This window comes from Acinetobacter sp. ANC5681 (assembly GCF_023488045.1).
GTDB lineage: Bacteria > Pseudomonadota > Gammaproteobacteria > Pseudomonadales > Moraxellaceae > Acinetobacter.
The window spans coordinates 230,686-288,356 of the sequence record NZ_JAMFKZ010000001.1 but is presented as its reverse complement, the minus strand read 5'-3'; the positions used below and the strand labels follow the sequence as shown (position 1 = coordinate 288,356).

Genomic DNA, 57,671 nt, shown 5'->3' with positions numbered 1-57,671 from the left:
TGGGCGATTATCTATCACCGAATTGGCTGAAAGAATAGGTTTAAGTCTATCCCCTTGTCATCGCCGAGTGAAAGCTTTAGAAGAATCTGGGGTCATTAAGGGTTATCATGCCGATCTTGAAGCATCTCAAATTGGCTTTAATTTTGCGGCAATTATTTTTGTGACTTTAAAAGATGGTGATAAGCGGGCTTTGTCTAGCTTTGAAGAAAAGGTTAGTGAAATTACCAATGTGATTCAAGCACAGCGACTGTTTGGCAATCCTGATTATTTGTTGCATGTGGTGACCAAAGATCTGGCAAGTTTTCAAAAACTTTATGACGACAGTCTGTCTGCTTTACCGAATGTACAGCGCCTTACTTCCACGATTGTAATGAAAAGCGTAGTGACTAATCGCTTACTTCCTTTATAGCAATCTGAAATTATAGCGAGTGATCACTTTACAAGCCGCATCCTGTTAGATTGTGTTGAAACTCGTCCTTTATTAATTTTTTCATCTGTCAGTTTACTATTGACCATCTCTTGAAATCTTCGTCTATACTTAGGTCATCAATATTTGGCGATTATGGAAAGATGGCTTCTCAAACTCCCCAGAAAACTAAAAAAAAAATTTGGTTTATTTTAGCGATCATTGTTGTTTTTTTAATTATTGCAATCATGTTTTGGCAAACAAACAAAGCCAAAAACTCAGCAAATATGGAAAAGCGCAAAGGGGCAAATTCAGCAGAGCAAAAAGCAGCCCTGACGGTGACGGTTGTTCAACCTGAACAGCAAAATTGGAAACAAAGCTTTACTGCAAATGGAAACATTGCAGCATGGCAAGAAGTTGTCATTGGGAGCGAGCTATCAGGTCAACGACTTACTCGCGTCAATGTCAATGTCGGTGATGAGGTGAAACGCGGTCAAGTTTTAGCTGAAATCAATAGTGAAACAATACGTGCTGACCTCGCAGCAGCTCAAGCAAGTTATGCTGAAGCGCAAGCTGTTTTAGCTGATGCGATTACCAATAACAAACGTATTCAACAGCTTAAAAATACGGGTGCAATTTCTGCTCAAGAATCCACGCAATATCAAACCTCACAAGCGACTGCACAAGCTCGTCTTGATGCAGCTAAAGCTCAAATTAAAAGTAATCAATTACGCCTAGCTCAAACCCAAGTGGTTTCACCTGATAATGGTGTTATTTCAGCACGAACTGCCACGGTTGGATCTCTAGCACAAACAGGACAGGAACTGTTTCGCCTGATTCGGGATCACCGTCTGGAATGGCGCGCGGAAGTCACCACTTCGGATTTGTATAAGCTCAAGCAAGGGATGAATGCGCGTATTTTCTCGCCTGACCCTGCCCAGCCTGCCATTACAGGCAAGGTTCGAATGATTGCCCCTGTAATTGATCCACAAACCCGTTATGGCTTGGTTTATGTTGACTTGCCAGCCACTCAGGCGGTTCGGATGGGCATGTTTGTAAAAGGTGAGTTTGATTTAGGTGAGAAACCAGCACTCACTATTCCACAAACTGCCTTGTTGCTACGCGATGGCTTTGCCTATGTATTTATTGTGGGGAACAACAACCGTGTGACACAGCAAAAAGTGACTGTTGGGCGACGTTTGGCTGATCGTGTTGAGATTCTGGACTTGCCTGCCAATGTAAAACTGGTTGCCTCTGGCACAGGCTTCCTTGCCGATGGTGATTTAGTCACTGTCGCCAAAGATATCCCTGATACGCCATTGACCAAACAACTTGTGACCACACAGGGGAATTAAAATGAATTTCTCTGCTTGGTCAATCCGCAATCCCATTCCAGCCATTTTATTGTTTATTATGCTGGGATTGACGGGTTTAATGTGTTTTAAATGGATGAAAATCCAGCAATTCCCCGATATTGAATTGCCAATGGTGACTGTGACCGCAGCCCTGCCAGGTGCTGCACCACCACAGCTGGAAACTGAAGTTGCCCGTAAAATTGAAAACTCGATTGCCACCCTGCAAGGTTTAAGGAATCAGTACACCAATATTCAAGATGGTGTTGTTACGGTCACAGCAGAGTTTCAACTGGAAAAACCGCTACAAGAAGCGGTTGATGATGTTCGTAATGCTGTATCACAGGTGAGATCCGATTTACCTGCTGATTTAAGAGATCCGATTGTTAGTAAAATAAATTTATCAGGCTCGCCAATTCTCACCTACACCATTCAATCACCGAAAATGGATGAAGAAGCACTGTCATGGTTCGTTGACTATGATATTGCCCGCGCCATGCTACAGGTTAAAGGTGTAGGTGCAGTCGCCCGTGTGGGCGGTGTTACCCGTCAAGTTGAAGTTGAACTCGACCCTGAAAAATTACTGGCATTAAATGCAACTGCTACAGATATTACCCGTCAATTACGCTTGATTCAGCAAGACGCCTCAGGCGGTCAAACCAAAATTGGGGGCAGCGAACAGTCAATTCGTACTATTGCAACCGTCAAAACGGCTGCAGAGATTGGTGCAATGGATCTTGCGCTCAGTGATGGTCGCCATATTCGCCTTGATCAAGTTGCATCTATTCGTGATGGAATTGCAGAACGACGCTCTGCCGCATTGCTGAATGGACAACCTGTGATTGGCTTTGAAATTACCCGTAGCAAGGGTGCCAGTGAGGTTGATGTTGAGAAAGGTGTAATTGAAGCACTGGATAAACTCAAGGCTGCACATCCAGACATTAAAATCACCGAAGCATTTAACTTTGTTAAGCCCGTTGCTGACAACTATAAAGGTTCAATGTCGCTTCTTTATGAAGGGGCAATTTTAGCAATCTTGGTAGTTTGGCTATTTTTACGTGATTGGCGTGCAACAATTATCGCTGCAACTGCCCTACCACTGTCTATATTACCCGCCCTGATTGGGATGTATTACTTTGGATTTACCCTCAATACAGTTACCTTGCTGGCAATGTCGCTGGTGGTCGGGATTCTGGTGGATGATGCAATTGTTGAGATTGAGAATATCATTCGACATCTCAGGATGGGTAAAACACCCTATGAAGCGGCAATGGAAGCAGCGGATGAAATTGGTTTAGCAGTGATTGCAACCACGTTCACGTTAATTGCAGTATTTTTACCAACAGCTTTTATGAGTGGAATTGCAGGTAAGTTCTTTGTTCAATTCGGTTGGAGTGCTGCATTGGCAATTTTTGCTTCTCTATTAGTTGCACGCCTGCTTACACCAATGATGTCTGCTTACATTTTAAAACCATGGATTGGTCAAGTTGAAAAGCAAGATGAAACTTTAGATAAGCAATCAAAACTAGATCATGGTACAACAAAACTAGCTAAAGATCGCGCCAACGATGGACGTGTCATGCGTGGCTATATGCGTTTAGTCACATGGTGTTTAAATCATCGTTGGGTCACTTTATTTGGGGCAATTGCCTTTTTCGTTGGCTCAGTGATGCTGATTCCTTTACTGCCAACAGGTTTCGTTCCACCACCTGATACAGGACAGACTCAAGTTCGTTTAGAGCTTGCACCCGGTTCGCAATTTGTTGACACCTTAAAAACAGCAGAATACGCACGCAATCTGATTAAAGATCATCCTGAAATCAAGAGTATATACACAACGATTGGTGGTGGTGCAGCAGGAACAGATCCTTTTTCAGGTGGTGCTTCAAGCGAACCAAGAAAAGCCACATTAACCATTCAGATTACTGGACGTTCTGATCGTAGTGCAAGTTTACAAGAGATTGAAAATCAAATTCGTCAACGTTTGGCTCCACTGCCGGGTGCTCGAATACAAGTTGGTCTAGCTGGAAATAATAGTCAGTACCAACTTGCTCTTTCAGGTGATGATCCTGAAGCTTTAATGTCTACAGCACGTAAGCTTGAACGAGAATTACGCACTATTCCAAATATTGGGAGTATTACTTCAAGCGCGGCTTTAATTCGTCCTGAACTGGTCATTCGTCCTGATTTTGCTAAAGCCGCAGATTTAGGTGTCACCACCTATGATATTGCTGAAACTTTGCGTATCGCCACCGCAGGTGATTTTGATCAGAATCTAGCAAAATTAAACTTATCTCAACGTCAAGTTCCCGTTGTGATTAAACTGCCTTTGGCTGCTCGCCAAGATCAGGAGTTAATGAAACGCTTGATGATCAAAGGCAGCCACGGCCCTGTGATGTTAGGGACGATTGCAGATGTCAATATTGAAAGTGGGCCATCGCAAATTGATCGTTTCAATCGTTTGCGTAATATCAATTTTAATATCGAGCTGAATAATCAACCGTTAGGTGATATTGCTGCTAAAGTTGACCAACTTCCAACCATGAAAAACCTACCACCAACAGTTAAACGTACCAATATTGGTGATGCTGAAGTCATGCAAGAGTTATTCTCAAGCTTTGGTTTGGCGATGCTGACAGGTGTATTGTGTATCTATGTTGTTCTGGTTCTTTTATTTAAAGACTTCCTACAACCGATCACTATTCTGGTCGCTCTACCTCTATCACTCGGTGGCGCATTCGTACTATTACTTTTAGCAAAAAGTAGCTTCTCGATGCCAAGTTTGATCGGTTTGATTATGTTAATGGGAATTGCAAGTAAAAACTCGATTCTATTGGTCGATTACGCAATTATCGCGAGAAAGGAAAAAGATTATTCTCGATTGAATGCGTTGTTGGATGCCTGCCATAAGCGAGCACGACCAATTATCATGACGACATTAGCAATGGGCGCAGGTATGCTACCGATTGCGTTGGGTATCGGAACAGATCCGAGTTTCCGTGCGCCAATGGCAATTTCTGTTATTGGTGGGTTAATTACCAGTACCTTTTTATCGTTATTGGTTATTCCTGTAGTCTATACCTTCATTGATGATATCAACCGTAAATTAAACAGCTTTAGAAAAACAAAGCCCACATCAATTGAACAGTCTTAAGCAAAATTCCAACAAAAAAAGACGGTCAAATGACCGTCTTTTTTGTTGTTCAATACTATTTTTTTGCTAATGCTTTTTCAATATCTGCTTCTAAGGCATCTGGTTTAGTCGTCGGAGCATAACGCCCTAAAACTTCGCCATTACGCCCAACAAGAAACTTGGTGAAATTCCATTTAATATTCTGACTTCCCAAAATTCCCTTTGCTTCACGCGTTAGAAATCGAAAAATAACATGTGCTTCAGGACCTTTTACATCTACCTTTGCAAACATTGGAAAACTTACACCATAATTTCTTTGACAGAATGCGCCAATTTCTTTATTCGTGCCAGGATCCTGACCACCAAATTGGTTACAAGGGAACCCTAAAACCTCTAAGCCTTGAGCTTTATATTTTTCATGCAACTTTTCAAGTCCTGCAAATTGTGGTGTAAAACCACACTTACTTGCAGTATTTACAATCAGCATGACCTTGCCTTTATAATCAGCGAGCGCTTTTGTTTCTCCCTCTAACAATTCAGCTTCAAACTGATAAATGTTACTCATGGATAGGTTTCCTCGTCATTCTTTTCTTCTGTTTTAAGTTGTAATGATGCCGAATTCACGCAATAACGCAGTCCTGTCGGCTGTGGACCATCCTCAAACACATGACCCAAATGTGCATCGCAATCATGGCAGACAATTTCCGTTCTAACCATACCATGCGATAAATCTTCATGTTCTTCTATTGCAACACCATCAATTGGTCTATAAAAACTTGGCCATCCACAACCGCTATCGTATTTCGTTTCAGATGAAAAGAGTTCTGCACCACAACATCGGCAGACATAAATACCATGCTGTTTGTTATTCCAATATTGCCCTGTAAATGCTGGTTCTGTGCCTTTCTGACGAGTAATACGATATTCTTCTGGTGATAGTTCTCTTTGCCATTCCCGCTCTGTTTTATTGACTTTTCCCATAACCTACACCTTTTATTCTGATGTTAAAAATATCTCGATGATCAGGTTTTATATTTACGCCATTCATAACAAAAACTCTAGTCTCATAACGTACAATTTAGTGAAATTTAAGCATTAATTTTTAATAGCAAAAAGAAAGCAATTTTAAATTTAAAGGTAAGCAAATTTTAACAAAACTATCTTTCTCGTAAGCAAAGATAGTGTTATCCTTGTTTGGCACGGTTGTATAGGACAAAAAATGTCTCAGAAAAAAAGTGTGGTTTTTCAAAAACTCTTACCAACAATCAAACAATATCAACAATCAGGTTTTACCTATGAAAAAATTGTTGAATTACTTAGAGATCAACATGATCTAGATTTGGTAAGTGTCGAAACCTTTAAAAGTTATTTATACCGATATGCAAAAGTGAATCCAGCTATGTCTAAAAATACTGTTACATCCCACTCTGCTCAATCAAATCGTGAAATCAAGAAATCATCGAAACTTGAGCATGTTTGCTACGACATTCGTGGACCAGTATTACGCGTTGCCAATGAAATGGAGGAGCAAGGACACAAAATCATTAAGCTCAATATCGGCAACCCTGCACCTTTTGGTTTTGAAGCTCCACAAGAAATTATCAATGATGTTGCATTAAACCTACCGAATGCGATTGGTTATACAGACTCCAAAGGGATTTTCCCTGCGCGTAAAGCCATTTGCCAGTATTATCAGCAAAAAGGCGTTTTTGATATGCACGTTAATGATGTGTATGTTGGAAATGGCGTGTCGGAACTGATTGTGATGGCAATGCAAGGTTTATTGAACGATGGCGATGAAATGCTTGTTCCTATGCCTGACTATCCATTATGGACGGCAGCAGTCAATCTCTCTGGTGGTAAAGCTGTTCATTATAAATGTGATGAAGAAAACTATTGGTATCCTGATCTTGGCGATATGGAAAGCAAAATCACAGCAAACACGCGTGGTATTGTCATTATCAATCCAAACAACCCAACAGGTTCTGTTTACCCACGTCATGTATTGGAGCAAATTGTTGCTTTAGCTAAAAAGCATGACTTAATTTTGTTTGCAGATGAAATCTACGACAAAATCGTTTATGACGGCATTGAGCATGTTGCTGTTGCAGCTTTGGCTGGCAATCAACTTTGCATTTCATTTAATGGTTTATCAAAAGCCTATCGTATTGCTGGTTATCGTGCAGGTTGGATGGCGATCACAGGTGATAAATCACGTGCTGCAGACTATATTGAAGGTTTAGACATGCTTGCTTCAATGCGTTTGTGTGCGAATCATCAAGCACAATATGCAATTCAAACTGCACTCGGTGGTTACCAGTCTATCAATGATTTAATTCGTCCAGGCGGTCGTCTGTATGAACAGCGTAATATTGCATGGGAAATGTTAAATGAGATTCCTGGAGTAAGTTGTGTTAAGCCTGAGGGTGCAATGTACTGTTTCCCAAAACTAGACCCTGAGATCTATCCGATTGAAGACGATGAGAAATTGATGTTGGATTTATTAAAGGCTGAAAAAGTTTTATTGGTTCAAGGCACAGGTTTTAATTGGCCAACACCAGATCATTTCCGTGTAGTGTTCTTACCTGCTGAAAATGAGCTACGTGAGGCAATTAATCGTTTAAGCCGTTTCTTGGCAAAGATGCGTTAAGCAAAATTAGTAATACAAAAGGAAGCAAATCGCTTCCTTTCTTAAGATATATACTCAAGTTAATGGCTTAGAGTAATTTAATTGGCATTTACTCTCTAAAAATCTTTGACAACTCCACAATGAAAATCAACTAGAGGAATTTCGAATATATTTTGGTTTCAGTAAATACTTACTTAGCTTGGACAAAGTATTTCTTGTCGACCATTAATAGATTGTGCATTTACCCAATCCCCTAAACCGATATGATCTAGATATTTTTTATTAATTTCATTAATTAAATAAGGTGGTCTACTATTACTTTTAAAATCTATTGAATAGTACCTCAATACCCAATAGTCTTTAGGATATTTCATAACATCAAGTTTCCCCTTACAATCATCCCTAAGTTTATCCATTGAAATATTTAGCTGCTGTAATGAACAAATTGTTCTCCTAGTGTTAATAGCTCGACAATCCAACCAAGTAGACCAATTTCCTCGCGCTTCAATCCTATATTGAATATTATCTGAAATTAAAATTAAAGATTTTTCATAGGAATTTGAATAATCGAAATAGCCAGAACAGAGTTTTCCATCCATAAAACAGCTAATTCCAATCTTAGCCTTCCAATCACTTTCACAAGAGCATAAAATAATAGATAAGAATAAATAGAAACAAAAAAATTTCATATCTCTATCTCATTGGAGGGGGTGAACAAGATGGACAATAGGGTTTATTGAAGAAATTAATTTTATAGCCATCATCAATTTTAAATACTCCAGATTTAATATCAAATGATTTAATTCCTCCTGCATTTGTAGCACCTATTTCAGTTAATAAATTTCTTCCGGCATTTAAACTATTTGATATATATGTCGAAATAAAACCTGAATTATTATTAAAAGGGTCTTTGGGCTTATGCTGTTCAAAATTATATGTGTCGGAATACAATTTTCCGTTTGAGCTCATAGTCAACTCTCCATAGACCCAATAACCTTTATCCTGATTACTAGGTATTGTATTCCATTTTGATGAGACCCAGTTTCCTAAATCATCTCTATAACCCGTAACTCTTACACCTAAGGTAGTATTTCCTAATCTTGTTACCCCCCATTGACCAGAGCCATTTGGCTCAACCATTAATCGACTTGCATTTACATTCAAATCTCGTCCTAAATCACCATTAATTGTTAGATTCGCATTTGCTTGAGCAACATTCGGAAAATCTCCTCTAAAATAGTCTTTAGGTAAACTAGCAAATAGACTTGCTTGTGAAGTTATTGCATTTGACATATCCCAATTTGACAATTGTTGAAAATCTAATCCACTCGAATCGACATTCATCACAGGATTACTACCCGCATACGCATACGGATTCAAACCACCCTCTAACCCAATCGGATCAGCTTCCATATAACGACCCAATTCAGGGTTGTAATAACGGTTGTGGTTATAGAAATGACCTGTTGCTGCATTAAGCTTGTGCAAGATCCAATCCCGCATCAGCAGATTTGGTCATCCATTCCAAGCCCTTTTTTAATATTAATATTAACGCCATCATCACCATAGAGGTATAAAAACCTAAATAATTGCCCTTTTTGTGCCGCCTGTGTATACCACTTTAACGCTGTGGGATTATCTTCTTCAGTCCCTTCGCCATAATCATACATATACCCTACGGAAAAAAGTGCATTAGCATTTCCCTTTGCAGCCGCCTTTTTGAACCACTCTAATGCTTTACCAAAATCTTGATCGACCTCATTTCCATAATAATAAGCATCTCCAAGATTATTTTGGGCAATTGCATCACCGCTTTTTGCTTGTTGAACGAGTTCTTGACTAAAAGATACATCCTCAGCTTGAGCTAAAGAAATTGCGCTCATACTTAATAATATTGAAAATACGATATTCTTTAATTTCATTCTTGAACCTGCTTTGGTACATTTTTATGCAGATACATTCTAGCGGTTAAACAACTTAAGTAAATGTATATTTATATTTCCATATAAATCAAAAGTTAATTTTTATTAATTTATAAAAAGTACAGAACAAATAGACAGTTTGCCAAAATATTAAGCATGCCATTTTCGGTTTGCATGCTAAACTATGCGTTGCTTTGAAAAAGGATAGTCCTTCTATGCGGTTTGTTCATCTCGGTATCCATACAGAATTTTCGATTACGGAATCGATTGTTCGCATACCTGATTTGGTCAAAGCTGCCGTTAAAGATGACATGCCTGCGCTTGCATTAACAGACTTATCCAACTTGCACGCTGCGGTGAAATTTTATGAAGCTTGTTTAAAAAAAGGCATTAAACCTATTTTAGGCAGTGTCATTCGACTGAATGACGCAGAGCACCGCGCAACCTTATTAGCTATGAGCAGTAAAGGTTGGCGAAATCTAACCGAAATCGTATCTCGGGGCTTTATTGAAGGACAACAACTTAGTATCCCATGCGTACAAAAAGAATGGATACTTGAACAATCAGAAGATTTAATTGTATTGCTTGGACAGCATAGTGATGTTGGCAAAATGCTTTGTTCATCCAATCCACAAAAAGCAGAACCTTTGTTAGAAGCATGGATTGAAAAGTTTGGTAATCGTGTTTATTTAGCATTAACACGTACTGAACGTGTTGGTGAAGAAGATTTTATTCAACAAGCCGTTAAACTCGCTGCTAAATATCAAATTGGTGTCGTTGCACATAATGATGTTCACTTTGTTGAACAAGATGATTTTGAAGCACATGAAGCACGTGTGTGTATTGCTGATGGTTATGTCCTTGGTGACGATAAACGTCCTAAGAATTATAGCTCTGAACAGTATTTTAAAACTGGTGAGCAAATGTCTGAGCTATTTTCAGACATCCCAAGTGCAATTGAAAATACCTACCATATTGCCAAACGTTGTAATGTTGCCTTACAACTCGGGACTTACTTCTTACCTGATTTCCCGATCCCAGATGGCTATACCATCGACACCTATTTCGAACATTTATCTCGTACAGGTTTAGAGGAACGCTTAAATCACCTTTACCCTATTGCTGAACGTGATGAAGATTGGGTTGAAATTCGTAAACCTTATGATGATCGTATCAAGTACGAAGTTGATATTATTTTAAAAATGGGTTTTCCAGGTTACTTCCTGATCGTCATGGACTTTATTCAATGGGCCAAAAATAATGGTGTGCCTGTAGGTCCTGGCCGTGGTTCGGGTGCTGGTTCATTAGTTGCCTACAGTTTAAAAATTACTGATCTAGATCCATTACGTTATGATTTGCTTTTCGAACGTTTCTTAAACCCTGAACGTGTCTCAATGCCCGATTTTGACGTCGATTTTTGTATCGCAGGTCGTGACCGAGTGATCGAATATGTCGCACAAAAATACGGTCGTGAAGCCGTTTCACAGATTGCGACTTTTGGTACGATGGCTGCAAAAGGCGCAATCCGAGATGTTGCACGTGTCTTAGGTAAGTCTTATGGTCTAGCTGACCGTATTTCCAAAATGATTCCGACCAAGCCGCTTGGCGTTGATCTAGTCACTGCGATTGACATGGAACCACAGCTCAAAGACATCGTGACCAACCCATCAAACCCTGATAATGACGATGCTGCTGAAATTTGGGAAATGGCACTTAAGCTCGAAGGCATTACACGAAACACAGGGAAACACGCAGGTGGTGTAGTCATTGCACCCGGAAAAATTACCGATTATTCAGCGGTACTGTGTGAAGCAGATGGAACAAGTCGTGTTGCGCAATACGATAAAGATGATGTTGAAGCAGCAGGTCTGGTTAAATTTGACTTCTTAGGTTTGCGTAACCTCACAGTTATTGAAGATGCCGTTCAAAATATTAATAAAAGAATCAAATCTGAAATTCCTCTCGAAATTGCAAATGTTCCATTAGATGACAAGGATGCTTATTTAGTCTTTGCGGACGCAAATACAACTGCGGTGTTCCAGTTTGAATCCGTCGGCATGAAAAAAATGCTCAAGGAAGCAAGACCGAGTAAATTTGAAGAAATTATTGCCTTCGTTTCTTTATACCGCCCCGGTCCAATGGATCTAATTCCAGACTTTATCCATCGTATGCATGGTGGTGAGTTCGAATATCTACATCCATTGCTAGAAAGCGTACTTGAACCTACCTACGGGATTATGGTTTACCAAGAACAGGTGATGCAGGCAGCACAGTTCTGCGCAGGCTATACACTTGGTGGTGCAGATTTACTTCGCCGTGCCATGGGTAAAAAGAAACCTGAAGAAATGGTTAAACAGCGCCAAATCTTTATTGAAGGTGCTGCAAAAAAAGAGATTGATGAAGCGACAGCAAACCATATCTTCGACTATATGGAAAAGTTCGCAGGTTATGGATTTAACAAATCACATGCCGCAGCCTATGCCCTTGTTGCCTATCACACTGCATGGTTAAAAGCACATTATCCTTCAGAATTTATGGCGGCGGTTTTATCATCAGAAATGCAGAATACGGACAGTATCGTATTTTTAATTGATGACTGCCGTAATAATAAATTAGAAGTGCTACCGCCTTCCGTAAATATGTCTTTGTATCATTTCCATGCCAGTGATGAGAAAACCATTGTTTATGGTCTCGGTGCAATTAAAGGTGTCGGCGAACAAGCGATGCAATCGGTCATCGACTCACGCATCAATGAAGGTCCATACAAGGATTTATTTGACTTCTGTCATCGAATCGACCTGAAAAAAATCAATAAACGTACCTTAGAAGCCTTAATTCGTGCGGGTGCGTTGGATTGTTTAGGTATTGAACGCTCAAGCTTAATGGCTCAATTGCCTGAAGCTGTTCAAGCGGCTGAACAAGCACGAAGTAACCGTGAGACGGGTATCATGGATTTATTTGGTGAAGTTGAAGAAGTTCAACGCAAACCTGCTAAACCTGTGAAACCGTGGTCAGACGAAGTTCGCCTTAAAGGTGAAAAAGATACGCTTGGATTGTATCTCACTGGTCATCCGATTGATGTCTATCGTCCAGAATTAAAATCGTTTATTCCAGCAAAATTAAATGAACTAACACCTACTCGTCGTGGTGTCACGACCGTCTTTGCTGGTTTAGTCGTTGATATTGCCAACTTCCCGAACCGTATCATGATTACACTAGATGATGGTACTGCTCGTGTGGAAATCAGCTGTAATCATGAGCGTTTTCAACGTTATAAAGAAATCGTTCGTCTAGAACAAGTCATTGTTATCGAAGGCGAAATCTACGAACGTGAAGGCTTTGATCGCCCAATGGCGCGTTTAAGTAAAGCGTTTAATTTAAATGAAATCCGCCAAAAGCGAGCCCAAAGTATTCAAATTCGTCTCCCTCAAGATTTAATGACCAAATCTTTAGCCAAAGATTTACAGGCAATTTTATTACCTTATTGCAATGTCGATATGTGTCAGCATATTGCTTTACAAATCCAACTTGAACAAAGCTTTGCGACAGCAGAGTTGCATCTAGGTCCGCAATGGAAAGTCGCACCTTTAGATGAATTGCTAGGCAAGCTACGTGATTATTTTGGTAAGGACGCGATTTTTATTGAATATCAAGTGAAGTCAAAAGCTGCAAAAGTAGCAGAAGCGCCTAAAGTAACGACAGTTGCACCACCACCTGAAAACATGTCTATGGATGAAGCGCTTGATCTGTATCAAGCTGAAATCTCTCAATACTCTTAATTTTGGATGATATATGAATCTGTTTGACTCAAATAACGTGTCCAAACACTTGGATCATGTGCGTATTGTGATGGTCAATACCACCCTACCAGCCAATATTGGTAGTGCCTTACGCGCAATGAAAACGATGGGTTTATCTCAACTCGTTTTAGTTGCGCCTAAAACCTATCCACACCCAGATATTGATGCTTTAGCCGCAGGTGCACAGGATTTAATTGAAAAAATTGAGATCGTTGATACTTTAGAACAAGCTATTCAAGACTGTCATCTCGTGTTTGGAACCAGCGCACGTAGTCGTACCATTCCATGGCCGTTACTGGACGTACGTCCTGCTGCAAAAGAAGCGTTACAAGCTGCAACTCAACAACAAAATATCGCTATTGTTTTTGGTCGTGAAGACCGTGGTCTCACCAATGAAGAACTTGCTTTAGCCAATTATCACTTAACCATCCCAGTTAATCCTGAGTATGGTGTTTTAAATGTCGCACAAGCGATTCAAGTCATTTGTTATGAGTTGAGAATGGCTGCACTCGAACAAAATACGCAACAAATGACTGTTGTTCCAGATGATCACATGCAACTTAAACAACAACAGAGCATGGAATGGGATGAGCCATTAGTAACACAAAAACAAATGGAAGAATTCTATCCTCATCTAGAAAAAATGCTGACTGAAATCGAATTTTTAGATCCAAATAATCCTCGTTTACTTCCATTACGCTTGCGTCGACTGTTCGGAAGGATACAATTAGATCGTATGGAATATCATTTATTGCGCGGAATCTTCAGCCGCGTACAGGCTTTAGCCAAAGGCTCATGGAAACAAACCAATTCGGAGGATCATGCCCAATGATTAAACAGCTTAAAGAAGATATCGAGGCTGTATTTGCACGTGATCCTGCTGCTCGAAATACACTCGAAGTTCTAACCACCTATCCGGGTATTCATGCTTTGATCATGCATCGTATGGCACATGAGCTTTGGAAAAAAGAGTACAAAGGTACAGCACGTTTACTTTCTTCATTTAGCCGCTTTGCCACAGGAATTGAAATCCATCCTGGCGCAAAAATTGGTAAACGCTTTTTTATCGATCATGGTATGGGTGTGGTGATTGGTGAAACAGCTGAAATTGGTGATGATGTCACGCTTTATCATGGAGTAACGCTTGGCGGCACAACATGGAATAAAGGCAAGCGCCACCCCACGCTTGAAGATGGTGTGGTGGTGGGTGCAGGTGCTAAAATCCTCGGTCCCTTTACCGTCCATAAAGGTGCAAAAGTTGGCTCAAATGCAGTCATCACCAAAGAAGTTCCTGAGGGCGTAACCGCCGTTGGCAACCCTGCACGATACATTTTCAAGGATAAAACCCAGATTGAGCAGGATGAAGCACGCCGCCGTGATTATGCTGAAAGCATCGGTTTCCAACCTTATGCCACCACTCAGGATCAGTCAGACCCAATTTTAGAAGGTATTCGTGTTTTACTGGATCGGATGCAGCAAAATGAAAAGCGCATGAATACCCTTTGCCAGCGCCTCTCGCTACTAGACCCAACATTTAACGGTCAAAAACAGAAGACCCAGCCATTTAGTAAAGAAGAACTTAAAATTATTGAAGAAGTTAGACGTGAATGTGAAGCTCAGAGCAAAACTTCTTCGAACTAATCCAATTTATAAAAAATGTAACAAGCTTCTCGTTGCAAGTTGGTTTTGCTTTTCCTAGACTGGTAAAACCAACGATCGACCTAGTTAATTCACTAAAATTAATGGATGTAAAGCATGAATTTTAAGCCTTTGGCACTTCTTGTACTTTCAACTTCTTTTTTAACAGCTTGTGGTACTACGCCAGTAAAAAAAGAAAAAGCTGCTGAACCTTTTGTATTCAAAGAACCTGATCCAACTCCCCCATTTTACGCTTTAAATCCAGTTAAATATGATGCTCCACCAAGCTTTGAAGTTGCAATTAAATATGCATCGGCTCAACCTGTAACAAAAATGGTTGTTTCACTTCAAGGTGACCCATCAAAATCAACCACCCTTGAGGTGAATAAATTAATCGTCCCTACGATTGATCAGAAGCAACGTAATATGAAATATGCGGTGCTTGCTGGCGATAATGAAGTAGATGTCACTGAAATTGATGATTTTCTTCAATTGGTTGAAGGTAAAGCGCGTCACTACCCACCACGTTTTACTGAACGCCAAGAACGTAAAGGTTATGAGGCAAAACTTCGTGAAATTACGCAGAAACTTGATGCTTTAGCAGAAAAGCCGAATGCTTCTCTGGATGTACTTACTCGTGCATTTAAAGCCAGTGTAATGGCTCGCAACCTTGACTTGGGTACAGCTTACACATCTAAGTCTTTAACTTATGCTCAACGAATTTTAGCGATTAACCCTAACGATCCTGAAACCAATTTTTGGTTCGGTTTTGGATTATCAGAAGGTGGTGGACAACGTGAAGCAATTCCATACCTAGATAAAGCGATTAAAGGTGGAGTGCAAGAGGCATATCTTTCTGCTGCAAACAATTTCTTATGGCTTGAACAGAAGAAAAATGCGCTTCAAACGCTCAAAAATTACAAAATTAATTATCCTGACGAAGCAGAAGTAGTTGACCGTTTGATTCAAGAAGTTGAATCAGGAAAACGTTGGAACATGTGGCAAGTTCTTAACTAAATTACTCTCTTTTTTGTAAAAATAGGCCGTTTTATACGGTCTATTTTTTTATGTTGATTGAAAATGCATCCTTTTTTCGTATTATAGCGGTAATCCTGCTCTCAATTTACTGAAACCCTAATGCGTGCATTTAATTCTTCACATCGCCTATTTGCAATAACGCTACTCAGTACAGTCATCATGAGTGGTTGCCAAGTTGTAAGCTTAAAACAGCAAGCCATTGATGTCACAATTGCTAATGAGAGAAATAGTATCCTGACTCAAAAAAGACTCAGCGAAGCAAGTCTCAATGTTTTATCGATGTCAGGTAAAGAAGCAAAGTATTGCATGCAATCTGCTGATGAGTGCATTGCGGATTTACATAAAATTCCTCAAATCTTAGATGAACAGCTCTTATCGACTAGCAGTGAATTATTTCTAGCGAAATCCAAAGCTCTAGCGGACTCATCAGAATGCAAAATAAGTAAACTAAGCAAACACAAATCTGAGGAAGAACAAAAGAATATTCAGAGAAATTATGAGCAGTGCTTAGATCAACAATTAGAAGTTTTAGATAAAAGTATTCGCTATAGCTATGCTTATCTATTTAAAACTAGTCGTGCACCACAAGAGCGACTTTTTGATAACCGCCAAGTACAAATTCGTGACTTTTACAACCAAGCATTAACTCAACTGGTCAATATTCATAGTCTAAGAAATCCATCCAAAGATCTCGCACCGACTATTAAAATTGGGAAAAGTACGTATACGATTGATATCCAAGCTTATCAACGTTTACAGAATATGAAGCTAGAAAAATTTGTTTCTAGCTATAACATGAACTTCTCAGGATTAAGAGCAATTAACCGACGCGATGGTTTTGGTTCTGATTTTGTAGCAGTATTCCCTGCAGACAATACCAATAAGTTTGAGAATAAATATATTTTAGATCCTCTCAACTACAACTATCCTAAAGGTACAAATCCGAATATTCATAAAGCTCGTTATTTAGCTGCGACTATTATTGCTCAACCTAAACGCGCCGCAGCAACAGCCGATGAAGTGTTAAATAGCCCAGAATTTGAGATTAAAGTTTACGATCCATATAGCGTTGAAAAAGTTAATATCGCTGGAAAACCTTATTCATTGGCTGCAAATTTCTCTGCTCCATATGGTTTATGGTTGTCTGAAAATAATTTAGGCGCAGCAGCTTACTTAACTTTAATTGATCGTGATCAACACCTAACCATGCCGCATTTATATATGCTGGAACCTTACAATCCTAATAAAAAAGTCATCGTATTGGTTCATGGTTTAGCTAGTAGTCCTGAAGCATGGATTGCGGTAACAAACGATATTATGGGTGATCCTGTACTTCGTGAACATTATCAAGTCTGGCAAGTTTTTTATTCAACCAATATGCCAATCTTAGAAAGTCGTTTTCAAATATATGCTCTACTTAAACAAGCATTTGGCTCGGTGAATATGCAAGATGCTGCAGCCAAAGATGCTGTTCTTATTGGACATAGTATGGGTGGTATTATCAGTCGTCTTTTAGTGAGCAATGCTGATATATCAAAAGAAGAATTAGTGATGATGAGTAGTCGTCAGCAAACTCGTTTACGCAAGCATCCCGTAATTGGTGAGCGACTAAAAATGCAACCTATATCTAATTTTGATCGTGCGATTTTTCTGGCAGCACCGCATAAAGGTACAGATTACGCTGATCGTTGGTTTACTCTCGCAGCACGAAAAATCATTAAACTACCGACCACATTTCTCACAACACTGGCAGATACTTTAACAAGTAATGATGTTGAGCTAAAAGATTTTGTAAAAACACTTACTAATGATGTTATTCAGAATGGTCCAAGTGATCTAAGTAAAAAATCCAAATTTATGGAGTTAACGGCTGATATTCCTCCACAAAAAGGTCTACTGTTTCATTCCATCATGGGAAATATCACAAAGAGCCAAGATCCTAACATCATGACAGATGGAATAGTTCCGTATAAAAGTGCTCACCTAGATGGAGCTGTTTCTGAAAAAATTATTACAGGTGGTCATTCAATTCAAGTAACTCCCGAAGCAGTCTTGGAATTAAGACGAATTTTACGACAACATCTTGTGGAACACGGTTTATATAAACCGCAAAACTAAACAAAAAGCCCAAAGTTAACTTTGGGCTTTTTTATTACTAGTTCTAATTAATTCGTAGAACGAATCATGTAATCAAAGGCAGATAATGCAGCTTTCGCACCTTCGCCTGTTGCGATGATGATTTGCTTGTATGGTACTGTCGTACAGTCACCTGCAGCAAATACACCCTGTACATTGGTTTCATTACGATCATTAATCACAATCTCACCACGATTGCTGAGTTCGACTGCACTGTTCTTTAGGAAATCCGTATTTGGCAATAAACCAATTTGTACAAAGATTCCCGCAAGTTCTACTGTGTGTTCTACATCAGTCGCACGATCTTTATACTTCAATGCTGTCACTTGTGAACCATCACCAACTACTTCAGTACTTAAAGCATTGGTGATAACTGTGGTATTCGGTAAGCTATTTAACTTATCCTGTAAGACTTGGTCAGCACGAAGTTTGGTATCAAACTCAACCAAAGTCACATGCTCAACAATCCCTGCTAGATCAATCGCAGCTTCTACACCCGAGTTACCTCCACCAATCACTGCAACACGTTTACCTTTGAACAATGGACCATCACAGTGTGGGCAGTACGCAACACCACGTGTACGGTATTCAGCTTCACCTGGAACATTCATTTCTCTCCAACGAGCACCTGTTGAAAGAATGATGGTCTTAGACTCAAGCTTAGCACCATTTTCTAGTTCAACTTCAACCAAACCATTGGCTGTTTGGTCTGCACCTGTGATTTTACTAACTCTCTGTAAGTTCATGATGTCCACGCCGTATTCACGGACATGCGCTTCCATGTCTTGAGCAAACTTAGGACCAACTGTTTTTTGGATCGTGGTAAAGTTTTCAATATCCATGGTATCCATGACTTGACCGCCAAAACGTTCAGCCACAATCCCAGTTTTGATCCCTTTACGCGCTGCATAGATCGCAGCTGTACCACCTGCAGGACCACCACCAATCACCAATACATCAAAAGCATCTTTCGCATTGAGAAGTGCTGCATCTTTTTCCGCTGAGTTACTATCTAACTTCGCGATGATTTCTTCCAAAGTCATACGACCCTGACCAATATGTTCATTGTCTTGGAACAACATTGGGACTGCCAAGATTTTGCGTTCCTCAACTTCCTCTTGGAAGAAACCACCATCAATCATGGTCGCAGTTGCATCTGGGTTATAGATCGCAATTAAGTTCAAAGCCTGAACCACATCTGGACAGTTGTGACAACTCAAAGATACAAACACATCAAAGTTTGATTTTAAGTTCAAACCTTTAATCTGATTTAACACCTCATCCGACACCTTCGGTGCATAACCTGAAACTTGTAACAATGCCAAGATCAAAGAGGTGAACTCATGTCCCATTGGTAGACCAGCAAAGAACACGCGAGGTTGTTCACCTGCTTTAGCCACACCGAAACTAGGACGGCGAGCGTTTGAACCGTCAAAACGCGCCGTAACTTGATCAGAAAGTTCAGCAATTTCGGTCACGAGTTCTTTGATTTTTGCAGCTTTATCGGATTCATCTAAAGCAGCCACCAACTCGATTGGACTTTCTAAACGTTCTAAGTAAGCTTTTAATTGAGTTTTAATATTTTGATCTAACATGTCTTTCTCCAAATTCTCAGCAATTCAATCAGCTAAATTCTTTCAATGGGACTATAGTACGCAAATTATTTAAATAGGTAAAACAGGTTGTTTTCATCATATCAATCGAACAAACCGAACATAACAAACTTATAGATCAAGTTTCTGCGTAATTCGATATCGACGGTTTTTAAAATGCTTAGCTAGCATGTACAAAACCACACTCATTGCGAGATTGATAATTAGAAAGACCAACAAAAAGAAATTCACGTACTTTGAAATTTTTTCTGCTTGCTGCGCTTGGATATCTAGCGGTTGAGTAATCAAAGTAATACTTTTCCCATACAGCTGTTGTTGCATCACCCACAATTGTTCAGGCTTAAAATCATAGTTACTAAATTCAGTGGGAACCTTTTTCTCAGCTTCGATCAATTGATTGACATAAATATTCGCAGTTTTGCGATCAATCGGATCATGTAACAAAGCGACCTGAGCTAAGACATAAGCTTTTTCTGTTTGAGAGATATTTATATCTTGTAAATCTTGAGCAATTTGGCTTTCGACAATATTTGTTTGATAACTCATCCAACGCCGATAAGCTTCATCTGTTTCGTTCTTCCAATCATATTGAATATAGCTTAATCCTGACCATAGCAATATAAACGAAATGATCCATGCCAAAAAACGCTGTGTCCAAGCTTGAAATCGCTGTTGGAAGAACTTAAATTTCTTCACCCAACGCACAATTAGAAATGCACCAACAAAGGAAACAAGGACTTTCAGAAACAGCCAACCAAACCAAGAAAGAAGATTGAAAAAATAATCCACAGGTTGTTTAAAAGGTACCAAATCTTGTACTTGATATGGTAAATCTAAACTCTGAACATGCAATGAAAGATCAAAAAACCGATAAATAAATTCTTTTTGTAGAAAGAATGCCGCAATAGTTAAAACCATCAAGACTATACTTGCAGCAAGCCCAATGACTATATTGCGTTGGCGTTTTTTCAACACCTGCAAACGCTGATCAATAGGTTCCACACTTAAATCATTTATGGGTGACAATGATCTTTCCTTTCATAATAAATTTTAAGATTTAGGCGTTTGCCCACTATTTTCCAGAACGAGATGATTAAGACTTTCTTGCAATGCACGCAAACGCGTTGTTGCTTCAGCTCTTTTTTGCATTCCCTCTTTCTGGATTTGGATTACATCATTTACTGTTTTAATGAGGGTGTTTTGAACATGTTCAAGTGTTTCAACATCAATCACTGAACGTTGATTCGCTTTTGCAGTATCAACTGAGTTTTGATGCAATAATTCCGCATTTCGACGAAGTAAATCATTGGTCGTGTCATCAATCGCTTTCGCTAATTGCACACTATTTTTCTGTTCTTGCAATGAAATCGCTAAGCTAATCTGATTCTTCCAAGCTGGCAATGTAATATTTTTTATTGCATAGAATTTATCAACCAACATCAAATTATTAGATTGAATAATACGAATCATAGGTAGGGTTTGCATTGCAGATTGTTGCAGTACTTGTAAATCACTCACCCTTTTTTCAAGATTATTCGCTAAATGATTGAGATCATAAATTTGTTGCGTGGTCTGCTGATCTTGCTCTTGATTAGTTAAGGCCACAATTTGCTGTTGAATATCTTGTTGCTTCAATTGTCCTGCTGCGATATATACACCCAATTGTTTATACTCTTCCTGCACAGCATCAAACATTTTGTCTAGAGTTCCAACACGTGCTTTCAAACCAGATTGTGAACTCTCAATTTCTTTAACTAAAGCATCAATCTGTTCTTTGGTCGTATTAAAATGCTGATCAAAACTTTGCTTTGCACTTTTAAATTTACTAAGTAAACCACCAAAAAATCCTGAACTTTTAGACTTATTCAAAATACTCGAAGTATTTAATTGCTGAGCAACCTGAACGACCTGATTTAATTTTTGCCCTGTTGCATCTAAATCTTTATTTTGAACGAGATCAAGTAACTCATCTGTATAAGTCGATGTTTTATTGGCAATATTTTTCCCATATTCAGCTACAACAGTTGTGCTTATCTCAGCGAGTTCCTTATGTGCATCCATCACCTCCGCAAAATCATGCGGTTGCAATCCTAGCTCTTTTAAATTCAATTGTTCAAAGCGTTCCTCTTGTTTTAATTCGACTTGAGTTGACGCTTGAGTCAATTCTGAACCAGACATACTTTTCCCCTCTTATTTCTCTAATGATTTTTTAAGATTTTGAATCAAATCTTCTCGACTTTTATCCAATTTTTCAAGAGTGATGCTTGAATTTGAGTGACGACTTTGCTGTAAATGATATTGCCATGCTGGAATCAAAACTTGCTGAGCTTCTTTAAATCGATCTAATAAACTAAAAGATAAATGCTGAGATAACTGCATTTGTTTGATCGCAATATCATTACTCGTTTGTAAAGTTTGTAAGGTATTCACTTTTTTAGACAATCGCTCAAGAAAATGATCTAAAGTTTTTTGGCGACTAAACTCAGGATATTCATTCAAAAACTCTTGAGCTGCGCCAATATAGGCTGCCATTTGTTCTCGTAAGCCCAATACCTGCTGTATTCGTGATTGTGACTTCTGTATTTCTATTTGCAGTTTTTGACTTAAATGATTTGCTTCATCAATTAAGCGATCAAGGTCTTTTAAATATTTTACCTGACCTGCATCATACTCCACATCAATGCCGAGCCATTTTTGCAATGCATTGAATCGACGACCACGTAGATACTTTTTTGAGAGTGACAGCTGTTGAATAATCTGTGAGATAACCGCACTTAACTGTTGATTTAATTTTGGGTCAATACCATTCAGTAAAACACTTTGAGCTTGAACTAAATGATCGGCATAGGCATTCAAACGATGCGGATCATCCATCAAAGGCAATAGATCATTTCGCTTAATCGCTAAAAGTTGCTCGTGATCAAGCGAAATCTGAGATAGAGGTATTAAGTCGAGTTCTATGGGCATATAAGTAAAAATGGTAAGAACAAATAAATTTGAACAAACTTAGTTTTAGCATGTTCTTACCAATTCTCATACTGAATTGTTGTTATGTTTTGCTGCTCTATTCGTTGTTATTTCTAAAATTTTTTATTGCTTTGGAATTGCATATGTACCGATAACATGAGCAACAGGTTCATCGTCTCCAACTGAATACAACCATACCTCACCAGTCACCAAGGTTTTACCGACTTTAATCAATTTACAAACAGCTTTAATATTTTGCATTCCGTTTGGTTTGCGGAAAAAGTTAATCGTCATATTGGTTGTGACTGCCATGGCCACCAATCCCAAGTCACCTAAAATTGCAACATACAATGCAAAATCAGCTACAAGCATCAATGTTGGCCCTGACACGGTTTGTCCGGGGCGTAAGTCACTTTGATCGACACGATATAATAGCTCTGCACCTTTTGGGGTAATCTCAACAATTGATGTTTTTTCCAGTGCTTGTGGAAACTCTTGAGCTAAAAAACTAATGATCTGTTCTTTTGCTAATAGCATATCTATTCCTCTATTCTTGAATTAATCAGCTTGGTTAGATAGTTCATGTAAAACTTGCCAATACGTTGGCGGTTCTTCTACATGTCCGCGCTCACGTAACATCTGATGCATTTTCGGTAATTTGAAATATGGAACAGCAGCCATAAGATGATGTTCTTTATGATAATTAACATGTATTGGCGCGACTAATGCACGTGCTAAATATCCTGCTTTAGTTGTACGAGTATTTGTTAAAGCACTATTACTTGTTGGCATTCCTGCATGTTCAGCCATTGAACGGACACGGAGAAACAAAGGAAATGGGGTGAGATATGCCAAGATCCACAATGCATACAACTTAGGATGACCTGAAGCCCACAATGCTCCGAAAATAGCTGCATTAGTGGCTATCGCTCCGCCACTATTTTTTATAAATGTTTTTGCATAATCGCTCCAATGACGTCCATCTTGAGGAATCCAACGGCGATCATTTGAAACTGTCCATTCCATCTTCTCAATATCCATCAACACTCGCCCAATCGCAAATTTAATTCCCGTTAAACCAGATAAATCCCGAATAAATTTGCGCATTAATGATTTTTTGGAAGTTGGAAAGCCCGAAACCAATGTTAGATCAGGGTCATCAACAGTAGAGGTTTTACTGTGATGACGGATATGATGAGCGCGATATTTATGTAAATCATTCCAAATCGGACGAGCACATAACCAATCAGTTAATGTGTCATTCAACCACTTAGTTTTAAATAAACTTTGATGCGAAGCATCATGCATAAGAATAGCAAGCGCTAATTGCCTACCAGCAAGAATGATTAGCGCTACGATACACAATAATAATTTTCCCCAAGCTGGCACATAGTCCCAAAAGCTAGCAACGGCAGCAAAGGTACCGCCAATCACAGCCCAAGTTGAAAAAACAGCCCAGCCCCCATGTAAATCTGATTTACTAGTTAGCTCACTGATTTCATCTCTTGTGAATAGATCACTGATAGCAACACGCGTATTCATATCCTTATCCCATATTTTTTTTAATTTTAAAACTACACAACTTATATTTTTATTTTAAAACATGTAATATTTCTGTCAACAAAATATAATTAAATTTTTAGTAATATTTTAAATTAACTATTCATCATGCTGTTCATAAAATCTTCGCCATAGTTCTAAACCAATTTGATCTAGCCTCTGAACACTTTGAGCAAATTGATCGCGTAATTTTACGTCAACAAAATCTTCTGGTAACAATGGATCATTCATTAATTGTGAAATTGTTTGCCGACCAAGTAATAAAGATTCTTTCGTTGCGATATCTAAATCCAACTCATTCGCTGTTTCTAACCATTGTTCAATCATTTGAGCGTATTTTTGATAATTTTGATTTAATGTCTTGGTGGACCATAGTTCAGTTATTATTTTTATAGTTTGAGCATCGAAAAACTGGATCGCACACACTTTTGCAGTTTGCTCCAGACCCGTAGCATGTAGTTCAGTAACAAGCTGCTCAAAAGATATTGCTAAATTGTCTGGGCGAATATAAATGCCTTGCTCTAACTCTTTGAATCCCAAATGTTTCAAAGCGCGTTCTCTTCTATGCAAAGCCGTTCGATCGACTCTTCCCAAAGCCCCTGTAAATACACCGATAAATTGCTGATTCCATGGTTTGGTTTGTTTAATACCATTTTTTCGATTTAACATCACATCAGCCCACTCACGTGACTGATTGGTAAACTGATAGACGCCGCGCTCAATCGCCTCAATGACTCCTTCACTCGATAATCGAGTCACAGCAACCCTGATGCTATTTTCACTAATCTCAAAAAGTCGAGCTGCAATGATGATCTGCTTGATTGAAATTTCTCGTCCTTGTAACCCCAAAAGGAGATCAACAATCAAATCACGGGCATTCAGTTTTGCTATTGTCATAGTATGTTTTAACCAATACATAACTAGTGAATATAAAAAAAATAAGATCCAAAAATTAGTAAAAAAGCCTCTTTTCTAATCAAAAAAAAGAGGCTGATTTATATTTATAAGAATACGAAAAGTAAAATTACACCCAAAACAATGCGGTACCAAGCAAATACACGCAAAGTATGACGTTCAACAAATTTAACTAAAGCACTAACTACCAACAATGCAGAAATAAACGCAGCCACAAAACCAACACCAATATTCAGCATATTGTCTTGTGTGAGAACATCAGCATTACGAATTAAATCAAATGTCGCAGCACCTAACATCGTTGGCATCGCGAGAAAGAAAGAAAATTCTGTTGCCGCTTTACGAGACAAACCTGAGAACATTCCTCCCACAATGGTAGCACCAGAACGAGAAGTCCCTGGAATCATCGCAACACATTGTGCACAACCAACTAAAAAAGCTTGCTTGTAAGTAATTTTTGTCGCTTCAGTTGTTTTATGATCAAAATTCTTGGATTCAACCCAGAAAATAATCAGACCGCCAACAATCAGTGCGATTGCGACCACAAGTGGACTAAATAGAACACTTTTAATAAAATCGACTGCAAAAATACCAATCACGACAGCAGGAAAAAAAGCAATTAAAACGCTAAAAGCAAAATGACGCGCTTCTGAATCGCCACTAAAAAAACCTTTAACCAAATCAAAAATCTTTTGTCGGTATAACCAACAGACAGCCAAAATTGCACCAAGCTGAATGACAACTTCAAATACACGCCCATCGTCGGAATGGAAGTCGATCATGTGACCAAATAAAATTAAATGACCCGTACTTGAAATCGGTAAAAACTCGGTCAAACCCTCAATAAACCCTAAAAATAAAGCCTTTAAAATTTCAATATGTTGCATAACTTACTCAAAAAATGCGTAGTTCAAGATTAAAATAAAGGGCAAGCTTACCTTGAAATTAAATCATTTTATGTGATTGTCACGTAACGTTTTAAGCTTGATCTTTCTAGCTCTAATACGAGTTTATTATTAAATAATCATCAAACTATTTTTCTTTTGCATTTGTTCAACAACTTCACGTGTATCGAATCCTAAACGCCAATAAAGCAACTCTAAAACATCTAATTCATCTTGCGTGATGATACGATCGCTCCATAAACATCGCTCTGCAATTGCTAAAATATTGAGACGATCACGTAATAACAAGCCTGAAACGTCATTTAAAATTTCTGCTAAATCAAGTGGTTCATCAGAAATATCTGCATAAATCTGCATTTCTTCGGGTGCTAAAATCTGTTGAAGAATTCGCTCACGCACCTCAAGCTGATTTGGACTATTAATTTGTTGTACATGCAATAAAGCATCAATTAAATGCACAATTTGTGCTTTCACATCTTCAAATGATGTTGGTAAATGTGCAGGCATAAGATTAAGTTCACGCTTTACTCTCTCCAACAATAAAGCATCAAGCAGACCCACCTCACCGTCTTCTTGAATAATACAAGCCAATTTAGTCAAAAATTGACGAGCAATACTTGTCGGCATATGCCCAATATTCTTACAGGCGTCATGGAAGATTTGAACATGAATACGACCATCTAAATTCAATAAAGAATCTACAATTGCATGACTTACCGCGGCTTCTTGAGGAATAAACTCACGATATTGACGAATCATTAGAATCGCAACCATCACTTCCCTTGAACCTGTCGCCGTTTGCATCGCTCTTTGTATCAATTCTGGGCGCTTTTTATTCTTCCGCATTTCAGAGTTTAAAGGCTTAATTGCATCATTTAAGGCAAAACTGATCGGTGATAAACGTAATAAAGGTAAAGGCTGTGGAGAACTCCAAGGTAATGTCATATCTGTCATTTCCTCTTCCAAAGAACGAAACAGACTGAATAAAGGACGATTGCGTAACTTTTTTAAATTTTCTAATTGCAAATCCTGTAACAAAGTAGGATTTAGTTCATAAATTCGATCTTTGATACTTGGATGAATATTCATCCAACTTTGCGGACTAAGAGAATTTGCGAAACACATATGTGAAATCGATTCTGAATACGCACTATGAATTTGCGACCCTGAATGGTGGACATAGATACGTAACAAGGTTTGAATATTGGCATTATTATTCATCAAACGCATAGTTTTCAGGTCATTACGAAAGGTTCGCCCACTTAAGGTCAAATATTTAATTAAACGCGTTATTAAGATGCCTAAACTACCAATCAGCCAAATCACTCCACCAATCGCAACAAAAATAGTTTCGAATTTGTTTCGATAAGAAGTTGCATAAGGATTGTAGCCTGCTTGAGCTAATTTACTCCCCCATTGACTAAAGGTGGTTAAACCACTGTATAAGATTTTTAATTTGGTATTTTCGACTGCTTCGCCTGATAAAATCTGGTTGAATTCATAACTTAATAAGCCATATAGCTCTAGCTCATCCAAATTTTGTAGAGCACCCCACGTTAAAATAATTACGATGTCTTGAGATCTGAAGCCTGCGGTTAAGGCATTCACACCAACTTCATCTGGGAGCACATAAACAGCGGGAGTATCGATCGCAAAACTTTGAGCAACTTGCTCTACGACTTTTAATGCTGTGCTCTCTTCGGGCGTACTTTCGTCAAAAACAAGGCGTCTTGCTTTAAGTTGTTTTGCAAGTGAATGGCCGCCTTCACGTAAGACATACAGTTCAGCACCAACCGACCAAACCATAACGAAGAATAAAAGAAAGATGAAATATGGACTAAGAACATGCCACCAAATGGCTTGAGTGTAGTCAAAGAAATGAACGACTAACCCCAAAATCAAATTGAGAATAAAAACTGTCGACAACATAGCGAGCAAGCAAAAACTTACCGACCATGCAATATTTTTATTTTCAATTAAATAATGGCTCATTTCTTTCAATGTAAATTTTCCCGATTACATTGTTGATCTTAGAGGCTTCGAAACCTTAAATATCATAAAATAAAAAAGCGGGAATTTCCCGCTTTTCTATAGATTTAAATGATTACTCTTCTCTAATACCTGTTAAATCAACAGAAGAAGCATCGATATTTACATCAATATAACCATCTGCTTTCTTCTTTGCTGAATCATTACGTTTCTGCTCGAGATTAATCAGATAGTCATTATCAATCCCACCAGCCACATAGATCCCGTCAAATACTGAACAATCGAATTCTCTTAAATCAGGCACTTTGCTAGTCCGCACTGCGTTCTTTAAATCTTCCAAATCTTGGAAAACTAAACGATCTGCACCAATAATCTCACGAATTTCTTCAACTGTACGATCTGAAGCAATTAATTCAGATTTTGCTGGCATATCGATACCATACACGTTTGGATATTTCACCATAGGTGCAGCCGAAGCAAAGAATACTTTCTTCGCTCCAGAATCACGTGCCATTTGAATAATCTCATTACACGTTGTACCACGTACAATCGAGTCATCCACTAACAGTACATTTTTATCTTTAAATTCAAGCTCAACTGGGTTTAGCTTTTGACGAACTGATTTTTTGCGCTGCTGTTGACCTGGCATAATGAAGGTACGTCCGATGTAACGGTTTTTCATAAAACCTTCACGGAATTTCACGCCCAAAATATTAGCCAATTCTAATGCTGAAGTACGGCTAGTATCTGGAATTGGAATGACCACATCAATATCGTGCTCTTCACCCCATTCCTTCAAAATTTTATACGCAAGCTTTTCACCCATTTTTAAACGAGCTTTATAAACTGAGATGCCATCAATTGTTGCATCTGGACGAGCAAAGTACACATATTCAAAAATACATGGACGATATTCAGGATTTACTGCACATTGTTTGGTAAACAATTCACCATTTGAATTAATGAAAATTGCCTCACCTGGTGCAATATCACGCTCAACTTTAAAACCTAGCGCTGTAATCGCAACGGATTCAGAGGCAATAATATATTCAGTGCCTTGCTCAGTTTCACGAGAACCATAAACCAAAGGACGAATCCCGTTTGGATCACGAAAACCAACAAGCCCATGACCTGTGATCATCGCAACAACCCCATAAGCACCTTTACAACGCTCATGAACACGAGATACGGTGTGGAAGATATTTTCTGGCGTTGGGTTGAGTGTACCGATCTTCTGTAACTCATGTGCAAACACGTTGAGTAAAACTTCAGAATCAGAATCAGTATTCATGTGACGTAAATCTGTTTTAAACAGATCATCATGAATTTCTGAGGCGTTGGTCAAGTTACCATTGTGTGCAAGGGTAATACCATATGGAGAGTTTACATAAAACGGCTGTGCTTCAGCACTACTTGACGAACCTGCTGTTGGATAACGAACATGTCCTATCCCATAGTTACCAAGCAAAGCACGCATGTGACGGGTATGGAATACATCACGCACCATACCATTATCTTTGCGGAGGAATAAACGCCCTTGATGGCAAGTTACAATCCCTGCTGCATCTTGTCCTCGATGTTGTAACATCGTCAAGGCATCAAATAACATTTGGTTTACTGGCGATTTACCGGCAATCCCAACAACTCCACACATAGCAACCTCGCGACAAGCTAGGAACGGGGTTTAACCCCAATTAATAAAAAGGATTTTTCGTTGAATGATCAGAACGTTGATCTACTGAAGCGCGTTCTGACTCCTCCATTTCAGTCGAAGGGCGATGTAATAACGCACCTTCAGATGTCATTTGATGTATCGCTTCATTTGCAGCATCTTTTGATATTTCGGTCGCTAATGGCGCGTATGGCAATAAGATCTGTACAAATTTTGATTGTTTCCAATGTGGTGAACTATTCACCCAAGGACCGACACCCTGCATCGCAATCAAGACAATTAATAAACCTTTTAGTGAACCAAATGCACCGCCTGCTAGACGATTTAATGGGCCCAATTTTAAACTTTTCAAGAGCCCATTGAGGAATGCGGTAATCACCCATGTGCAAATCACGATGGCTAATACAATAAAAGCAAAAGCAGCAATTTTTTGCACAACTGGGTCTTGGCTTAGACTGCTCATCGCAGGTGCCCAAATGACCGCGTATTTAGCCCCAATGACCAATGCGAATATCCACCCGATCAAGTTCGCAAAGGCTTTAATAAATCCTTGACGCAAACCGTTCAGCCCTCCAATGAGCAAGATGATCAGGATGATGATATCAAGTGTGTTCATGTCACACAGTCATCGCGTTAACACAATCTTTTACTAGTGTTGGGCCTGTATAAATAAGGCCACTGTATACTTGAACGAGACTCGCGCCCGCCTCTTGTTTTGCTACGGCCTGCTCACCTGAAACAATTCCCCCGACACCAATTAAAGGAATTTTTCCATCTAAAACATCGGCGAACTGACGTAAACATTCGGTGCTTTTTTCAAAAACGGGTGCGCCCGACAAACCACCTGCCTCATCACCATTTGGCAAATTTTCAACGCCTTCTCGCCCTAATGTTGTATTGGTAACAATTAAGCCATCAATCTTAAATTTCAATAATTGTTTAGCGATAAATGTAATATCTTCAGGCGTTAAATCTGGCGCTACTTTGAGTACTAAAGGAACATAATGATTATTTTCTTTAGCAAGTTCTAGTTGACGTTGTTTCAAAGTTTGTAATAGCTCTGTAAGTGCATCACCACTTTGTAAACTACGTAAATTCTTTGTATTCGGTGAGGAAATATTAACTGTAATATATGATGCGTAATTATAAACTTTTTCTAAACAAATCAAATAATCAGAAACCGCATCTTCAACGGCAGTATCTGCATTTTTACCAATGTTAATTCCTAAAACGCCTTTAAACTTAGCAGCTTTAACATTTTCAATCAGTTGATCAACACCGTCATTATTGAATCCCATGCGATTGATGATTGCTTTCGCTTCTGGAATACGAAATAAACGTGGTTGAGGATTACCTGCTTGTGGACGTGGTGTAATGGTACCAATTTCAATAAAACCGAAACCCAAAGCAGCTAGAGCATCAATGTGCGCACCATTTTTATCTAAACCAGCAGCAAGACCAACAGGGTTTGGAAACTCGATACCCATACAGCTCACTGGTTTATGTGCAGTTTTCTGATGCATCAATCCAAATTTATGCGCTGTATCGAGCATAGAAAGTGTGAGTTCATGTGCACGCTCTGGTGCCAAAGTAAACAACAAAGGGCGAGCCAATGAATATAACATACCAATCACAGTCTACTGATTTTTCAAGTAGCCGTATTATAGGCATAGGCTCAACAAAACACCATGCTTGACATAGGCTTATTTTGTAGAGTCTTTGCTTTAGTGCTTCTTGATTAAACAATTTTCTGGTTTTATTCAGATTTTTAATCTTAGTCTCTGTTTGGGATTTTGCAGAACTCTGGCATTCACAACCTAGTGCATTGGAATGTTTGACATTATTGCGGATTACAGAAGAAGCACTTACCAACGTCATCAAACATAGCTACGCCAAAAAAGTCATTGTTCGTTTGTATTTTTCTGATCTTAAAAAAATTATTTTAGATTTAGAGTTATTCAGAGTTAATTATAATGAATCTATAAATATAAAGGAGCTTCAAGCTCCTTTATATTTATTGCACGTTTGCAGTTAACCTAATTTGGTTGTTATTTGAAACCAAGTCCATTTTCTGGATACTTAAGCCCATTTGAGAGAGTTGCATTAAGAAGTTTGCAAGAACAGCATAATTTTGATGTTCAGCGACAATTTGAATTTGCTCACCATTCTGCTGTGAAGAAACCGATAAGCCTTGTTGTTGTGCCGTACGTTGAATTTTATCTGCTGCTGATAGCTCCAGATCATTTGCAGGTTTCATTGTTGCTGCATTACTTTGCATCCAAACCATTAAATCTTTTAATTCATTTAAACGTTTTTGCTGTTGCTCGGCCAAAGCATGCATTTTCCATAATGCAAAACCAATAATCACAACAACTAAAAAAACTGTTGTGAAAATTACCATCACGCGTTCACGTACAGATAAGCTCTGTAAATATTGATTTAAGGTTTCAATTTTTTGATCGAAACTATTTTGTAGACTTGTTAATGCTTTCATTATTTTACTTTTACCACCCCAATCGCACCAATCGAATCTGCTTGAACATTACCCAATTCAGCTTGGAAACCTTGTTGGTTTAATTGTTGAGTTAATCCTTGTAAGTCATCTGCAGATTTAGCTTTTAATGACATTGCTAAAGTCGAAGCATCATAATTAACTTGCTGAGCAATGATCTGTTTCTGCATTAAAATCGGTCCTACTCGACTCAACAACGAAAGTGCTTGTGTATCACCCAGCTGACTCATTCGTAATTGACTTTCGAACTGACTTTTAATGTTTTGCTCAGTAACGCGACTATTTTCACCAAACCACAATTTATATTGATCTATCGCCTGAGCCGATGTCTGATCAGCCACTTTTTTTAGTTTAGACCAACGTAAAGCGTCATAACCCAATTGAACAAAAATGACGGCAACCAAAACCAATGCTGAAGCTTTCCAATAACCTGACCACTGAACTTCTGCATTCTTGGATTTTGGCAAAACATTAAATGGATGCTGTTTTGCCTTTGCCAAGGGCTGAAATTGGTAACTAAATTCAGTGTATTGATCTTGGGTTGAAGCAGCCATAACTGTTGCTAATTCAGTTGAACTAAGATTTGCCAGCTTATAATTCGTTTCAGGTGTTTGAAACTCAAGGAATAATCCCAAGTCATCCACTGAATTACCAGACCATTCCGATTCTCTTACCAATAAGTGATCATAGAGGTTTGCAATCACCACTTGGTTTTCTTCTGGCGTTGGCAAAATTAGAAAATCAGGTAAGAACGCTGCAATTTGAATTGGCAAAAGACTAAGCGCATGTTGCCATGTCTCAACTGTGGAATGAGCCACGCCCATCACACTAAGCTGATCATTTTGAAAATGATGAACCACCTTCATTTGATCGATTGGCAAAGTCACATATTCTTCTAATAAGTATTTAAGCCCTTCTTGCCCTAACTGCTTGTAGTGCATTTTTGTCATAGGCTGTTGCAAGATTTGCGCATTACGGCTTGGAAAATAGACCACTGCCTCTTTTCCATTATGCACTTGTAAGTCCTGAATCAACTGCTCAAGACTATTTGTCTGCAACCAATTTTCCCCTGCCGACCAATACCATGTTCCATTGGTTTCGGGCATCCATATATACAGCATCGGTGTTCAGTACCCTTATCCTATCGCGGATATATAAATTATAGTGTTGGTATAAAACGATTCTTTTGTGTTGATAAACCATTAGCAATCACAGCTTGATCATAAATACGTGCTTCTGCTAATGCAAACGGATTAAAATTCTCATGGGTCAATTGCTCTGCAATATGTGCCACAACATTCATATGACAGACCACAGCAATAGATTCATAGGGTAATTTAGATAACCATTCAATTGCATCTTTAGCATCATCATCAGGTTTAATTTTATCGCAAATTAAAACAGGAATGCCGTAAAAATGAGCTTTGATGTGTGCCAAAGTTTCTTGGGCACGTAATAGCGGACTAACAATAAAAATTTCAGGCTGAATGACATCTTTTAAAAAATGTCCTGTTTGCTCAGCTTGTTGATGCCCACGCACTGTTAATGGGCGTTGCGTATCATTACCATTGATTGCTGGAGATGCTTCACCGTGACGTACTAAAGTTAACTGCATATAAGGACCTTATTATTTATACCTATATATTAACAATGATTGATGACAGTTTTCTGATTAAACTTCATGATGTGGTAAAACAAATTCTACATCACTACGATGACCATTTTTCATCAATGATAAAGCGATCGTCATTGGTGGCGCGTTTTCAAAAATAACTTCATATAAAGCATTGGTAATCGGCATATAAACATCCAGTTCTTGTGCTTTAGCACGTACTTGGACAATGGTATTAATCCCTTCGGCTGTTTGACCTAACTCTTTGGTTGCTTGATCAAGTATTTTGCCTGAACCGAGTGCAAAACCAATTTGATAGTTGCGACTTAATGGACTATTACAAGTTGCGAATAAATCACCTACACCAGAAAGCCCTAAGAAAGTCAAAGGATTCGCACCCTGCTTGACTGCAAAACGGCTCATCTCAGCCAAAGCACGGGTCAAAATCATACTCTTGGTATTTTCACCAATGTTATAAGCTGCGCCCATTCCCATGGCAACTGCATAGATATTTTTTAATGCACCACCAAGTTCCACACCGTGTACATCATCACTACCAAACACACGGAACAATGCGCTATGCAAAGCATGTTGTACCGCATAGCGAACCAATTCCGATTCACTTGCAATCACGGTTCCTGATGGCATACCTGCCATAATTTCTTTTGCTAGATTTGGACCTGATAAAACACCATAAGGGACTTCTGGTAATTCTGCGCGAATAATCTCACTCATAAAACTAAAGGTTTTTGCTTCAATGCCTTTGGTTAATGAAACTACTGCTTGGGCTGTAATAAACGGCGCAATTTGTTTTAAAACATCACGAAATGAGTGACTAGGAATTGCGACCAAAATAATATCTCGATCTCTTACTGCTAATTCTAAATCAGCAACAGCACGCAAAGCTGGCTCTAATGGATAATCAGGTAAATAACGTTTATTAATATGTGTTTGATTAATTTCTTCTGCTACAGCCGCATCACGAATCCAAATCATGGTATCGCAGCCATTACGCACGGCTAAATTCGCCATTGCTGTACCAAAACTACCACCGCCCAATACCGTAATTCTTAATGCTGTTTTTTGATCTACTGCCACAGGCTCAACTAAATCACTAAATTTTAACGCTGTCATTTTTTATCCTGAAACCAATTTGTTTCTTTAATCATTCACAAATAAGATTATTAAATTACTTGCCACACTTTTACAAATTCTTGGGGATCTATTTCTGCACGAGGAGCAATCGCTTTCGCTGCTGTTCCAATATAAATAATACCTGAAATTAAATCTTGCTCTTTTAAGCCCAACTGTTGTTTAAGCCAATTTGATTCTACCACGGCTCCAGAACGCCACATACTTGCAAAACCTTGTGCTTGCAAAGACAATAAAAAGTTTTGAATGGCTGCACCCGTACTTAAAATTTGTTCAAAATGCGGGACTTTCGGATGATCCTGAATTGTCGTCAGTGCTAAAACCAATAGTGGCGCGCGAAATGGATGATGTTTGGCTCTTTCTAATTGTGTAGGATCACTTTCACCCAAGTCAGCTAAAGCTTTTGCCAAATGCTCACCAAATGCTGCACGTTGCTCAGGTGTAATGATCACAAATCGAGTGGGTTTTAAACGATGATGATCAGGTGCAGTTAATGCTGCTTGTACCGCTTTTTCGAGTTGTTTTGTATTCGGTGCTGGCTCAATTAATTGCCCAATAGATTGACGTTGATGAATATTTTGATGAATTGTCTCTATATTTGAGTCCGTCATTGACATGAATCTAACTAACACAAGGATTTGTTTAGATTAGCATAATCTAACTGATTTCTACCACGTTTAATCCTTGCTTAATCATCAATTTGAGAAATTTAACAGAGTGCTACTACAAACTGTACATAACCTGTAAAAGCAATTAAAAATAATATGTTCAAATAATCCAATGAGGTAACTACTTGAGAACAAGCAATGAAAAAAACGTTAATCATGAGTTTATTAGGTGGCTTGATACTCGGGCTCACCGCCTGTGCATCAACACCGACCAACACCTTAGCGATTCAAAAAGAAAATAATCAATATGAAGTGACGGGAATTGGTAAAACCAATTTGATCGCTAAAAATAATGCCATTAGTGCCGCTCAAAAAACTTGCACCCGAAATACATCACCAGTCGTGGTTGATGAGAAAACTGCATATCAAGGCGTTTTAAAAGGTGTAGTCGATGAACAAACAGGCAAATTGGTGGAAGCTGCTGCGGGTGTACTTGGAACGATTACAGGTAAAAATGCATCATTAGCCAAAGATGATGACTATCAAACAACGCTTACTTTCTATTGCAAAGCAAATTCATAAATATAAAAAAGCCGATATTAATATCGGCTTTTTTATTACATTCAGCTTAGTGAGCTTCGCTCGCAGCCTCTTCTGAAGCTGGGCTTACTGCTTCAGTATTTTTCTTATCTTGTAATTCTGGCTTATCAATTGCGTTGATCGCAGCTTGTTGCTCTGGCGTAGTCGGTGCTGATACTTCTGAAGCTACTGGTTCTTGCTGTTCAACATTTTTTGCTTCTTCTTTCTTTCCACATGCAGTCAACATGATTGGAGCAATAATTAAAGCGGCAAGGGTTAATTTCATTTTCATCACGGCTTTCCACAGTTACTTGGTTAAGTTGATGACTATTATATTGCAAATATATGACATTTTAATGACATAATAAAAAGAGCCGATTGATATCGACTCTTTTTTTAATCACTTGTTATATAACGGAAGCTAAACCTGACTTAAGCACGCTCAAGTAACACAGCCACCGCAGGTAATGTTTTCCCCTCTACAAATTCTAAGAATGCACCACCACCCGTTGAGATATAACCGATTTGATCAGCTACTTCATATTTATCAATAGCTGCTAATGTATCACCACCGCCTGCAATTGAAAAACCAGTAGATTCAGCAATTGCCAATGAAAGTGTCTTAGTCCCTTCACCAAATTGATCAACTTCAAATACGCCTACTGGACCATTCCAAAGAATCGTTTTTGATGTTTTTAAGATTTCTGCAAAAGCTTGTGCAGTTTCAGGACCAACATCTAAAATCATGTCAGTATCTGCAACATCTTCTACTTTCTTAACAACTGCTTGAGCATTTGCCAAAGAACCTAAGAAGTCACTGAAGTCGATTTGAGTTGCCTCAGCAACAACGACATCAGTTGGTAATGGAACGCTTACTTTTGCAGCAATTTGTTTTGCAGTGTCAATTAAATCAGCTTCATAGAGAGATTTACCAACATTGAAACCAGCAGCAGCAAGGAATGTATTAGCAATACCACCACCCACAATCAATTGATCACAAATGCTAGAAAGTGAATTTAATACATCAAGTTTTGTTGATACTTTAGAACCCGCAACAATTGCTACCATTGGTTTTTCAGGTGTTTGCATTGCTCGACCTAGCGCATCTAATTCAGCGGCTAATAACGGACCAGCAGCAGCAACTTTAGCAAAACGTGCTACGCCTTCTGTTGACGCTTCTGCACGGTGAGCAGTACCAAATGCATCCATAACGAATACATCACAAAGTGCTGCATATTTTTGTGCAAGCTCTTCTTTATTTTTCTTTTCGCCATGATTGAAACGTACATTTTCAAGTAATACCACTTGACCCGCTTCAACCTCAACGCCATCTAAATAATCAGTAAATAATTTAACATCCTGACCCAAAGCAGTGCTTAAATAAGCTGCAACTGGTGCAAGTGATTGCTCTGGCTTTGGCTCACCCTCTACAGGACGACCAAGATGAGAAAATACCATTACCGCAGCGCCTTTATCTAACGCAGCTTTGATTGTTGGTAATGCAGCACGTAAACGTGCATCGCTGGTAATTTCCCCATTTTTTACAGGAACGTTTAAGTCTTCACGAATAAGAACACGTTTACCTGCTAAATCAAGGTCAGTCATGCGCTGAAAATTCATGGATGGCTCTCTAGTTGATTTTAAAAACGGTACAATTTTAAATGATTCTCTAAAATAAAGGTGAGTTTTTTTGCAGAAAAGCTGTCTAAAATTTCACTTTTGATTATCATAATCATCGTCATTAAATCTTTGTATTCTTATGTCTATTCATCCTGATCCAAAAATTAATCGTTTAAATGTTCTTGGCGAACCTTTATCTAGTTGTTGCTTTGACCCAATCACGGGCTATTTCCGTAATGGTTTTTGCCATACAGCGGTCACGGACTTAGGTCAGCACACCATGTGCTCGCAAATGACGTCAGATTTTTTAAATTTTTCACAAAAAGTTGGGAATGATTTAATTACACCTTTACCAGAAGTGGGTTTCCCTGGATTAAAACCAGGTGATTTTTGGTGTATTTGTGTCACACGTTGGGTTGAAGCATACGAAGCAGGTCATGCTCCACCGATTAAGTTGAATGCATGCCATAACGCGGTTTTGCATTATGTGCCACTGAATATTCTCGTTGAATATGCAATCTAATGAAACAGTTTGAATTGATTTTGGCATCGAGCAGCCAAACTCGTAAAGACTTGATGGATCGTTTACGATTGGACTATCGTTGTATTTCACCTGATATTGATGAATCTGCAATGGGTGAATTACATGCCGATGATTTGGCTAAACGTCTGGCTTATGAGAAGGCACGTGTCATTGCTGAACAGAATCCCAATGCGATTATCATTGGTTCTGATCAAGTCGCTTGGCGTGAACACGCACCATATGACTTCATTGGTAAGCCTTTAAGTGTTGAAAATGCTATTCAACAATTACAAGAAAACTCAGGGAAAATCGTGTTTTTTAGCACCGCTCTCAGTGTTCAGCACTTGCAATCTGGCTTTGAAACAACACTGGTTGAGCATTACCAAGTGAAATTTCGCCAATTGACGCTTGCTGAAATTGAGCGTTATATCGAGATTGATCAACCGTTACATTGCGCAGGCAGTTTTAAGTGTGAAAGCTTAGGGATTAGCTTATTTGAGAAAATGGTTGGTGATGATCAAACTACGTTGATGGGTCTACCCATGATTCAGTTATGCAAGATCTTACGTGCTTTCGAGCTTAAGATTCCTTAGAAAACCTTATCTAAGCTTACTGAGATAAGGTATTTTTTCAGGTCATTTGAGGCTGTTATTTACCATATGCAGCCTCATTACACCAGATCAAATTAAAACCACCCTTTCTTTCCCTGTAAAACCGCATCAGCACAACGCAAGGTTTCTTGGCTCAAGCCCCATAAACGATAATCGCCTGTTGCAGAAGTGGTACTAAAATTATGCGTATAAGCGAAACTGAGTTCACGGTCAGGATCACACCATGCACCTGAACCATTAAAGCCCATATGTCCAAAACCATGTGGTGCACGTTTGCCCATTGTTAAAATACGGTGATAGCCTAAACGCCAATGCATTGGAATTGGCATCACTCGATCACGTGCTTTAGATTGTACGGTGCTTAACTGCTTAAATACTTCTGGACGAATCAATTGTTGAGCATTCCACTGCCCTTGATTAGCAAGCATGGCATAAACTTTAGCCAGACTATCTGCGGTAAAGACACCATTTGCCGCTGGAATGACGGCTTGTAAACCAGCATTGCTATAAAAGCTAAAATTACGCATGGCTTTTGGAATCATGGCATCTTGGAAATCTTGGGGGCTTTGCCCAGAAAGTTCTAGTAATTTTTCTGATAATGATACTTTACGTGGTTGATCAGTTTTTTTAACTTGTGGCTTTGGTAAAGATGATTTTTTAGGTTTTTCCAGCAAACGAGCAACCCGATCCAGCTCAGAAGCAGGCACGCCAAAATAAGCACCATTCAACTCAAGTGGTTGCACCAAATAACGTTGCATTAACCAACTTAAAGGCTGTTTCGCTGCTTTTTCAATGACCCCACCTACGAGCCAACCATAAGTCAGCGGTTGATAAGCAAAACTTTGTCCTGCTGCAAAACGAGGTGTCGCTTTAGCAATGACATCCAGCATATGCGGCCAATCCAGCATTTCCGTTGCTGTATCAATCAAATTGCGAATATCAAACAAACCACTTTGATGGGACAAGACATGACGCAATGTTATATTGGCTTTGCCATTTTGAGCAAACTCAGGCCAGTAGTGTGCAATTGGAGTATCGTAATCAAGTAAACGTTCACTCACCAAGATATGTGCAAGTGTTGCCAATATGCCCTTACCTGTCGAATAGCACATCGACAAAGTATCAGCTTGCCAAGCTTCATTTTGTGATTTCTTACCAGTAAAAATATCAACAACTTTTTGACCTTGGAAATACACAACCAAAGCAGCTCCGCCTTCATGGCTTCGAGCATCTTGGAATCGGCTAAATTGAGTCGCTAAATCTTTGAATCGTTCATCAACAGTGCCATGGTAGTTTTCAGTATTGGCAAAAAGAAATTCTTTAATCAAAGCACACATCCTTATAATATTATTTTTAAGAAAATCTCTCCTGCGAACAGAAGAGATAGATCTCAATGAAAATTACATCTTAAATTGCTTTTACAGTCCCAGCGACATGAGGTTTTTTCGATTTCACGTTACGGATCAGGAAATCAGTTTGCTTAGCATCTGTAGCAGTTAAAAATTCAACTGTAGATGGTAAGAACATAGGCAATTTAAACCATACATCCGCTTCATAAGCATCTGGAAGTTGAACGTTCGCCAAAGCTTTTGCTTTACTCCACATCCCGTGTGCAATCGCTTGTTTAAAACCAAATGCTTTTGCTGTAACAGCATGGATATGGATCAAGTTAAAATCGCCAGAAATCATCGCATAACGACGACCAGTATTCTCAGAGATATTCCATTCAGCTTGAGGTTGATATGAAGGTTCTTGAGCTTCTTTAGATTTTTCAGCAGCTTTTTTCTCAACCTTTTGACGAGACAAATAAGTCGTTAAGCTTTCCATCACCACTTCGCTACCTACTTTTGCAGTCGTGATAAAATCAAACTGCAAACCTTTATCATGTGGTTTAAGCTCACCAAATTTGCAAGAAAGCGTAATTTGCTCATTCACACCAATTTTACGAGTTTGTTTAATTTGGTTACGAATATGCACCAAACCCAAAATTGCAAATGGAAATGCTTCACTGGTCATCATATGCATTTGTAAGCTTTGAGATAACACAGCTAAGTAAATTGCTGGCACGAAACCATCATTTTTGAAACCACAAATTTCGTTATAGCTTTCTAAATGTTTCGTATCAATTTTAAGAGTATCAACCACGTATTCAACTTGTGGTAATACTTTTTCGCCTTTTGGCTTTTTAAAGATAAGACCTTGAATAACTTTTGGATAAGCTAAGTAAGGCTTTGGTAATTCACTAAAATGACGAGTATTCATAGTTAACCTTTTGATATTTTTCTATAAAAAAGGGATGCTATCGCACCCCCTCTTCAAAACCCTAATGCTTAAGCACCTAGTAAACTTTGACCACATACACGCACAACATTACCCGTTACGCCTGTTGAACCCGTTGAAGCAAACCATGCAATCGCTTCAGCTACATCGACTGGTTGACCACCTTGGTTCATTGAGTTCATACGACGACCCGCTTCACGAATCGCAAATGGAATCGCAGCTGTCATTTGAGTTTCAATGAAGCCTGGTGCTACAGCATTGATTGTAATACCGTTCTTCAAAGTTGGTGCAGTAAATTTAACCAAGCCAATTACACCTGCTTTAGAAACAGCATAGTTCGTTTGACCTAGGTTACCAGCGATACCACTGATAGATGATACACAAACGATACGACCATTTGCATTTAAACCATCATTAGATAGTAAGTAATCATTAACACGCTCGATAGCAGATAAGTTAATGTTAATCACTAAATCCCAAAGCTCAGGCTTCATATTCGCCAAAGTTTTGTCACGTGTAATACCAGCATTGTGAACAATCACGTCCAAACCGCCCTGCTTCGCAGCAGCAGTTTTGATTTTTTCACCTGCATCAGCAGCAGTAATATCGATTGCTAATACTGAACCACCAATAGAACCAGCAACACGCTCTAAGTCAGCTTGTTGTTGTGGAACATCTAAACAAATTACATGCGCGCCGTCACGTGCCAATACATTTGCAATCGCTTCACCGATACCACGGCTTGCACCAGTAACTAAAGCAGTTTTACCCGCTAAAGGTTTAGCCCAATCTAGGTCAACATTATCTGCTTTAGATACGCGAATCACTTGACCAGATACATAAGCAGAGCGTGGTGAAATTAAGAAACGTAAAGTAGATTCCAAGTTTGCTTCAGCGCCTTGATCTACATAAACCACTTGAGCAGTGATACCCTTTTTGAATTCTTTACCAACAGACTTCACAAAACCTTCAAGCGCACGTTGAGCAATCGCTTGTTTTACTGTTTTAGCTGTTTCAGGTGTTGTACCAATTACAATTACACGGCCAGAACTTGAGATTTGACGAGCGATTGGATTAAAGAAGTTGTACAACTCTTTTAATTGTTCTGAATTTTGGATACCAGAAGCGTCGAATACAACTGCTTTAAACTTAGATTCTTTATCATCTGCATTCAAAGGACGAAGGTTTAAACCTACTTTTGCAGCAGTTTGCTGTAATTCAACGTTATTGCCTACGTAGCTATCTGCATGGATATTACTAAGAACCTGTGCAATAGAAGCGGAAATCGTGCTTGAAGGTGCTGCGCCAAGCAATACGGCACCATTTACAACAGGTTGGCCACTTTCAAAACGATCTAGAGCAGCTGGCGATGGTAAACCTAAATTTTTTACAACAAATTTACCCAAAGGTGATTGTGTAAATGCTTGGTATTGATCGGTCATGATTATTATCTCTCATACAAATGAATTTTTTACAAACATCTAAACCATGTCAGCAAAATAACATGAAACCAATGTTTGATTGACTCACAATAAATCATACTTGACTTCATGTCTGGATGTCTTGACCTGAATGTGGTCTAAAGCGTCATTCTAGTCAATACAGCAGTATTGGAAATATGCTATGGTTATAGCAAGAATATCGCAATTATGCTTGGAAAAGCCTTATGAGCAAAACAACTCAAGAAAATCCAGCAGTCGAGAATTCTGCTCAAGAGACTGTGTCAAATACATCAAAAGCAACTTCTACTCCAAGTAAAAGTGCTGACGCAACTCCTAAAGCAGCAAGTACGACAACTAAAACGACTCGCCCTCGTTCTACCAGTCGTAGTACAAAAAGCACTGCTTCTTCTACATCTACAAAAGTAGCACCAGCTAAAACAACCAAACCTTCTGTTCAACAGGATAAAAGCATGAGCCAAAACACTGTTCGCCGTGTTGCCATTATTGGCGGTAACCGTATTCCTTTCGCACGTTCAAACGGCGCATATTTCACTGCTTCAAACATGGATATGTTCACCGCGGCATTAAACGGCTTAGTTGAGCGTTTTAACCTACAAGGCCAACGTTTAGGTGAAGTGGTTGCAGGTGCAGTATTAAAACACAGCCGTGACTTCAACATGACTCGTGAGTGTGTTTTAAACACTCAACTTGCACCAGAAACGCCAGCTTATGACATTCAGCAAGCGTGTGGTACTGGTTTACAGGCAGCTTTCCTTGTGGCGAACAAAATCGCTCTAGGTCAAATTGAAGTAGGTATCGCTGGTGGTGTTGATACTACATCTGACGCTCCGATCGCTTTAGGTGATGGCTTACGCAAAGCTTTACTTCAGCTTAATATCGCTAAAACAGGTAAAGACCGCCTTAAAGCATTGAAAAAAATCAATGTTAAAGATTTGATGGATGCACCGAAAAATGGTGAGCCACGTACAGGTCTTTCAATGGGTGACCATCAGGCAATTACTGCTCTTGAATGGGGCATTAGCCGTGAAGATCAAGATGCTTTAGCAGCTTCTTCTCATCAAAAAATGGCAAAAGCATACGAAGAAGGTTTCTTCGATGACTTAATCACACCGTTCTTAGGTTTAAGCCGTGACAACAACTTACGTGCTGACTCAACTGCTGAGAAATTAGCAAAATTAAAACCAGTATTTGGTAAAGGCGAAGCTGCAACAATGACAGCGGGTAACTCTACTCCACTTACTGACGGTGCTTCATGCGTACTTTTAGCTTCTGAAGAGTGGGCTAAAGCAAATGGTCATGAAGTCCTTGCTTACCTAACTTTCACTGAAACTGCTGCGGTTGATTTCGTTGGCAAGAAAGAAGGCTTATTAATGGCTCCTGCTTATGCAGTTCCACGTATGCTTGAGCGTGCTGGCCTTAAACTTCAAGACTTCGACTACTACGAAATCCATGAAGCATTTGCATCACAAGTACTTTCTACTTTGAAAGCTTGGGAAGATGAGAAGTTCTGTAAAGAGCGCTTAGGCTTAGATGCACCTTTAGGTTCAATTGATCGTAGCAAATTAAACGTTAAAGGTTCTTCTTTAGCTGCGGGTCACCCATTCGCTGCAACTGGTGGTCGTATCATCGCGACTGCTGCGAAAATCTTAAACCAAAAAGGTTCAGGTCGTATCTTAGTTTCGATCTGTGCTGCTGGTGGTCAAGGTGTAACAGCAATTATTGAAAAATAATCATTAGCTTGCATACTAAAAAGCTGAATCAAATGATTCAGCTTTTTTATTTAGATATTAAAACTCATAAAAATATTTATACTTATCTTGGTCTTTGAAACTTCACATAATAATCATTTAAAACTTTAATGATTTGCTTTAACTCTTTAAGGTTTTCTTCTGTATTTCCTAAGCGCTCAACAAATCGCTGTGAGTGCAATTCCAAATCAATCTTTTCATTAATTTGTGGTGCAATCCTAAACAGTTTCTCTAGATCATCAAATCGATCTAATTTTCGATTTGAGAAATATTCCAGACGAAAACCCAGTTCATTCAGTTTTACACCCTTTAACATAGCGCCATACTCCTTATCAAAGGCTAAAGCATGCTCTTTCAAAAACAATTGTTCTGGTGTCTCTTTTGAGCTTTTGAATAAACTAGATAACTGACTGAACATTAGTTGATCACATCACAATATTAACAAAAGTATTTAACCTGCAAAACAATCATGAGTGCAACAAGCAAATGATAAAAAAAGCACCTTCTTGAAGGTGCTTTTTCAATATTTATTGTCCGTACTGTTTCTTTAGATACTCAACAATTTTAGCTGATTCAAACATTTTCACACCCGTGTTCGGATCAACCAAATATGGAACCTGAATATCTCGTCCCATCACTTCAACAACCTTTTCACGCTTCCCATTCGGTAATGGAATATATTGACCAGGTTTTAAACGCAAATTTGCTGGTCCCATATCTTGCCAGCGTTCTTTTGGTACATTATGTAGTACATAAGGGAGTTCTAATTCCGTTAACACTTCACGAACCAATCGTGTATAGGGACTTCCTTCAAAACTCCACAATTCAAGTAATTGTTTTGGTGCTGCTCGATTAACAATTTTCTTGTTAATCCATACACCACGTGCTGCATTTGCAAGTGAGGCTAAAGCAGAAACATAAGGAAGCTTTGGATAGTGGCTGAATTTTTTCGGCGTTTTCCCAGTTTTACCATAGTGTTTGAATAGATGATGAATGATCTCTTGTGACTCATAGAGTTGATCACCCGTGTTTTCATCAATCAAAAAAGGAAACTGTTTTTTACCACCTTTTTCTTTAACGATTTGTCGATATTTTTGACCACCTTTCGGACATGGATAAATTTCCACATCCAGATTCAGCATGGTAATCACTTCACGAACACGGCGACAAAAGGGTGAACCTTCAAACTCATAAAGTTTTAACGGTTTCGAAGGCTGATTCGGTTGGGGTGTTCCCATCACACCTCTTCCGCCTTCAATTAAAGTTGCAACAACAGATTGTAAAACCTTAAATTGATGATTCACCATTTTGAGCATATTGCTATCCTTTAGCAGTCAATTAGTTTTTCTTTCGCGATTACGATGCCATTATTATCCGCATAGATATAATCGCCAGAATTGATCGTCACACCACCAAAATACAATGTAATATCAACTTCACCTATGCCCTTACGATTACTTTTTTGTGGAATTGCAGCCAATGCATGCACACCTAAATCAAGTTCGGCAATTGCATCCACATCACGTACACAGCCATAAATCACCACGCCATTCCATTGGTTCTTCACCGCCGATTCTGCAATCAAGTCACCCATCAGGGCGCAACGCATAGAAGCGCCACCATCTACAACCAGCACTTTACCTGCACCATCAGTTGCCAATAGCTCTTTTACACGTGAGTTATCTTCAAAACACTTGACTGTTACAACCTGCCCACCAAAGGTTCTACGCGCACCATAACTTTTAAAAAACTTACCGTCTAATGATGGTGTTACGACCTGTAAATCTTTCTCAGGATTATCATCTAACAAATCGCAAGTTACAAAAGGAATCGTAGTCACTGAAAATCTCCATTATTGGGTTTGTTGTATCATCAAATTATCGTACAGCTTGAATGCTGCTGTCTGAGTTTGAGCTGCATTTAGCATAGTATGCGCCAATTGTTCTGCGGTTACAGGTTTATATTTAAACGGCTTGGTCCAAGTTTTTTCGACCAATTTAAATAACGTTTGTGCCACATCTTCTAAAACTCGTACTTCACTACGCTTACCAATTAAGAGTGACGGTTGAAAAATTGAGAGCTTATACATCGACAAGCTTTTTAAGTAGTTTTCCAACTCACCTTTAACTTTATTATAGAAAACTGGTGAATTAGCATTCGCCCCTAAAGCACTGACCACCAATAAATGAATATTTTTATCTTGGATTAAATCAGCAAAATGAGCGTTAATTTCATAGTCAATTGCGTAAAATGCTTGTTTCGATCCAGCTTGTTTAATCGTGCTACCTAAGCAACTAAATGCATGTGTATGAGCGCTGACATCTTCATCATTCAAAAGCAAAAAATCTTCTAGAATAAGCTGATTTACTTTACTATAAGATTTTAATTTATCTGAATTTTTCCTTACTACAACAGTCACAGAACTAAAATCATTTGACTGTTCCAATTCAGCCACTAACGCTTCACCCACTAGCCCTGTAGCACCAATAACAATTGCCTTTTTATCACCTATTCTCATTTTTATTTATTCCGACTCATAACTAAGCCTAATGTAACGTTTTCTTGCAAGATTATCACCTGTTAAATGTACTTAAAAGTATCACAAGGCTTGACTTCGGGGCTTAGTTTCCTCAAAATATGGCACTTGTTTACGGGCTGGTGAATGTTGCCAATATTTTTTGGTTTTAACTTCAGCCCGCCCAGACCAACTTATTTTCAAGGAGTGCACGAGTGGCAAACTCTGCTCAAGCTAAAAAACGTGCTCGTCAAAACGTTAAAGCACGTAAACACAACGCAAGCTTGCGTTCTATGGTTCGTACTTACATCAAACGTACTGTAAATGCGATCGCTGCTGGTGACTATGCTGTTGCTTCAGAAGCTTATAAAACAGCTGTACCTGTAATCGACCGTATGGCTGATAAAGGCATCATCCACAAAAATAAAGCTGCTCGTCACAAGAGCCGCTTAAACGCTCAAATTAAAGCATTAGCTAACTAATTTGATGCATGTAAAAAAGCCCGATTTTCGGGCTTTTTTATTGTCTTCAACTTAGTAATGCAACGTTAGTAATTTTTTAATTTTAAATTGCACAATTAAATCATACTTTTCAAAAATCTTATTTATTCTGAAAATCTTTAATAACCAATTCATGCTTTTGACCACGCCAGATCCATTTTAGCTTACTACTGCTAAAATCCTCACCTTCAAACCACACAAATAAGCCCTCCATCATCTCAGGCCAATCCGACTTATCAATTTGTGTTTGACCTGAAATCACTGCAACGATCGCCGCAATAATGGTGTCGTGGCTAACAGCCAAGCTTAAACCCTGATGTTGGGTCGGATGGGTATGATATAACAGCTCCAGAACATCAAAAACGCCTGTAATTGGATGTTTCATACCAGGCAAAGCATTATTCACAAAGCTATTAATAAACCCTAATGCACCTTGTTTACGAAAGTAAGGGGCTGCTTGCTGAATATCCAATACAAAGCTTCCGGGTTCTACTAACAATCGCTGCTCAACAATTTCGATCGTATGCGTATTTATTGCCTCATGAATCCCATCTGCACCTTGAATCATTAATGCAGCCGTATCAACACAACGCTGAATCGGACTAGAGATACAATGCTGAATTGCTCGATCCGTATTTTTAATAAGATATTGACCCCATGCATAAGCCAAATCTCGACCTTGTTCCGTTAATTGCAAGTCATAACCAGCCAAACCCTGCCCATTCACCAATTCACGCAACGAATGGCGAGTAAACAGTGTTACAGGAATTGAGGCATCAGGAAGCAGATCAACTGCTTCAAACATACTTTTAGGCAATAAATGCAGGGCCATATTCACATACAAGCTTAAATTTAGCTCACTATACCATGCAGACGACAAGACTCAATCTAAAATGCCTGAATGCGCCAAGGCCTCATAAGCAATTTTTTTGCAATATTGATCTCTAAAAGCAATAAAACCACCATTCAATACCGTTTCACGCTGATTATATTGAAATGGTTTTCCATCCAGAGTCATCAATCCACCACCGATACTTTCAAGTAAAGCTTGTCCTGAACTGGTATCCCACTCTGAGGTTGGATGAAAGCGTGGATAGATATCAATTTCACCCTCTAACATCATGCAGAACTTATAGGCACTCCCTGCCTCGCGTCTTTCTACAGCACGATCTCGCAAAATTGGTTCGATAAAATTTTTATATTTGGGATTTCTACTGCTATGGCTTAAACCAATTTGAAGTGGTGCTGCCAAATCATGTTCTTCGACCTGATATTGAAACCACTCTTGACGGCTAAAACTATACTTATAAGGTAACTGTGACTGATAGCCAATATACATGACCTGTTCACAGGGTACGGCAATAATCGCAAAAGTCGTTTCATTACCCTCAATCAAGCTTAAATTAATCGTAAATTCATCACGCTCATGAATAAACTCTTTCGTACCATCTAAAGGATCGAGCATCCAGCAACGTGACCAAGCAGATCGAGCAGAATAATCACTCTCCTCTGACAACACTGGTAACTCTGGCGTAAATTCCGCTAACTGCTTTAATAAAAAACGATTTACTTTTAAATCTGCCTGTGTCACAGGCGAATCATCACTTTTTTCCTGAATATTAAACTCACCACCCGCACAATAATTTTGATATTCTTCCAATAATATTTGACTTGCCTGCGCCATGATTGGCACAAGTTTCAGAATAAATTGATCTTGTGGGGCAAGCGTTTTAATAAACATAGATCAGCCTTATGTCATATTCAGATTTACAGCAGCAGCCTATCGCCATGTTCGACATGGATGGCACATTACTCGATTTAGCCTTCGATGATTTTATTTGGAATCATTGTTTACCTGAACGTCATGCCCAAACACATCAATGCAGTTTAGAGCAAAGTAAACAAACACTATTCCAATTTTACCAACAACATAAGCATACACTATCTTGGTATTCTTCGGCGTATTGGACTGCTAAAGTTGGCGTAGATGTTTTACAACTACAATATGAACACCGTGAAAAAATTCGCGCGCGTAAAGGTTGTCATGAATTATTAGAACAACTCAAAGCTCAAGGCTATCGCTGTTGGTTACTGACCAATGCTGATCGAGCAGGCTTACAACTGAAGCTTGAAAATGTCGAACTTAGCCCTTACTTTGAAGTCATGATCAGTAGTGAAGAGCTTGGGCATGCCAAAGAAGAAGTCGCTTTTTGGCAAAAGTTACAGCAAATACATCCATTTGATCCAGCTCAAGCAATATTTATTGATGATACGGTTGCGGTACTCCAAGGTGCTGAACGTTTTGGTATTAACCAATTGTTTAGCATTTTACAACCGTCTAGTGCTAAACCAGCTCGACTCGCCACGGAAATAGCGTACCCATCACTTGATCATTTAACCAATCTCTTTGATTATCTTGACACCAACTTACAGGTAACAGATGCCAAAACAGCATGAATCAGACAGCATGGATGCCATGCGCATTGATAAATGGCTTTGGGCTGCACGTTTTTTTAAAACATGCTCTATTGCCAAAGCCGCAATTGAAGGTGGTAAAGTCCATCACAACAATGACCGCGTTAAAGTTTCTAGAGACGTGCGTATTGGAATGGAACTCACCATACAGCAAGGTTTTGAGAAAAAGACCGTTGTTGTGAAAGCACTATCAGCTGTTCGAGGTGGTGCTCCCATGGCTCAACTTCTTTATGAAGAAACGCCTGAAAGTATTGAACGCAGAGAGTTGCATGCATCACAGCGAAAATTGCATAATCTAGCCCGACCTGATCACCGACCAAGTAAAAAAGATCGTCGTGATATCAATCGTTTTAAACAAGAAAATGTACAATCATGGTCATATCATGATGAATAAAATTTTCTAATTTGGATGCGTCATCTTGTGTCGTACTGACACAGATCAGATGTGGAATATACAACTAGAATCTGCCACTATACTCAAGTCCCAACAAGTTGAGATTCAGTACATCCACTTGGGTTAGTCGTTAAGAAGATAAAGTTTTGAGGTTTTGAGATGGATGATAATAAAAGCAAGGCGTTACAAGCAGCCTTAAGCCAAATTGAAAAGCAGTTTGGTAAAAATACCGTGATGCGCTTAGGTGATAATACTGTACAAGCTGTTGAAGCGGTTTCTACAGGTTCTTTAACTCTCGATATCGCATTAGGGATTGGCGGATTACCTAAAGGTCGTATTATCGAAATTTACGGTCCTGAATCTTCAGGTAAAACTACCATGACATTACAAGCGATTGCTCAATGTCAAAAAAATGGCGGTACCTGTGCCTTTATCGATGCAGAACATGCATTAGATCCAGAATACGCACGTAAGCTTGGCGTAGATATTGATAATCTATTGGTTTCACAACCTGACCACGGTGAGCAAGCACTCGAAATCGCCGATATGTTGGTGCGTTCTGGTGCAATCGATTTAATCGTTGTCGATTCTGTAGCAGCATTAACCCCTAAAGCCGAAATTGAAGGCGAAATGGGTGACTCGCATATGGGCTTACAAGCACGCTTAATGAGTCAGGCTCTACGTAAAATTACAGGTAATGCGAAACGCTCGAACTGTATGGTGATCTTCATTAACCAAATCCGTATGAAGATTGGTGTAATGTTTGGTAGTCCAGAAACCACTACAGGTGGTAATGCACTTAAATTCTACGCTTCTGTACGACTAGACATCCGTCGTATTGGTCAAGTGAAAGAAGGTGACGAGATCACAGGTAACGAAACGCGTGTTAAAGTTGTAAAAAACAAAATGGCACCTCCGTTCAAAGAAGCTGTGTTCCAAATCATGTATGGCAAAGGCACTAATCAGTTAGGCGAATTGGTTGATCTTGCTGTTCAACAAGACATCGTACAAAAAGCGGGTGCTTGGTATTCTTATCAAGGCAATAAAATTGGTCAAGGTAAAAATAACGTGATTCGACATTTTGAGGAAAATCCAGCAATGGCTCAAGAAATCGAAAAGGTCATTCGTGAACAACTTCTTACTAAAAACAACAAAGAAGCAGCTCAAACTGAAGATGAAGAAGAACCAGATTTTTTAGAAAGCTAAGCTGAAACGCCCTTCGGGGCGTTTTTCTTTCAAGAGGATATAAAACTTGTTTAATTCTGAAAAAATAGAGAAACCGAAAACACTAACAGGTGCAAGATTACGCTCTTATGCATTTGCCCTTCTTACACGTCGGGATTATTCCAAAGCAGATCTCGAAGCAAAATTAAATCAATATGCGATCAATCCAGAAGAAGTCACAAATCTAGTTGATGAGTTAGCACAACAAAATTACCAAAGCGACCAACGTGTTGCAGAACTCACATTGGCCAGTCAACTTAGAAAAGGTAAAGGATTACAAAGAATTAAACAGGCTTTAAAAGCAAAACAACTCGATATAGAACTTATTACAGAAGAACTTTCAGAGGTCGATTGGCTAGATCAAGCTTATCAACTCAAAATAAAGAAATTCGGGATGGAAGTAGAGACTGATCCTAAACTAAAAGCAAGACAAATTAGATTCTTACAGTACCGAGGATTTGATATGGGAATAATTATGAAAGCAATTGCTCGAACGAGCGATGAAGAATAAATGGTGGCAACCCCACTAGCATGACTTCGGCACATCATAGTTCTACTACCGTTGCTACCTTCCGGTCCTGGCGGGGTTCATAGAGTACAATTGCGAAGCTACCAGCAGGGCTACCATTGCCTGACAAAGTATAGAGATTTTTACCTGAGTTGCAAGACTTGTCTCTGTTTTTAAGTGACTTTTTGATTCAATTGCTTATTTCATCAGCAAAATCTATCTCTATATTATCCGTTTAATTTAAATATGTATAAACATTAAACAACAGATAATTTCTTTATTCGAAAAATGCTTGAAGATTGTAAATGCTTATTGCATTTAAATGAGTTGCTGCTTTAATGACTAAATCAAAAACATAGATCTAGTGTGCCACAAGTAAACATGAGGACTTGTTCGCTCACGGCTTTTTAACTTTATGGATGAATTTTTATGTTAAAAAAGTATTCCGTACTTTTTACTGCCTTACTCGCTAGCGCACATTTATATGCAAATGTTCCCATTGAATCTCGTGCACTAAGCCAGACGATTGCAGATAATACAAATATCTCTAATACTGGCTCAAACCTAAATTGGGATCTCATTCAAAAGAACCAAAAACTAGAAGAAGAAGTTCGAAAATTACGAGGACAATTAGAAGAGCATGACAATTCAATTGAGCAACTGAAAAAAGAGTTGGCAAATCGCTATACAGATTTAGATCAACGCTTAGAATTACTCTCTCAAAAAATTGACCCACCAGAAGAAAATACAGAACCAGAAAATAGTACGACAACTGATACAGTAAAAACAGAAACAAACTCAGCTCCAACATCTGCACCCACATCAACAGCTCCTAGTCCTGTAAAACAGGACTCAGTGCCTCAAACACCTGTCGTACAACCGAAGTCAAATACTGCTACCACGAGCAATACCAACAACCAAATTGAGCTAGAAAAAGCAGCATATACGGTTGCACTAGATGCCTACAAACAAGGTGGGGCAAAAAAAGCCATTCAACCAATGCAAAATTTCATTAAGAACCACCCAAATGGAATTTATGTTGGAAACGCTTATTTTTGGCTGGCTGAGTTTTATTTAGCGGTTGAACCTGTTGACTATAAAGCAGCCAAACAAAACTATAATATAGTAGTAACACGCTATCCTAATTCAGCAAAAGCTTCTCGAGCGGTTTATCAGCTTTATAGCATTGCAAAAGAAGTCGATAAAAACACTGCTCTTGCCAACCAGTATAAAACAAAGTTGCTTAACCAATATCCACAATCCGAAGAAGCTAAATTTATTCAGAAAAAATAATGCTTTTAATGCACAAAAAAGCCAGTTCATAAGAACTGGCTTTTTAAATTTCAAAGCTTAGATCAAACTTATTTGATCTTCGCCTGTGATTTTAAATAATCAGTATAGTCTTCTAGTAACTGCTGACCACGGAACTGCTGATACAACTTAGTTAACTCAGTAATTTGCTCTGGCGGTAACTCATTTGCAGCATTAGTATTCACGTTTGAAACTGCAACGATAACCAACTCATTAGGTAATTTTGCTGTCGTAGCAGACCACATACCTTCTTTAGTTGGCGCTGGAATACTGAAAGCAGCACGCTCAATTGCACGTTTTAGACCTTGAGAACGTGCAAATGTACCTGCATCTTCAAAAGTGACTTGTGATTTTGCAACAACTTGTGCAGCAGGTAACGCTTTAAAATCAGCTAAAATCTTTGCAATTTTTGCTTGAGCAGCTTTATACGCCTTTGCTTCAATGACTTTTGCTTTTACTTCAGCAGTCGCTTGATCTAATGGTTTAACGCCCGCTGCATGGTAATTACGGACTTTAATCCAAATCGTATCACCATTCGCTAACTGAATATTAGAAGATGCATTACGGTCACCGTTTTTCACATCATCATTAAACAGTTTTGCTTTAACATTTAAATCGCTCAAATAAGGGTTTTGAGTAGTTAAGGTCACCCCATTTAAAGATTCAACACGAGCACCCTTCACTTCTTGAGCAACCGCTTCTAAAGAGTCATTACCCACAACCATTTCATTTAAGCTATTTACAGTATCGCTAAATAAATTTCCAGTTTTTGCCTTCTGCACTTCAGCTGTTAAGCGAGCTTTCTCACTCTCAAATGAAGGAATATTTGCAACTGGCGCATTTGCTTCAATAATATGGTAGCCATATTGTGTTTTAACAGGTTTAGAAACTTCACCATTCTTTAAAGCATTAACCGCATTATCAAAGTCGGCTGAGAAAATACCTGGCGCATAAGCATCAACTAAACCACCCTGTGCTTTTGAAGTCGGGTCTTCAGAAAATTGTGCAGCCGCTTGAGCAAATGACATTCCACCTTGAATCTTGGCATAAACATCATTCGCAATTTTTTGAGCTGCTGCAGCATCACGTGCTTCAGTTGTAATTAAAATATGCTTCACTTCACGTTTTGCATCTTTCTGCTGCTTTTCAACAAAAGCCTTATAAGCCTGTTGTAAATCAGCCTCGGTGATATTTAAATTAGTTTGAGGCAATAATGCTGGGCTTAAAACCACATAATCAACGTCAACACTCGCAACTTGCTTAAATTCATTTTTATGCTTGTTGTAGTACTCTGTTATTTCTTGAGTCGACGCAGTCAAACCTTTTTTATAATCATCCAACTTAATACTTGCTAAATGCAAAGTACGCTGTTCTGTTTGCAAACTCGCAAGCTGATGTAAATCAGATTGACTTACCAACGCATAATCTAACAAAGTCGATGAAATCATTTTTAGGGCATGATCTTGACGCAAACTTGCGATTAAAGCTTGGTTAGTCATTCCAACTGAACGTAAATAATTTTCATACAACTTTTGAGAAAACTTTCCATTTTCTTGGAAACTTGGTTGTTGTGCCAACATTTGCTCTAGCTGAGTATCGCTTAAAGAAATACCTAATTTTTCTGCCTGTTGTTGCAATAAAGAGCGTGCAATCAGCGCATCTAAAGCTTTTTGCTGAATAACGGGCTGATTTAAAAGAGACTCATCACCCTTTACCATTGATAAATATTGATCTTTATAATTTTTAGTCGCACTTTCCAAGTCTTTATTAGAAATATCTTGTCCGTTAACGGATTTCGCAACGTCTGCTTTATTACTGCCGCTAAAATATCCTTCAATACCTACAAGCGCTAAAGGGGTCAAAAACAAAACTAATAGGACTTTGCCAAGCCAACCCTTAATGACTGTACGAAATGATTCCATAAGTATTCCAATATTTTATTTCGGGGCAATTTTAACTGAAAAACCAAAGCGAATGAATGCTGAATAAAGTATTTCATTCAATAAATAAAAAACGCACCCAAAATGGTGCGTTTTCTGATTTAAAAAGATTACGCAACTGAATCTTTTAAACCCTTACCTGGTTTAAAACTAGGTACTTTGCTTGCTTTAATTTGAAGCTCTTCACCTGTTTTAGGATTACGACCAGTACGTGCAGCACGTTCTTTAACGCTAAATGTACCAAAACCAACTAAAGTAACCGTATCACCGCTTTTAAGTGCTTCAGTGATTGACGCAATCGTTGCATCGAGTGCCTTACCAGCATCCGATTTAGATACTCCCCCTTTTTCAGCAATCGCATCAATTAATTCTGATTTATTCATGATAAAAAATATCCTCTTAATATCGTTTGTTAAGATCCAAGGCTATAGTTTAAAAGGCCATGCCGCCTTTATAGCAATGCTTTAGGGGAGAACGCAATACTAGAAAGGCTTTTTAGCAAAAATAAATACTCAAAAACCACATAAACAGACGAGTGCCTATATTTTTTACTTTTTATTCAATTTACTCTTTAATAGATTATTTTCTTCAATCAATGCATCTACTTTAATATGTAGCTGAACTAAAAGTTGCTCGATATGCTGGAGATCTTTTGGAGTGACTAGACCAATACGATTCAACGAATGATTCACACCTGTGTCTAAAATTTTTTCAACTTTATCTTTAGTATCCGTCACTGATTCTTTGGCTTTTTCAGTTACTTTTCCAACAGTGTTATCAGCAAAATCTACGGTCTTGGATTCTAGCTCTTCACCCACCTTGACTAAAGAGTCAAATAATTTATTTCCCTCTTCTTCGGCGCGTGAAAAAGCACCTAATCCAGCCAGCCAAATCTGTTGCGTATACTTTTTGAAATCAAGGGCAGATTTTTTAGAACTCTTTGATTTTAGCTTAGTTTTTACCTTTGCCTCATCAGTTGGGTGTTCTACATTTGAGTTGTCCATTAACCATTACTCCCAAGCACTTTACAAACAGTATGTCGTATTTAACCATAAAAATGTTTTTATAATATCAAAGTTAAGACTTGATCGTTTTAAAAAACTGTTCTACAAAGCAATAAAGTCATGTAAATTATTTTTAACAATTGAGTATGGATACTCAGATTTACGTGCTTTATGAAATTTATAGTGTGATTGGCAAGGACAAAGAGACCTATGAGTGATACGCAACAAAGACATAAACACCCCCATTTGTTGCTAAACATTGTCATCATTGTTTTAGAAACTTTTTTTTCATTCATTCTCACTCATGATGCAACTTTACGCTTGCAAGCGAAAAAACTTATCGATGAAAAAGTTACCATTCGAATCAACAGCTATATTCCTTTTTTTGACTTTTATGTCCAATTTACCGAAAAGGGAATTTTATTTGATATGAAAGCACTAGATCGAAAAGTTGATCTAGAAATAAATAGCACACTCATCGATTTGATTAAAATTTTCGTATTTAATAATCAGCGCAGTATTTACAATATGCGTATTTTAGGTGATGCAAGACTTCAAGAAGATGTGATGGATTTAATCCCTCACCTCACACTCACGAGTATATTCGCAAATTGGAAACAATGGTTCAATGCATTTAATAATGATGCAGAAGCTATTGCGTCTCAACAACGAATCGCGCCATTGCTTGATAAAATCGACCAGCAACGTTCTGAAATCAACACCTTACTGGTTGAGGCAAAACAATACCAGAACCGTATTCACCGAATGCAAAAACGCCAGCGCCTGATCAATATTGGCTTTGCTGTATTGAGCTTTATTTTTATTGCCTTTTTTGTTTATACTATGTGGACACAATAATTCAAATATATTTCACTTTTCACACTGATAATGACAATTTAAAACTTGACTATTTTAGTCGGAATTAATAAAATTTAGACATCTAGTCTAACCATGTGTATCGAATCATGCGCCTTACAACTCGCGGTCGTTACGCAGTGACCGCTCTACTTGATTTAGCTTTGCAGCCAACTGAACAAACGATCACGCTTGCGGAAATAGCAGCACGCCAATCCATCTCAGTCGCTTATTTAGAACAGTTATTCGCGAAACTTAAGCGTCATGAGTTAGTTTCAAGCGTTCGTGGTGCTAACGGTGGATATCATCTCGCACGCAATGCCGCTGAAATCACTGTGCTAGAAATTATCGAAGCTGTAAATGAAACTGTCGATGCGACACGTTGTGACCATAAAGGTAACTGCCAAAATGGTGCAATGTGCTTAACGCATGACTTATGGCAAGAACTCTCCCACCATATTGCCGATTATCTCTCAAAAATTTCTCTTGCAGACTTAATTGCACGTGACAACGTTCAAACTGTTTCACTACGTCAAAACTCAGCAAGTTTAGATTCAGCCCT

The 57,671-nt window shown here is 38.7% G+C and carries 55 protein-coding genes, 1 other RNA gene and 2 pseudogenes (2 of these 58 only partly in view); 21 read left to right on the top strand and 37 right to left on the bottom strand.

Annotated features, from left to right (window positions below):
* From M5121_RS01385 to M5121_RS01375, 3 genes are all read left to right on the top strand, one after another.
* Positions 1-409, top strand: the 3' portion of a protein-coding gene (locus M5121_RS01385) for an Lrp/AsnC family transcriptional regulator (RefSeq protein WP_087536207.1). Its footprint begins 44 nt before the window's first position; only the last 409 of its 453 coding nucleotides appear in the window; the start codon falls outside the window, past its left edge; the stop codon is at positions 407-409.
* 161 nt (positions 410-570) lie between these two features.
* The gene (locus tag M5121_RS01380; protein ID WP_249570061.1) at positions 571-1,761 is read left to right on the top strand and encodes an efflux RND transporter periplasmic adaptor subunit; all 1,191 of its coding nucleotides are present in this window, start codon (positions 571-573) and stop codon (positions 1,759-1,761) included.
* 1 nt (position 1,762) lies between these two features.
* Entirely contained in the window at positions 1,763-4,912 is a 3,150-nt protein-coding gene (locus M5121_RS01375; RefSeq protein WP_249570060.1) for an efflux RND transporter permease subunit, read from the top strand.
* A gap of 55 nt (positions 4,913-4,967) precedes the next feature.
* Here M5121_RS01375 and M5121_RS01370 read toward each other — a convergent pair whose 3' ends face one another.
* A complete protein-coding gene (locus tag M5121_RS01370; RefSeq protein ID WP_249570059.1) occupies positions 4,968-5,456 on the bottom strand; it encodes a glutathione peroxidase in 489 nt (162 codons plus the stop codon).
* Positions 5,453-5,872, bottom strand: a complete 420-nt coding sequence (gene msrB / locus M5121_RS01365; protein ID WP_087547410.1) for a peptide-methionine (R)-S-oxide reductase MsrB — start codon at positions 5,870-5,872, stop codon at positions 5,453-5,455. Before msrB ends, M5121_RS01370 begins: the two co-directional genes overlap by 4 nt.
* A 238-nt stretch (positions 5,873-6,110) precedes the next feature.
* On the opposite strand from msrB, the gene M5121_RS01360 reads away from it, so the two are divergent.
* On the top strand, positions 6,111-7,541 hold the full coding sequence (locus M5121_RS01360; RefSeq protein ID WP_249570058.1) for a pyridoxal phosphate-dependent aminotransferase: 1,431 nt from the start codon (positions 6,111-6,113) through the stop codon (positions 7,539-7,541).
* Between the two features lie 173 nt (positions 7,542-7,714).
* Here the strand turns inward: M5121_RS01360 and M5121_RS01355 are convergent, their stop codons facing one another.
* The 3 genes and pseudogenes from M5121_RS01355 to M5121_RS01345 all read right to left on the bottom strand — a co-directional run.
* Positions 7,715-8,119: a hypothetical protein gene (locus M5121_RS01355; RefSeq protein WP_249570057.1), complete on the bottom strand. Its 405-nt coding sequence runs from the start codon at positions 8,117-8,119 to the stop codon at positions 7,715-7,717.
* 721 nt (positions 8,120-8,840) lie between these two features.
* A pseudogene (locus M5121_RS15940) lies at positions 8,841-8,996 on the bottom strand (RHS repeat-associated core domain-containing protein); the annotation flags it as partial.
* A gap of 1 nt (position 8,997) precedes the next feature.
* A pseudogene (locus M5121_RS01345) lies at positions 8,998-9,442 on the bottom strand (tetratricopeptide repeat protein); the annotation flags it as partial.
* Between the two features lie 215 nt (positions 9,443-9,657).
* Between M5121_RS01345 and dnaE the strand changes: the two are divergent.
* The 5 genes from dnaE to M5121_RS01320 all read left to right on the top strand — a co-directional run bounded on the left by dnaE (position 9,658) and on the right by M5121_RS01320 (position 18,036).
* Positions 9,658-13,221, top strand: a complete 3,564-nt coding sequence (dnaE, locus tag M5121_RS01340; protein WP_249570055.1) for a DNA polymerase III subunit alpha — start codon at positions 9,658-9,660, stop codon at positions 13,219-13,221.
* Positions 13,222-13,234: 13 nt separating this feature from the next.
* Positions 13,235-14,074: an RNA methyltransferase gene (locus M5121_RS01335; protein ID WP_005160643.1), complete on the top strand. Its 840-nt coding sequence runs from the start codon at positions 13,235-13,237 to the stop codon at positions 14,072-14,074.
* Positions 13,969-14,883 carry a serine O-acetyltransferase gene (gene cysE / locus M5121_RS01330; protein ID WP_349628948.1) on the top strand — a complete coding sequence of 305 codons (915 nt, stop codon included), beginning with the start codon at positions 13,969-13,971 and terminating at the stop codon, positions 14,881-14,883. The genes M5121_RS01335 and cysE overlap by 106 nt, the downstream gene beginning before the upstream one ends.
* 114 nt (positions 14,884-14,997) lie before the next feature.
* On the top strand, positions 14,998-15,897 hold the full coding sequence (locus tag M5121_RS01325) for an ABUW_2363 family tetratricopeptide repeat lipoprotein (protein WP_249570054.1): 900 nt from the start codon (positions 14,998-15,000) through the stop codon (positions 15,895-15,897).
* A 120-nt stretch (positions 15,898-16,017) separates the two neighbouring features.
* Positions 16,018-18,036 carry a lipase family alpha/beta hydrolase gene (locus M5121_RS01320; protein WP_249570053.1) on the top strand — a complete coding sequence of 673 codons (2,019 nt, stop codon included), beginning with the start codon at positions 16,018-16,020 and terminating at the stop codon, positions 18,034-18,036.
* Positions 18,037-18,083: 47 nt separating this feature from the next.
* On the opposite strand, the gene ahpF is transcribed toward M5121_RS01320, so the two are convergent.
* From ahpF to M5121_RS01235, 17 genes are all read right to left on the bottom strand, one after another.
* Positions 18,084-19,649, bottom strand: coding sequence for an alkyl hydroperoxide reductase subunit F (gene ahpF / locus M5121_RS01315; protein ID WP_249570052.1), 1,566 nt, complete (start codon positions 19,647-19,649; stop codon positions 18,084-18,086).
* Between the two features lie 129 nt (positions 19,650-19,778).
* Complete coding sequence (locus M5121_RS01310) at positions 19,779-20,693, bottom strand: hypothetical protein (RefSeq protein ID WP_249570051.1); 915 nt, start codon at positions 20,691-20,693, stop codon at positions 19,779-19,781.
* Positions 20,694-20,717: 24 nt separating this feature from the next.
* Positions 20,718-21,845: a toxic anion resistance protein gene (locus M5121_RS01305; RefSeq protein ID WP_249570050.1), complete on the bottom strand. Its 1,128-nt coding sequence runs from the start codon at positions 21,843-21,845 to the stop codon at positions 20,718-20,720.
* Positions 21,846-21,857: 12 nt separating this feature from the next.
* A complete protein-coding gene (locus tag M5121_RS01300; RefSeq protein ID WP_004962657.1) occupies positions 21,858-22,634 on the bottom strand; it encodes a hypothetical protein in 777 nt (258 codons plus the stop codon).
* Positions 22,635-22,757: 123 nt separating this feature from the next.
* Entirely contained in the window at positions 22,758-23,171 is a 414-nt protein-coding gene (locus tag M5121_RS01295; protein WP_004911902.1) for a PaaI family thioesterase, read from the bottom strand.
* A gap of 21 nt (positions 23,172-23,192) precedes the next feature.
* Complete coding sequence (locus M5121_RS01290) at positions 23,193-24,176, bottom strand: fatty acid desaturase family protein (RefSeq protein ID WP_042893046.1); 984 nt, start codon at positions 24,174-24,176, stop codon at positions 23,193-23,195.
* Between the two features lie 117 nt (positions 24,177-24,293).
* Positions 24,294-25,091 (bottom strand): PaaX family transcriptional regulator C-terminal domain-containing protein, encoded by a 798-nt coding sequence (locus tag M5121_RS01285; RefSeq protein ID WP_005402428.1) that lies wholly within the window; start codon positions 25,089-25,091, stop codon positions 24,294-24,296.
* 104 nt (positions 25,092-25,195) lie between these two features.
* Positions 25,196-25,996, bottom strand: coding sequence for an undecaprenyl-diphosphate phosphatase (locus tag M5121_RS01280; protein WP_249570049.1), 801 nt, complete (start codon positions 25,994-25,996; stop codon positions 25,196-25,198).
* A 129-nt stretch (positions 25,997-26,125) separates the two neighbouring features.
* Positions 26,126-28,015: a M48 family metalloprotease gene (locus M5121_RS01275; protein ID WP_171066556.1), complete on the bottom strand. Its 1,890-nt coding sequence runs from the start codon at positions 28,013-28,015 to the stop codon at positions 26,126-26,128.
* A gap of 103 nt (positions 28,016-28,118) precedes the next feature.
* Positions 28,119-29,657 carry an amidophosphoribosyltransferase gene (gene purF / locus M5121_RS01270; protein ID WP_249570048.1) on the bottom strand — a complete coding sequence of 513 codons (1,539 nt, stop codon included), beginning with the start codon at positions 29,655-29,657 and terminating at the stop codon, positions 28,119-28,121.
* A 40-nt stretch (positions 29,658-29,697) separates the two neighbouring features.
* Entirely contained in the window at positions 29,698-30,291 is a 594-nt protein-coding gene (locus M5121_RS01265) for a CvpA family protein (RefSeq protein WP_005215519.1), read from the bottom strand.
* A gap of 1 nt (position 30,292) precedes the next feature.
* Positions 30,293-31,300, bottom strand: a complete 1,008-nt coding sequence (locus M5121_RS01260) for a quinone-dependent dihydroorotate dehydrogenase (protein WP_249570047.1) — start codon at positions 31,298-31,300, stop codon at positions 30,293-30,295.
* 389 nt (positions 31,301-31,689) lie between these two features.
* On the bottom strand, positions 31,690-32,169 hold the full coding sequence (locus tag M5121_RS01255; RefSeq protein WP_249570046.1) for a type II secretion system protein M: 480 nt from the start codon (positions 32,167-32,169) through the stop codon (positions 31,690-31,692).
* Positions 32,169-33,308: a type II secretion system protein GspL gene (gspL, locus tag M5121_RS01250; RefSeq protein WP_087544382.1), complete on the bottom strand. Its 1,140-nt coding sequence runs from the start codon at positions 33,306-33,308 to the stop codon at positions 32,169-32,171. Before gspL ends, M5121_RS01255 begins: the two co-directional genes overlap by 1 nt.
* Before the next feature lie 38 nt (positions 33,309-33,346).
* A complete protein-coding gene (locus tag M5121_RS01245) occupies positions 33,347-33,802 on the bottom strand; it encodes a SixA phosphatase family protein (protein WP_087536875.1) in 456 nt (151 codons plus the stop codon).
* A gap of 57 nt (positions 33,803-33,859) precedes the next feature.
* Complete coding sequence (locus tag M5121_RS01240) at positions 33,860-34,933, bottom strand: NAD(P)H-dependent glycerol-3-phosphate dehydrogenase (RefSeq protein ID WP_249570045.1); 1,074 nt, start codon at positions 34,931-34,933, stop codon at positions 33,860-33,862.
* A gap of 50 nt (positions 34,934-34,983) precedes the next feature.
* On the bottom strand, positions 34,984-35,562 hold the full coding sequence (locus tag M5121_RS01235) for a nitroreductase family protein (RefSeq protein ID WP_249570044.1): 579 nt from the start codon (positions 35,560-35,562) through the stop codon (positions 34,984-34,986).
* A gap of 195 nt (positions 35,563-35,757) precedes the next feature.
* Between M5121_RS01235 and M5121_RS01230 the strand changes: the two genes are divergently transcribed.
* Positions 35,758-36,141: a hypothetical protein gene (locus M5121_RS01230; RefSeq protein ID WP_249570043.1), complete on the top strand. Its 384-nt coding sequence runs from the start codon at positions 35,758-35,760 to the stop codon at positions 36,139-36,141.
* A gap of 46 nt (positions 36,142-36,187) precedes the next feature.
* Here the strand turns inward: M5121_RS01230 and M5121_RS01225 are convergent, their stop codons facing one another.
* Entirely contained in the window at positions 36,188-36,430 is a 243-nt protein-coding gene (locus M5121_RS01225) for a hypothetical protein (protein WP_249570042.1), read from the bottom strand.
* A gap of 140 nt (positions 36,431-36,570) precedes the next feature.
* Positions 36,571-37,758 carry a phosphoglycerate kinase gene (locus M5121_RS01220; RefSeq protein ID WP_249570041.1) on the bottom strand — a complete coding sequence of 396 codons (1,188 nt, stop codon included), beginning with the start codon at positions 37,756-37,758 and terminating at the stop codon, positions 36,571-36,573.
* A 139-nt stretch (positions 37,759-37,897) separates the two neighbouring features.
* Here M5121_RS01220 and M5121_RS01215 point away from each other — a divergent pair, with 139 nt between their 5' ends.
* Together M5121_RS01215 and M5121_RS01210 are read left to right on the top strand one after the other, a co-directional pair.
* Positions 37,898-38,281, top strand: coding sequence for a DUF2237 family protein (locus M5121_RS01215; protein ID WP_249570040.1), 384 nt, complete (start codon positions 37,898-37,900; stop codon positions 38,279-38,281).
* Positions 38,281-38,874, top strand: coding sequence for a Maf family protein (locus tag M5121_RS01210; RefSeq protein WP_249570039.1), 594 nt, complete (start codon positions 38,281-38,283; stop codon positions 38,872-38,874). The genes M5121_RS01215 and M5121_RS01210 overlap by 1 nt, the downstream gene beginning before the upstream one ends.
* Positions 38,875-38,966: 92 nt before the next feature.
* Here the strand turns inward: M5121_RS01210 and M5121_RS01205 are convergent, their stop codons facing one another.
* The 3 genes from M5121_RS01205 to M5121_RS01195 all read right to left on the bottom strand — a co-directional run bounded on the left by M5121_RS01205 (position 38,967) and on the right by M5121_RS01195 (position 42,614).
* Positions 38,967-40,220 (bottom strand): serine hydrolase domain-containing protein, encoded by a 1,254-nt coding sequence (locus tag M5121_RS01205; protein ID WP_249570038.1) that lies wholly within the window; start codon positions 40,218-40,220, stop codon positions 38,967-38,969.
* Positions 40,221-40,299: 79 nt separating this feature from the next.
* Positions 40,300-41,154 (bottom strand): MaoC family dehydratase, encoded by an 855-nt coding sequence (locus M5121_RS01200; protein ID WP_004962709.1) that lies wholly within the window; start codon positions 41,152-41,154, stop codon positions 40,300-40,302.
* A gap of 68 nt (positions 41,155-41,222) precedes the next feature.
* Positions 41,223-42,614, bottom strand: coding sequence for a 3-oxoacyl-ACP reductase (locus M5121_RS01195; RefSeq protein ID WP_005402414.1), 1,392 nt, complete (start codon positions 42,612-42,614; stop codon positions 41,223-41,225).
* Between the two features lie 224 nt (positions 42,615-42,838).
* Here M5121_RS01195 and M5121_RS01190 point away from each other — a divergent pair, with 224 nt between their 5' ends.
* The gene (locus tag M5121_RS01190) at positions 42,839-44,365 is read left to right on the top strand and encodes an acetyl-CoA C-acetyltransferase (protein ID WP_249570037.1); all 1,527 of its coding nucleotides are present in this window, start codon (positions 42,839-42,841) and stop codon (positions 44,363-44,365) included.
* Positions 44,366-44,447: 82 nt separating this feature from the next.
* Here the strand turns inward: M5121_RS01190 and M5121_RS01185 are convergent, their stop codons facing one another.
* From M5121_RS01185 to M5121_RS01170, 4 genes are all read right to left on the bottom strand, one after another.
* A complete protein-coding gene (locus M5121_RS01185; protein ID WP_249570036.1) occupies positions 44,448-44,801 on the bottom strand; it encodes a hypothetical protein in 354 nt (117 codons plus the stop codon).
* Positions 44,802-44,910: 109 nt separating this feature from the next.
* Entirely contained in the window at positions 44,911-45,699 is a 789-nt protein-coding gene (locus tag M5121_RS01180; protein ID WP_249570035.1) for a glutathione S-transferase N-terminal domain-containing protein, read from the bottom strand.
* Positions 45,700-45,710: 11 nt separating this feature from the next.
* Positions 45,711-46,223, bottom strand: coding sequence for a ribonuclease E activity regulator RraA (gene rraA / locus M5121_RS01175; protein WP_249570034.1), 513 nt, complete (start codon positions 46,221-46,223; stop codon positions 45,711-45,713).
* Positions 46,224-46,235: 12 nt separating this feature from the next.
* Positions 46,236-46,901: an NAD(P)H-binding protein gene (locus M5121_RS01170; protein WP_249570033.1), complete on the bottom strand. Its 666-nt coding sequence runs from the start codon at positions 46,899-46,901 to the stop codon at positions 46,236-46,238.
* Positions 46,902-47,113: 212 nt separating this feature from the next.
* On the opposite strand from M5121_RS01170, the gene rpsT reads away from it, so the two are divergent.
* Positions 47,114-47,380, top strand: a complete 267-nt coding sequence (gene rpsT / locus M5121_RS01165; RefSeq protein ID WP_004639414.1) for a 30S ribosomal protein S20 — start codon at positions 47,114-47,116, stop codon at positions 47,378-47,380.
* 118 nt (positions 47,381-47,498) lie between these two features.
* Here rpsT and M5121_RS01160 read toward each other — a convergent pair whose 3' ends face one another.
* Positions 47,499-48,230, bottom strand: a complete 732-nt coding sequence (locus M5121_RS01160; RefSeq protein ID WP_087536862.1) for a histidine phosphatase family protein — start codon at positions 48,228-48,230, stop codon at positions 47,499-47,501.
* Between the two features lie 51 nt (positions 48,231-48,281).
* Positions 48,282-49,139, bottom strand: coding sequence for a 3'(2'),5'-bisphosphate nucleotidase CysQ family protein (locus tag M5121_RS01155; RefSeq protein ID WP_249570032.1), 858 nt, complete (start codon positions 49,137-49,139; stop codon positions 48,282-48,284).
* Positions 49,140-49,150: 11 nt separating this feature from the next.
* Between M5121_RS01155 and M5121_RS01150 the strand changes: the two genes are divergently transcribed.
* The 4 genes from M5121_RS01150 to M5121_RS01135 all read left to right on the top strand — a co-directional run bounded on the left by M5121_RS01150 (position 49,151) and on the right by M5121_RS01135 (position 52,002).
* The gene (locus M5121_RS01150; protein WP_087544356.1) at positions 49,151-49,855 is read left to right on the top strand and encodes an HAD-IA family hydrolase; all 705 of its coding nucleotides are present in this window, start codon (positions 49,151-49,153) and stop codon (positions 49,853-49,855) included.
* Entirely contained in the window at positions 49,839-50,267 is a 429-nt protein-coding gene (locus M5121_RS01145) for an RNA-binding S4 domain-containing protein (RefSeq protein ID WP_249570031.1), read from the top strand. The genes M5121_RS01150 and M5121_RS01145 overlap by 17 nt, the downstream gene beginning before the upstream one ends.
* A gap of 159 nt (positions 50,268-50,426) precedes the next feature.
* Positions 50,427-51,473, top strand: a complete 1,047-nt coding sequence (recA, locus tag M5121_RS01140) for a recombinase RecA (protein WP_004661473.1) — start codon at positions 50,427-50,429, stop codon at positions 51,471-51,473.
* Between the two features lie 46 nt (positions 51,474-51,519).
* A complete protein-coding gene (locus M5121_RS01135; RefSeq protein ID WP_249570030.1) occupies positions 51,520-52,002 on the top strand; it encodes a regulatory protein RecX in 483 nt (160 codons plus the stop codon).
* Positions 52,003-52,012: 10 nt separating this feature from the next.
* Here M5121_RS01135 and ffs read toward each other — a convergent pair.
* An RNA gene (ffs, locus tag M5121_RS01130) (signal recognition particle sRNA small type) lies at positions 52,013-52,109 on the bottom strand.
* 319 nt (positions 52,110-52,428) lie between these two features.
* On the opposite strand from ffs, the gene M5121_RS01125 reads away from it, so the two are divergent.
* Entirely contained in the window at positions 52,429-53,292 is an 864-nt protein-coding gene (locus tag M5121_RS01125) for a YbgF trimerization domain-containing protein (protein ID WP_249570029.1), read from the top strand.
* A 68-nt stretch (positions 53,293-53,360) separates the two neighbouring features.
* Here M5121_RS01125 and M5121_RS01120 read toward each other — a convergent pair whose 3' ends face one another.
* The 3 genes from M5121_RS01120 to M5121_RS01110 form a co-directional block, all read right to left on the bottom strand.
* Positions 53,361-55,232, bottom strand: a complete 1,872-nt coding sequence (locus tag M5121_RS01120) for a SurA N-terminal domain-containing protein (RefSeq protein ID WP_249570028.1) — start codon at positions 55,230-55,232, stop codon at positions 53,361-53,363.
* A gap of 128 nt (positions 55,233-55,360) precedes the next feature.
* Positions 55,361-55,633: a non-specific DNA-binding protein Hbs gene (gene hbs, locus M5121_RS01115; protein ID WP_004661469.1), complete on the bottom strand. Its 273-nt coding sequence runs from the start codon at positions 55,631-55,633 to the stop codon at positions 55,361-55,363.
* Between the two features lie 165 nt (positions 55,634-55,798).
* The gene (locus M5121_RS01110; RefSeq protein ID WP_249570027.1) at positions 55,799-56,254 is read right to left on the bottom strand and encodes a phasin family protein; all 456 of its coding nucleotides are present in this window, start codon (positions 56,252-56,254) and stop codon (positions 55,799-55,801) included.
* A gap of 210 nt (positions 56,255-56,464) precedes the next feature.
* On the opposite strand from M5121_RS01110, the gene M5121_RS01105 reads away from it, so the two are divergent.
* Both M5121_RS01105 and M5121_RS01100 read left to right on the top strand, forming a co-directional pair.
* Positions 56,465-57,112, top strand: a complete 648-nt coding sequence (locus tag M5121_RS01105; RefSeq protein WP_249570026.1) for a hypothetical protein — start codon at positions 56,465-56,467, stop codon at positions 57,110-57,112.
* Between the two features lie 107 nt (positions 57,113-57,219).
* Positions 57,220-57,671, top strand: the 5' portion of a protein-coding gene (locus M5121_RS01100; RefSeq protein WP_005160806.1) for an Rrf2 family transcriptional regulator. It continues 22 nt past the right edge of the window; only the first 452 of its 474 coding nucleotides appear in the window; its start codon is at positions 57,220-57,222; the stop codon falls past the right edge of the window.

Excerpts from the sequence above, each read along its gene's own strand:
- M5121_RS01380 (WP_249570061.1), top strand. The coding sequence starts at position 571 with ATGGCTTCTCAAACTCCCCAGAAAACTAAAAAAAAAATTTGGTTTATT.
- M5121_RS01375 (WP_249570060.1), top strand. The coding sequence starts at position 1,763 with ATGAATTTCTCTGCTTGGTCAATCCGCAATCCCATTCCAGCCATTTTA.
- M5121_RS01370 (WP_249570059.1), bottom strand. The coding sequence starts at position 5,456 with ATGAGTAACATTTATCAGTTTGAAGCTGAATTGTTAGAGGGAGAAACA.
- msrB (WP_087547410.1), bottom strand. The coding sequence starts at position 5,872 with ATGGGAAAAGTCAATAAAACAGAGCGGGAATGGCAAAGAGAACTATCA.
- M5121_RS01360 (WP_249570058.1), top strand. The coding sequence starts at position 6,111 with ATGTCTCAGAAAAAAAGTGTGGTTTTTCAAAAACTCTTACCAACAATC.
- M5121_RS01355 (WP_249570057.1), bottom strand. The coding sequence starts at position 8,119 with ATGGATGGAAAACTCTGTTCTGGCTATTTCGATTATTCAAATTCCTAT.
- dnaE (WP_249570055.1), top strand. The coding sequence starts at position 9,658 with ATGCGGTTTGTTCATCTCGGTATCCATACAGAATTTTCGATTACGGAA.
- M5121_RS01335 (WP_005160643.1), top strand. The coding sequence starts at position 13,235 with ATGAATCTGTTTGACTCAAATAACGTGTCCAAACACTTGGATCATGTG.
- M5121_RS01325 (WP_249570054.1), top strand. The coding sequence starts at position 14,998 with ATGAATTTTAAGCCTTTGGCACTTCTTGTACTTTCAACTTCTTTTTTA.
- M5121_RS01320 (WP_249570053.1), top strand. The coding sequence starts at position 16,018 with ATGCGTGCATTTAATTCTTCACATCGCCTATTTGCAATAACGCTACTC.
- ahpF (WP_249570052.1), bottom strand. The coding sequence starts at position 19,649 with ATGTTAGATCAAAATATTAAAACTCAATTAAAAGCTTACTTAGAACGT.
- M5121_RS01305 (WP_249570050.1), bottom strand. The coding sequence starts at position 21,845 with ATGTCTGGTTCAGAATTGACTCAAGCGTCAACTCAAGTCGAATTAAAA.
- M5121_RS01300 (WP_004962657.1), bottom strand. The coding sequence starts at position 22,634 with ATGCCCATAGAACTCGACTTAATACCTCTATCTCAGATTTCGCTTGAT.
- M5121_RS01295 (WP_004911902.1), bottom strand. The coding sequence starts at position 23,171 with ATGCTATTAGCAAAAGAACAGATCATTAGTTTTTTAGCTCAAGAGTTT.
- M5121_RS01290 (WP_042893046.1), bottom strand. The coding sequence starts at position 24,176 with ATGAATACGCGTGTTGCTATCAGTGATCTATTCACAAGAGATGAAATC.
- M5121_RS01285 (WP_005402428.1), bottom strand. The coding sequence starts at position 25,091 with ATGACAATAGCAAAACTGAATGCCCGTGATTTGATTGTTGATCTCCTT.
- M5121_RS01280 (WP_249570049.1), bottom strand. The coding sequence starts at position 25,996 with ATGCAACATATTGAAATTTTAAAGGCTTTATTTTTAGGGTTTATTGAG.
- purF (WP_249570048.1), bottom strand. The coding sequence starts at position 29,657 with ATGTGTGGAGTTGTTGGGATTGCCGGTAAATCGCCAGTAAACCAAATG.
- M5121_RS01265 (WP_005215519.1), bottom strand. The coding sequence starts at position 30,291 with ATGAACACACTTGATATCATCATCCTGATCATCTTGCTCATTGGAGGG.
- M5121_RS01260 (WP_249570047.1), bottom strand. The coding sequence starts at position 31,300 with ATGTTATATTCATTGGCTCGCCCTTTGTTGTTTACTTTGGCACCAGAG.
- M5121_RS01255 (WP_249570046.1), bottom strand. The coding sequence starts at position 32,169 with ATGAAAGCATTAACAAGTCTACAAAATAGTTTCGATCAAAAAATTGAA.
- gspL (WP_087544382.1), bottom strand. The coding sequence starts at position 33,308 with ATGCTGTATATATGGATGCCCGAAACCAATGGAACATGGTATTGGTCG.
- M5121_RS01245 (WP_087536875.1), bottom strand. The coding sequence starts at position 33,802 with ATGCAGTTAACTTTAGTACGTCACGGTGAAGCATCTCCAGCAATCAAT.
- M5121_RS01240 (WP_249570045.1), bottom strand. The coding sequence starts at position 34,933 with ATGACAGCGTTAAAATTTAGTGATTTAGTTGAGCCTGTGGCAGTAGAT.
- M5121_RS01235 (WP_249570044.1), bottom strand. The coding sequence starts at position 35,562 with ATGACGGACTCAAATATAGAGACAATTCATCAAAATATTCATCAACGT.
- M5121_RS01230 (WP_249570043.1), top strand. The coding sequence starts at position 35,758 with ATGAAAAAAACGTTAATCATGAGTTTATTAGGTGGCTTGATACTCGGG.
- M5121_RS01225 (WP_249570042.1), bottom strand. The coding sequence starts at position 36,430 with ATGAAAATGAAATTAACCCTTGCCGCTTTAATTATTGCTCCAATCATG.
- M5121_RS01220 (WP_249570041.1), bottom strand. The coding sequence starts at position 37,758 with ATGAATTTTCAGCGCATGACTGACCTTGATTTAGCAGGTAAACGTGTT.
- M5121_RS01215 (WP_249570040.1), top strand. The coding sequence starts at position 37,898 with ATGTCTATTCATCCTGATCCAAAAATTAATCGTTTAAATGTTCTTGGC.
- M5121_RS01210 (WP_249570039.1), top strand. The coding sequence starts at position 38,281 with ATGAAACAGTTTGAATTGATTTTGGCATCGAGCAGCCAAACTCGTAAA.
- M5121_RS01200 (WP_004962709.1), bottom strand. The coding sequence starts at position 41,154 with ATGAATACTCGTCATTTTAGTGAATTACCAAAGCCTTACTTAGCTTAT.
- M5121_RS01195 (WP_005402414.1), bottom strand. The coding sequence starts at position 42,614 with ATGACCGATCAATACCAAGCATTTACACAATCACCTTTGGGTAAATTT.
- M5121_RS01190 (WP_249570037.1), top strand. The coding sequence starts at position 42,839 with ATGAGCAAAACAACTCAAGAAAATCCAGCAGTCGAGAATTCTGCTCAA.
- M5121_RS01185 (WP_249570036.1), bottom strand. The coding sequence starts at position 44,801 with ATGTTCAGTCAGTTATCTAGTTTATTCAAAAGCTCAAAAGAGACACCA.
- M5121_RS01180 (WP_249570035.1), bottom strand. The coding sequence starts at position 45,699 with ATGCTCAAAATGGTGAATCATCAATTTAAGGTTTTACAATCTGTTGTT.
- M5121_RS01170 (WP_249570033.1), bottom strand. The coding sequence starts at position 46,901 with ATGAGAATAGGTGATAAAAAGGCAATTGTTATTGGTGCTACAGGGCTA.
- M5121_RS01160 (WP_087536862.1), bottom strand. The coding sequence starts at position 48,230 with ATGGCCCTGCATTTATTGCCTAAAAGTATGTTTGAAGCAGTTGATCTG.
- M5121_RS01155 (WP_249570032.1), bottom strand. The coding sequence starts at position 49,139 with ATGTTTATTAAAACGCTTGCCCCACAAGATCAATTTATTCTGAAACTT.
- M5121_RS01150 (WP_087544356.1), top strand. The coding sequence starts at position 49,151 with ATGTCATATTCAGATTTACAGCAGCAGCCTATCGCCATGTTCGACATG.
- M5121_RS01145 (WP_249570031.1), top strand. The coding sequence starts at position 49,839 with ATGCCAAAACAGCATGAATCAGACAGCATGGATGCCATGCGCATTGAT.
- recA (WP_004661473.1), top strand. The coding sequence starts at position 50,427 with ATGGATGATAATAAAAGCAAGGCGTTACAAGCAGCCTTAAGCCAAATT.
- M5121_RS01125 (WP_249570029.1), top strand. The coding sequence starts at position 52,429 with ATGTTAAAAAAGTATTCCGTACTTTTTACTGCCTTACTCGCTAGCGCA.
- M5121_RS01120 (WP_249570028.1), bottom strand. The coding sequence starts at position 55,232 with ATGGAATCATTTCGTACAGTCATTAAGGGTTGGCTTGGCAAAGTCCTA.
- hbs (WP_004661469.1), bottom strand. The coding sequence starts at position 55,633 with ATGAATAAATCAGAATTAATTGATGCGATTGCTGAAAAAGGGGGAGTA.
- M5121_RS01110 (WP_249570027.1), bottom strand. The coding sequence starts at position 56,254 with ATGGACAACTCAAATGTAGAACACCCAACTGATGAGGCAAAGGTAAAA.
- M5121_RS01105 (WP_249570026.1), top strand. The coding sequence starts at position 56,465 with ATGAGTGATACGCAACAAAGACATAAACACCCCCATTTGTTGCTAAAC.